At 57.6% G+C, this 55628-nt stretch carries 61 protein-coding genes (2 of these 61 running past the window's edge); 24 read left to right on the top strand and 37 right to left on the bottom strand.

Annotated features, from left to right (window positions below; all coding sequences use genetic code 11):
• Positions 1-646, bottom strand: partial view of a competence/damage-inducible protein A gene (locus tag LCM21_RS13885; RefSeq protein ID WP_224891132.1) — the 5' portion only. Its footprint begins 77 nt before the window's first position; 646 of the gene's 723 nt are visible here — the first part of the coding sequence; it begins with the start codon at positions 644-646; its stop codon lies off the left edge, out of view.
• 52 nt (positions 647-698) lie between these two features.
• Here LCM21_RS13885 and sfsA point away from each other — a divergent pair, with 52 nt between their 5' ends.
• Complete coding sequence (sfsA, locus tag LCM21_RS13880) at positions 699-1406, top strand: DNA/RNA nuclease SfsA (RefSeq protein ID WP_224891131.1); 708 nt, start codon at positions 699-701, stop codon at positions 1404-1406.
• 13 nt (positions 1407-1419) lie between these two features.
• Here sfsA and LCM21_RS13875 read toward each other — a convergent pair whose 3' ends face one another.
• A complete protein-coding gene (locus LCM21_RS13875; RefSeq protein WP_224891130.1) occupies positions 1420-1815 on the bottom strand; it encodes a RidA family protein in 396 nt (131 codons plus the stop codon).
• A 272-nt stretch (positions 1816-2087) separates the two neighbouring features.
• Here LCM21_RS13875 and map point away from each other — a divergent pair, with 272 nt between their 5' ends.
• Positions 2088-2900, top strand: coding sequence for a type I methionyl aminopeptidase (gene map, locus LCM21_RS13870; protein WP_068336647.1), 813 nt, complete (start codon positions 2088-2090; stop codon positions 2898-2900).
• Here the strand turns inward: map and LCM21_RS13865 are convergent.
• From LCM21_RS13865 to LCM21_RS13855, 3 genes are all read right to left on the bottom strand, one after another.
• On the bottom strand, positions 2888-3067 hold the full coding sequence (locus LCM21_RS13865; RefSeq protein WP_068336649.1) for a hypothetical protein: 180 nt from the start codon (positions 3065-3067) through the stop codon (positions 2888-2890). The two genes, map and LCM21_RS13865, sit on opposite strands and share 13 nt — an antisense overlap.
• An 88-nt stretch (positions 3068-3155) precedes the next feature.
• Complete coding sequence (gene rsmD / locus LCM21_RS13860; RefSeq protein WP_224891129.1) at positions 3156-3716, bottom strand: 16S rRNA (guanine(966)-N(2))-methyltransferase RsmD; 561 nt, start codon at positions 3714-3716, stop codon at positions 3156-3158.
• A complete protein-coding gene (locus LCM21_RS13855) occupies positions 3713-4924 on the bottom strand; it encodes an NAD(P)/FAD-dependent oxidoreductase (RefSeq protein ID WP_224891128.1) in 1212 nt (403 codons plus the stop codon). The genes rsmD and LCM21_RS13855 overlap by 4 nt, the downstream gene beginning before the upstream one ends.
• Positions 4925-5023: 99 nt before the next feature.
• Here LCM21_RS13855 and LCM21_RS13850 point away from each other — a divergent pair, with 99 nt between their 5' ends.
• The 4 genes from LCM21_RS13850 (at position 5024) to LCM21_RS13835 (ending at position 6537) form a co-directional block, all read left to right on the top strand.
• Entirely contained in the window at positions 5024-5509 is a 486-nt protein-coding gene (locus LCM21_RS13850; RefSeq protein WP_224891127.1) for a peroxiredoxin, read from the top strand.
• Positions 5510-5611: 102 nt separating this feature from the next.
• The gene (locus LCM21_RS13845) at positions 5612-5857 is read left to right on the top strand and encodes a glycine zipper 2TM domain-containing protein (RefSeq protein WP_068336660.1); all 246 of its coding nucleotides are present in this window, start codon (positions 5612-5614) and stop codon (positions 5855-5857) included.
• An 11-nt stretch (positions 5858-5868) separates the two neighbouring features.
• On the top strand, positions 5869-6216 hold the full coding sequence (locus LCM21_RS13840) for an EF-hand domain-containing protein (RefSeq protein ID WP_224891126.1): 348 nt from the start codon (positions 5869-5871) through the stop codon (positions 6214-6216).
• A 15-nt stretch (positions 6217-6231) separates the two neighbouring features.
• A complete protein-coding gene (locus LCM21_RS13835) occupies positions 6232-6537 on the top strand; it encodes a hypothetical protein (protein WP_224891125.1) in 306 nt (101 codons plus the stop codon).
• Here the strand turns inward: LCM21_RS13835 and LCM21_RS13830 are convergent.
• From LCM21_RS13830 to LCM21_RS13820, 3 genes are all read right to left on the bottom strand, one after another.
• A complete protein-coding gene (locus tag LCM21_RS13830) occupies positions 6534-6827 on the bottom strand; it encodes a 4a-hydroxytetrahydrobiopterin dehydratase (protein ID WP_068336668.1) in 294 nt (97 codons plus the stop codon). The two genes, LCM21_RS13835 and LCM21_RS13830, sit on opposite strands and share 4 nt — an antisense overlap.
• The gene (locus LCM21_RS13825; protein ID WP_224891124.1) at positions 6824-8011 is read right to left on the bottom strand and encodes a GNAT family N-acetyltransferase; all 1188 of its coding nucleotides are present in this window, start codon (positions 8009-8011) and stop codon (positions 6824-6826) included. The genes LCM21_RS13830 and LCM21_RS13825 overlap by 4 nt, the downstream gene beginning before the upstream one ends.
• A gap of 283 nt (positions 8012-8294) precedes the next feature.
• Positions 8295-8750, bottom strand: coding sequence for a RidA family protein (locus LCM21_RS13820; RefSeq protein WP_224891123.1), 456 nt, complete (start codon positions 8748-8750; stop codon positions 8295-8297).
• A 292-nt stretch (positions 8751-9042) separates the two neighbouring features.
• Between LCM21_RS13820 and LCM21_RS13815 the strand changes: the two genes are divergently transcribed.
• Both LCM21_RS13815 and LCM21_RS13810 read left to right on the top strand, forming a co-directional pair.
• Positions 9043-9858, top strand: coding sequence for an MlaA family lipoprotein (locus LCM21_RS13815; protein ID WP_224891122.1), 816 nt, complete (start codon positions 9043-9045; stop codon positions 9856-9858).
• Positions 9848-10456, top strand: a complete 609-nt coding sequence (locus tag LCM21_RS13810) for an MlaC/ttg2D family ABC transporter substrate-binding protein (RefSeq protein ID WP_224891121.1) — start codon at positions 9848-9850, stop codon at positions 10454-10456. The genes LCM21_RS13815 and LCM21_RS13810 overlap by 11 nt, the downstream gene beginning before the upstream one ends.
• A 56-nt stretch (positions 10457-10512) precedes the next feature.
• Here LCM21_RS13810 and LCM21_RS13805 read toward each other — a convergent pair whose 3' ends face one another.
• Genes LCM21_RS13805 through LCM21_RS13790 form a run of 4 tightly spaced genes read right to left on the bottom strand, consistent with a single transcriptional unit; the run spans position 10513 to position 14680 of the window.
• The gene (locus tag LCM21_RS13805; protein WP_224891120.1) at positions 10513-11610 is read right to left on the bottom strand and encodes an ABC transporter ATP-binding protein; all 1098 of its coding nucleotides are present in this window, start codon (positions 11608-11610) and stop codon (positions 10513-10515) included.
• Positions 11611-11613: 3 nt separating this feature from the next.
• Positions 11614-12513 carry a carbohydrate ABC transporter permease gene (locus LCM21_RS13800; RefSeq protein WP_224891119.1) on the bottom strand — a complete coding sequence of 300 codons (900 nt, stop codon included), beginning with the start codon at positions 12511-12513 and terminating at the stop codon, positions 11614-11616.
• Entirely contained in the window at positions 12506-13378 is an 873-nt protein-coding gene (locus tag LCM21_RS13795; protein ID WP_224891118.1) for a carbohydrate ABC transporter permease, read from the bottom strand. The genes LCM21_RS13800 and LCM21_RS13795 overlap by 8 nt, the downstream gene beginning before the upstream one ends.
• A gap of 57 nt (positions 13379-13435) precedes the next feature.
• Positions 13436-14680, bottom strand: a complete 1245-nt coding sequence (locus LCM21_RS13790) for an ABC transporter substrate-binding protein (protein WP_224891117.1) — start codon at positions 14678-14680, stop codon at positions 13436-13438.
• Between the two features lie 219 nt (positions 14681-14899).
• On the opposite strand from LCM21_RS13790, the gene LCM21_RS13785 reads away from it, so the two are divergent.
• Complete coding sequence (locus tag LCM21_RS13785; protein ID WP_224891116.1) at positions 14900-15640, top strand: response regulator transcription factor; 741 nt, start codon at positions 14900-14902, stop codon at positions 15638-15640.
• On the top strand, positions 15637-17085 hold the full coding sequence (locus tag LCM21_RS13780) for a sensor histidine kinase (protein ID WP_224891115.1): 1449 nt from the start codon (positions 15637-15639) through the stop codon (positions 17083-17085). The genes LCM21_RS13785 and LCM21_RS13780 overlap by 4 nt, the downstream gene beginning before the upstream one ends.
• A 4-nt stretch (positions 17086-17089) precedes the next feature.
• On the opposite strand, the gene fliP is transcribed toward LCM21_RS13780, so the two are convergent.
• The 4 genes from fliP to fliF are packed head-to-tail and all read right to left on the bottom strand — an operon-like array spanning position 17090 to position 20280.
• Positions 17090-17821 carry a flagellar type III secretion system pore protein FliP gene (gene fliP / locus LCM21_RS13775; protein WP_224891114.1) on the bottom strand — a complete coding sequence of 244 codons (732 nt, stop codon included), beginning with the start codon at positions 17819-17821 and terminating at the stop codon, positions 17090-17092.
• Positions 17821-18102 (bottom strand): FliM/FliN family flagellar motor switch protein, encoded by a 282-nt coding sequence (locus LCM21_RS13770; RefSeq protein ID WP_068336688.1) that lies wholly within the window; start codon positions 18100-18102, stop codon positions 17821-17823. The genes fliP and LCM21_RS13770 overlap by 1 nt, the downstream gene beginning before the upstream one ends.
• Positions 18095-18691, bottom strand: a complete 597-nt coding sequence (locus LCM21_RS13765) for a FliH/SctL family protein (RefSeq protein ID WP_224891113.1) — start codon at positions 18689-18691, stop codon at positions 18095-18097. The genes LCM21_RS13770 and LCM21_RS13765 overlap by 8 nt, the downstream gene beginning before the upstream one ends.
• Complete coding sequence (fliF, locus tag LCM21_RS13760; protein WP_224891112.1) at positions 18691-20280, bottom strand: flagellar basal-body MS-ring/collar protein FliF; 1590 nt, start codon at positions 20278-20280, stop codon at positions 18691-18693. The genes LCM21_RS13765 and fliF overlap by 1 nt, the downstream gene beginning before the upstream one ends.
• A gap of 119 nt (positions 20281-20399) precedes the next feature.
• Here fliF and LCM21_RS13755 point away from each other — a divergent pair, with 119 nt between their 5' ends.
• The 5 genes from LCM21_RS13755 to LCM21_RS13735 are packed head-to-tail and all read left to right on the top strand — an operon-like array spanning position 20400 to position 25040.
• Positions 20400-20897, top strand: a complete 498-nt coding sequence (locus LCM21_RS13755) for a flagellar basal body-associated FliL family protein (protein ID WP_224891111.1) — start codon at positions 20400-20402, stop codon at positions 20895-20897.
• A gap of 9 nt (positions 20898-20906) precedes the next feature.
• Positions 20907-21422, top strand: coding sequence for a hypothetical protein (locus LCM21_RS13750; RefSeq protein ID WP_224891110.1), 516 nt, complete (start codon positions 20907-20909; stop codon positions 21420-21422).
• Positions 21419-21991, top strand: a complete 573-nt coding sequence (locus tag LCM21_RS13745; protein ID WP_224891109.1) for a MotE family protein — start codon at positions 21419-21421, stop codon at positions 21989-21991. The genes LCM21_RS13750 and LCM21_RS13745 overlap by 4 nt, the downstream gene beginning before the upstream one ends.
• 38 nt (positions 21992-22029) lie before the next feature.
• Positions 22030-22899 carry a flagellar motor stator protein MotA gene (gene motA, locus LCM21_RS13740; RefSeq protein WP_068336699.1) on the top strand — a complete coding sequence of 290 codons (870 nt, stop codon included), beginning with the start codon at positions 22030-22032 and terminating at the stop codon, positions 22897-22899.
• Positions 22896-25040, top strand: coding sequence for a hypothetical protein (locus LCM21_RS13735; protein WP_224891108.1), 2145 nt, complete (start codon positions 22896-22898; stop codon positions 25038-25040). Before motA ends, LCM21_RS13735 begins: the two co-directional genes overlap by 4 nt.
• A gap of 64 nt (positions 25041-25104) precedes the next feature.
• Here the strand turns inward: LCM21_RS13735 and LCM21_RS13730 are convergent, their stop codons facing one another.
• Together LCM21_RS13730 and LCM21_RS13725 are read right to left on the bottom strand one after the other, a co-directional pair.
• Positions 25105-26448 (bottom strand): MmgE/PrpD family protein, encoded by a 1344-nt coding sequence (locus LCM21_RS13730; protein ID WP_224891107.1) that lies wholly within the window; start codon positions 26446-26448, stop codon positions 25105-25107.
• Positions 26448-28886: a GcvT family protein gene (locus LCM21_RS13725; RefSeq protein WP_224891106.1), complete on the bottom strand. Its 2439-nt coding sequence runs from the start codon at positions 28884-28886 to the stop codon at positions 26448-26450. The genes LCM21_RS13730 and LCM21_RS13725 overlap by 1 nt, the downstream gene beginning before the upstream one ends.
• Before the next feature lie 254 nt (positions 28887-29140).
• On the opposite strand from LCM21_RS13725, the gene LCM21_RS13720 reads away from it, so the two are divergent.
• Entirely contained in the window at positions 29141-29470 is a 330-nt protein-coding gene (locus LCM21_RS13720; protein ID WP_224891105.1) for a hypothetical protein, read from the top strand.
• Between the two features lie 4 nt (positions 29471-29474).
• Here the strand turns inward: LCM21_RS13720 and LCM21_RS13715 are convergent, their stop codons facing one another.
• A complete protein-coding gene (locus tag LCM21_RS13715) occupies positions 29475-29978 on the bottom strand; it encodes a potassium channel family protein (protein WP_224891104.1) in 504 nt (167 codons plus the stop codon).
• A gap of 75 nt (positions 29979-30053) precedes the next feature.
• On the bottom strand, positions 30054-30959 hold the full coding sequence (gene trhO, locus LCM21_RS13710) for an oxygen-dependent tRNA uridine(34) hydroxylase TrhO (RefSeq protein WP_224891103.1): 906 nt from the start codon (positions 30957-30959) through the stop codon (positions 30054-30056).
• 97 nt (positions 30960-31056) lie between these two features.
• On the opposite strand from trhO, the gene pncA reads away from it, so the two are divergent.
• Positions 31057-31650: a bifunctional nicotinamidase/pyrazinamidase gene (pncA, locus tag LCM21_RS13705; protein WP_224891102.1), complete on the top strand. Its 594-nt coding sequence runs from the start codon at positions 31057-31059 to the stop codon at positions 31648-31650.
• On the opposite strand, the gene LCM21_RS13700 is transcribed toward pncA, so the two are convergent.
• Positions 31647-32180: a hypothetical protein gene (locus LCM21_RS13700; protein ID WP_224891101.1), complete on the bottom strand. Its 534-nt coding sequence runs from the start codon at positions 32178-32180 to the stop codon at positions 31647-31649. The genes pncA and LCM21_RS13700 overlap by 4 nt on opposite strands.
• Before the next feature lie 166 nt (positions 32181-32346).
• Between LCM21_RS13700 and pncB the strand changes: the two genes are divergently transcribed.
• Positions 32347-33639: a nicotinate phosphoribosyltransferase gene (gene pncB / locus LCM21_RS13695; RefSeq protein WP_224891100.1), complete on the top strand. Its 1293-nt coding sequence runs from the start codon at positions 32347-32349 to the stop codon at positions 33637-33639.
• A 3-nt stretch (positions 33640-33642) separates the two neighbouring features.
• On the opposite strand, the gene LCM21_RS13690 is transcribed toward pncB, so the two are convergent.
• The 6 genes from LCM21_RS13690 to LCM21_RS13665 all read right to left on the bottom strand — a co-directional run bounded on the left by LCM21_RS13690 (position 33643) and on the right by LCM21_RS13665 (position 41125).
• The gene (locus LCM21_RS13690) at positions 33643-35094 is read right to left on the bottom strand and encodes an aldehyde dehydrogenase family protein (protein ID WP_224891099.1); all 1452 of its coding nucleotides are present in this window, start codon (positions 35092-35094) and stop codon (positions 33643-33645) included.
• Between the two features lie 30 nt (positions 35095-35124).
• Positions 35125-36723: an ABC transporter ATP-binding protein gene (locus LCM21_RS13685; RefSeq protein WP_224891098.1), complete on the bottom strand. Its 1599-nt coding sequence runs from the start codon at positions 36721-36723 to the stop codon at positions 35125-35127.
• Positions 36720-37535 (bottom strand): ABC transporter permease, encoded by an 816-nt coding sequence (locus LCM21_RS13680; RefSeq protein ID WP_224891097.1) that lies wholly within the window; start codon positions 37533-37535, stop codon positions 36720-36722. Before LCM21_RS13680 ends, LCM21_RS13685 begins: the two co-directional genes overlap by 4 nt.
• Entirely contained in the window at positions 37532-38479 is a 948-nt protein-coding gene (locus tag LCM21_RS13675) for an ABC transporter permease (RefSeq protein ID WP_224891096.1), read from the bottom strand. The genes LCM21_RS13680 and LCM21_RS13675 overlap by 4 nt, the downstream gene beginning before the upstream one ends.
• 10 nt (positions 38480-38489) lie before the next feature.
• Positions 38490-39566 carry a ligand-gated ion channel gene (locus tag LCM21_RS13670; RefSeq protein ID WP_224891095.1) on the bottom strand — a complete coding sequence of 359 codons (1077 nt, stop codon included), beginning with the start codon at positions 39564-39566 and terminating at the stop codon, positions 38490-38492.
• Positions 39567-39637: 71 nt separating this feature from the next.
• On the bottom strand, positions 39638-41125 hold the full coding sequence (locus tag LCM21_RS13665; protein ID WP_224891094.1) for an ABC transporter substrate-binding protein: 1488 nt from the start codon (positions 41123-41125) through the stop codon (positions 39638-39640).
• A 168-nt stretch (positions 41126-41293) separates the two neighbouring features.
• On the opposite strand from LCM21_RS13665, the gene panB reads away from it, so the two are divergent.
• From panB to glpK, 3 genes are all read left to right on the top strand, one after another.
• Complete coding sequence (gene panB, locus LCM21_RS13660; RefSeq protein WP_224891093.1) at positions 41294-42133, top strand: 3-methyl-2-oxobutanoate hydroxymethyltransferase; 840 nt, start codon at positions 41294-41296, stop codon at positions 42131-42133.
• The gene (gene panC, locus LCM21_RS13655) at positions 42130-42975 is read left to right on the top strand and encodes a pantoate--beta-alanine ligase (RefSeq protein WP_224891092.1); all 846 of its coding nucleotides are present in this window, start codon (positions 42130-42132) and stop codon (positions 42973-42975) included. Before panB ends, panC begins: the two co-directional genes overlap by 4 nt.
• Positions 42976-43042: 67 nt before the next feature.
• A complete protein-coding gene (gene glpK, locus LCM21_RS13650; protein ID WP_224891091.1) occupies positions 43043-44521 on the top strand; it encodes a glycerol kinase GlpK in 1479 nt (492 codons plus the stop codon).
• A gap of 13 nt (positions 44522-44534) precedes the next feature.
• On the opposite strand, the gene smpB is transcribed toward glpK, so the two are convergent.
• The 10 genes from smpB to LCM21_RS13600 all read right to left on the bottom strand — a co-directional run bounded on the left by smpB (position 44535) and on the right by LCM21_RS13600 (position 52662).
• On the bottom strand, positions 44535-45011 hold the full coding sequence (smpB, locus tag LCM21_RS13645) for an SsrA-binding protein SmpB (RefSeq protein WP_068336745.1): 477 nt from the start codon (positions 45009-45011) through the stop codon (positions 44535-44537).
• A 47-nt stretch (positions 45012-45058) separates the two neighbouring features.
• Positions 45059-45601: an isopentenyl-diphosphate Delta-isomerase gene (idi, locus tag LCM21_RS13640; RefSeq protein ID WP_068336747.1), complete on the bottom strand. Its 543-nt coding sequence runs from the start codon at positions 45599-45601 to the stop codon at positions 45059-45061.
• A 205-nt stretch (positions 45602-45806) separates the two neighbouring features.
• Positions 45807-46220 (bottom strand): c-type cytochrome, encoded by a 414-nt coding sequence (locus tag LCM21_RS13635; RefSeq protein ID WP_224891090.1) that lies wholly within the window; start codon positions 46218-46220, stop codon positions 45807-45809.
• Positions 46221-46326: 106 nt separating this feature from the next.
• Complete coding sequence (locus tag LCM21_RS13630) at positions 46327-47349, bottom strand: P1 family peptidase (RefSeq protein ID WP_224891089.1); 1023 nt, start codon at positions 47347-47349, stop codon at positions 46327-46329.
• A gap of 9 nt (positions 47350-47358) precedes the next feature.
• A complete protein-coding gene (locus tag LCM21_RS13625) occupies positions 47359-48105 on the bottom strand; it encodes an SDR family oxidoreductase (protein ID WP_224891088.1) in 747 nt (248 codons plus the stop codon).
• A 54-nt stretch (positions 48106-48159) separates the two neighbouring features.
• On the bottom strand, positions 48160-48579 hold the full coding sequence (gene arfB / locus LCM21_RS13620) for an alternative ribosome rescue aminoacyl-tRNA hydrolase ArfB (protein ID WP_224891087.1): 420 nt from the start codon (positions 48577-48579) through the stop codon (positions 48160-48162).
• A gap of 262 nt (positions 48580-48841) precedes the next feature.
• A complete protein-coding gene (locus LCM21_RS13615; protein ID WP_224891086.1) occupies positions 48842-49486 on the bottom strand; it encodes a queuosine precursor transporter in 645 nt (214 codons plus the stop codon).
• 91 nt (positions 49487-49577) lie between these two features.
• Complete coding sequence (locus tag LCM21_RS13610; protein WP_224891085.1) at positions 49578-50462, bottom strand: esterase-like activity of phytase family protein; 885 nt, start codon at positions 50460-50462, stop codon at positions 49578-49580.
• On the bottom strand, positions 50435-51298 hold the full coding sequence (mepA, locus tag LCM21_RS13605) for a penicillin-insensitive murein endopeptidase (RefSeq protein ID WP_224891084.1): 864 nt from the start codon (positions 51296-51298) through the stop codon (positions 50435-50437). The genes LCM21_RS13610 and mepA overlap by 28 nt, the downstream gene beginning before the upstream one ends.
• The gene (locus LCM21_RS13600) at positions 51295-52662 is read right to left on the bottom strand and encodes an MFS transporter (protein ID WP_224891083.1); all 1368 of its coding nucleotides are present in this window, start codon (positions 52660-52662) and stop codon (positions 51295-51297) included. Before LCM21_RS13600 ends, mepA begins: the two co-directional genes overlap by 4 nt.
• 127 nt (positions 52663-52789) lie before the next feature.
• Between LCM21_RS13600 and LCM21_RS13595 the strand changes: the two genes are divergently transcribed.
• The 3 genes from LCM21_RS13595 to yaaA form a co-directional block, all read left to right on the top strand.
• Positions 52790-53077 carry a YggT family protein gene (locus LCM21_RS13595; protein ID WP_224891082.1) on the top strand — a complete coding sequence of 96 codons (288 nt, stop codon included), beginning with the start codon at positions 52790-52792 and terminating at the stop codon, positions 53075-53077.
• Positions 53078-53155: 78 nt separating this feature from the next.
• Positions 53156-55195: a DNA helicase RecQ gene (gene recQ, locus LCM21_RS13590; protein WP_224891081.1), complete on the top strand. Its 2040-nt coding sequence runs from the start codon at positions 53156-53158 to the stop codon at positions 55193-55195.
• A gap of 33 nt (positions 55196-55228) precedes the next feature.
• Positions 55229-55628, top strand: the 5' portion of a protein-coding gene (gene yaaA, locus LCM21_RS13585) for a peroxide stress protein YaaA (RefSeq protein ID WP_224891080.1). Its footprint extends 371 nt past the window's final position; 400 of the gene's 771 nt are visible here — the first part of the coding sequence; the start codon lies at positions 55229-55231; its stop codon lies off the right edge, out of view.

Raw genomic sequence — 55628 nt, 5'->3', positions numbered from 1 at the left:
TTGCACCAAAGACACCATTGACCTGGAATGGATAGCAGCCGATTGAAAGATCCTGAAACGTCTCGGCCAATGCGGCGAGGGTTGCGGCGATATCGCCTTCGCCCTTGTTGACGCGCAAGGTCTGTGACAACAGCGGATTGCCCCCGGTCAGGCCGGGTAGCACGCTGGCGACCATAGCCTGAAAAACCGATGGCACCCCGGCCATCACATGCACGTTTTCAATGGTAAAACCGGGTGCTGTCGAAACCGGATTGTCGATCAGCGTAGCCCCGTCCGGAATACGTGCCATCCGCAACCGCGCGTGGTTCAGCTCCAGACCGGATTTATCGTAATGCGCCTGCAGCAACGCTCGCGCATCCTCGCGCACGTCGATGGGCCTGCTGAATGCGCGCGCAATGCAATCTGCGGTGATGTCGTCATGGGTCGGACCGATCCCGCCGCTGGTAAATACAGTGTCATATGCCTGCGACAGCGCCTTGACTGCAGTTTCAATGGCGGGCGCGTCGTCGCTGACGACACGCACTTCTTTTAGGTCGATACCGTGTTTGGTCAGCTCTCCGGCCAAGAAGTGCATATTCGAATCACGGGTCCGGCCCGACAGGATCTCATCTCCGATCACAAGCATTGCAGCGGTTGGATTGGCCATGGTACGCGCCTCCCTCTTGATCGACCTTTGGGGCAGGTATAGGCCGTGAGGCATGCGATTTGAAACCCCCCTCGTCCCCGCCCGCCTGATCCGCCGCTACAAACGCTTTCTGGCGGATTGCATGCTTGAGAACGGGCGCGAGGTCACGGCCCATTGCGCCAATCCCGGCTCGATGATGGGGCTGGCTGAACCGGGTGAAAAAATCTGGCTTGAGCCGAATGACGATCCGAAGAAAAAGCTGAAATACGGCTGGCGATTGGTCGACCATGAAAACGGGCATTTCACTGGTGTGGATACATCCGTTCCCAACAAGGCGCTACGGGCTGCGTTAGAGGCGGGTGAGATACCCCAACTGGCCGCCTATGGCACCATTCGGGCCGAGGTAAAATATGGTGAGAAAAGCCGCATCGACTTTTTACTGAGCGAACCGGGGCTGCCGGATGCCTATGTCGAGGTAAAAAGCGTAACTTTGTCACGACAGCCGGGTCTGGCCGAATTTCCAGACAGCGTGACCGCGCGTGGCGCCAAGCATTTGGCCGAGCTGTCCGGGATAGTGGCGCAAGGGCACCGGGCGATCATGCTGTATCTGGTGCAGCGTACTGACTGTGACCGGTTTGCGCTGGCGGCGGATATCGACCCCGCCTACGCCAAGGCGTTCGACGCTGCAAAAGCGCAGGGCGTGGAAAGTTTGATCCATGGAACGCGAATTTCGACTGAAGGGGTATGGGTGCGGCCCGAAACAGGAAACTGGGTCAAGTAAGCACAGCTTGGCGTCAATCGGCGACAACGGCGTCCACTTCGATCTCGACCAGCCATTCGGGGTTCACGAAACGGTCGATGGCCATGATTGTGTCGACCGGCCGCGCATCCAGGCAGTAAAGTTTCCGGGCCTCAATCGCCTGCTTCCAATTGTCGATATCCGTCAGGATCACGCGGGTACGCACGATGTCGTGCAAACCGGACCCTGCCTGTTCCAAGGCTGCTTTGATAATTTCAAAACACTGCTTGGTCTGCACGAACACGTCACCGACCCCTACGGTCTTGCCCTCCTGATCGACCGAGGCGGTGCCGCCTACCGCAATGAAATTTCCCACTCTGACTGCACGGCTGAACCCGACAATGGTTTCCATCGGGTTTCCGTTTGAAATCAATTCTCGCTTGTGCGGCATTGTTCTGCTCCCTGGCAATATCGGCGAAATTCGGCGTCACTATGCAGAATAGGCGCCGAAACGGGCTGAAAATCGAGGGAAATTTCTGCCCGAATCTGTCTGCCAGCCTCGATACAACGCGCTTCACTTATCCAATTGACGCGGTGGCACTTGCAGAACCGGCCCAAAGGACCATCTAATCAACCTACCGCACGCGACCTCAAGCCCTCTGGAACTTTCTGCACAAGCAGCGTAAAAGACGGGTTGCGCGAAACATTCGGAGCCTTGCATCCATGAAAGAACATCGTGGCCGTCTGACAAAGGACGGTATCCGTATCTATGAACAGGGTGACTTTGCCGGTATGCATACGGCAGGGGCCTTGGCCGCGCGGATACTCGACAACATCGCGGAGCATGTTTTTCCTGGCCAAACCACGGGTGAGATTGACCGGATCATCACCCAGATGGTCGAGGATGCAGGCGCAACTTCGGCAACGATTGGCTACAAAGGCTATCAGCACGCCAGTTGCATCAGTGTGAACCACGTGGTCTGCCACGGGATTCCCGGCGACAAACGGCTAAAGGACGGTGACATCCTGAATATCGATGTCACGGTGATCGTGGATGGCTGGTTCGGCGATACATCGCGCATGTATGTGGCGGGCAAGCTGCCGCGCAAGGCCGAGCGTCTGATCCAGGTGACCCATGACGCGCTGTTCAAGGGTATCGAGATGGTCAAACCCGGTAATACCTTTGGTGATATCGGCCACGCCATTCAGGCCTATGTCGAGGCGCACCGGATGAGCGTTGTTCGCGATTTCTGCGGCCACGGGCTGGGCCGGGTGTTCCACGCGCCGCCGAACGTGCTGCATTATGGGCGTCCAGGCACCGGCGCGATGCTGGAAGAAGGTATGTTTTTTACCATTGAGCCGATGGTCAACCTGGGCCGTCCCGAAACCAAGACGCTGGCCGATGACTGGACAGCCGTGACCCGCGATAAATCGCTGTCCGCGCAGTTTGAACACTCGGTGGGTGTGACGGCGGATGGTGTTGACATCTTTACCCTATCGCCGGGCAACAAGTTCCACCCAACCTATTCGTCCTGATCAGCGGACTGGTCGCGCAACAATTTCAACAGCAGGGTTTCGTCGCCCAATGGCGTCATCGCGTCCTGGATGAAGACCGGGGCTCGCATGGGTTTGCGTTCAGGCCCCGTGGCCGCGTCAGCGTCCTTGGGGACAGACCAGATCGAAGGGGTTAGGGCTCGGTCCATGGCGAGTACACTAACACACGCTGGCCAGTTTCTCAAAAGACAGAATAGCTGACGCGAGGCGGGTCAGAGGTCCGTTTGGTTTACTTGGTTATTTGTCTGGATCACCGTGCCACATGAGGGTGATATAGGTATCGCCGTATTTCCGGGCATCTTGCATAGTGAACCCGTCAGGCGCCCGCATCGGTGCGTTTTCTTCCCAAACAATCAGGGCACCGTCAGCCATCCAGCCATCCGATAGGGCCGCAATGGCTTTCTGCCCCAGCGCTTTGCCATAGGGGGGGTCTAGGAAGATCAGGTCATAGGCCTTGCCCGGATTCTCACCCAACCGCGTGACGTCGCGGCGGATCAGGTCGGTGCGGTCGGCGCTGTGGGTCAGGTCGATATTCTTGCGGATCAGACCCTGCGCCACGCGCCCGTCATCCACGAAGGTCACGTGCGCCGCGCCACGCGACAAAGCCTCAAGCCCCAGCGCGCCAGTGCCCGCAAAAAGGTCCAGTACGCGCAAGCCATCAAAATCAATCTGATTGGTCAAAACGTTGAACAGGCTTTCCCGAACCCTGTCGGTTGTGGGGCGCAGATGTGCACCTGCATCCCCTTTGCCGACCGAGGTCAAAGCCCGGCCCCGGAACTCTCCGGCAATGATTCTCACGCTCTAAGCAGCGGTTTCAAGTCCGCTTCGGGGTCGGCAACCACCGCAGAATCGGCGGTCTTTCCTGCGTCAATAAGGCGTTTGCCGACCATGTAGGCGCGCGGGTCGTTCATCGCGTCAACAGCAATCAACTGATCCCCTTTGTAGTACCAGAAGGATACAGTCTGCCCCTCGCCCTGACGGGTCACGACGCGATCATAGCCTGTGTTCAGCCCGGCGATCTGGAGTTTGACGTCATACTGATCCGACCAGAACCAGGGCGTCGCAACATAGTCCTTGCCCGCGCCCAGCATGTTCTGGGCCACAAGCTCGGCTTGATCGATCGCGTTTGGCACGCTTTCCAGTCGGATGCGCGTTCCGGCATGCGGGAAAGACGCGCAGTCACCCGCTGCCCAGATCGAGGGATCGGAGGTGCGCCCATGTGCGTCGGTCTTGATCCCGTTGTCCAACTCTAGTCCGGCCATTTCAGCCAGTTGGGTCGAAGGGGTGATCCCCACGCCAACAACAACAAGGTCGACGTCAAGTTTGGTGCCATCGGTCAGAACTGCGCCGACCACCTTGCCGTCTTCTCCAACCAGATGGTCTAGCCCCACGCCCTCGCGGATATCGGCACCGTGTTGCGTGTGCAAAGCACGAAAATAATCACTGGTCTCGGGCGCGGCTACCCTTTGCAGGATACGATCTGCCATCTCGACCAGAGTCACCTTGACCCCGCGTTTGGCGCAGACGGCCGCAGCCTCAAGCCCGATATAGCCGCCGCCCACGATCAGGGCACGCGCGCCTTCAGTGACATAAGGCTCCATTTCATCCACATGATACAGGTCGCGCACCACATGCACGCCCTTCAGATCACCGCCAATCGAGGCGGGCAGATAGCGGGGTTCAGATCCGGTGGTCAGTGCCAGTTCGTCGTACGAGATCACATCGTCCCCCACGGTGACCGTTTTGGCCTGCGGATCAATCGCCGTTACGCTCTGTCCCAGACGCAGGGTGATGTTGTTTTCGGCATAAAAGCTCTCGGGCCGCAGGAACAGGCGTTCCAGCTCCATCTCTCCCAGCAGATAGGCCTTTGACAACGGTGGGCGCTGATAGGGCAGATGCGGTTCGGACCCAATCAGGGTGATGTCCCCTTCAAACCCGTTCTTGCGCAGTCCGGCCACAAGCGAAGACCCTGCCTGCCCCGCACCTATCACGACAATATGGCTCATGTACCTTCCACCCCGTCGAATTCCCGTGGTTTCATCCACGCGACCACCTATATTGCGGCTAAGCCCGACTCTGCAAATCTAAACGACAGGAGCTTAACAATGATTTCAACAGGTGACACGCTGCCCGACGCCACGCTTACGCAGATGGGTGCAGATGGCCCCGAAGAGGTGCGGATTTCAGACAAGACCAAAGGGCGCAAAGTCGTGATTTTTGCGGTACCCGGTGCATTCACACCGACATGCCATTCGGCCCATGTTCCCAGCTTTGTGCGAACAAAGGATCAGTTCACGGCCAAAGGAGTGGATGAGATCATCTGCGTCGCCGTCAACGACCCTTTTGTGATGAAAGCCTGGGGAGAGGCCACGGGCGCCGCTGATGCGGGGCTGACCATGCTGGGCGATGCCTCGGCCGAGTTCACCAAAGCCATCGGGATGGATTTTGACGCGCCGCCTGCTGGCCTCTATGCCCGGTCCAAGCGGTATGCCATGCTGGTGGAAGACGGAAAGGTCACCGTGCTGAACGTGGAAGAAAACCCCGGAGCGTGCGAAATTTCAGCAGGTGAAAGCCTGCTTGAGACGATCTGATTGCGTTGGCCTCGGGCGATCCTCGGGGCCATGCACGCTAATTAACTTGATGCAACGCCCTGATCCGCCAATAGTTACGGCATACAATCAGGGAGTTCATCAATGAAACTAAAGATCTTCACCCTAATTCTTGGAACTGCGGGCGCTTTGGCTGCCTGTGGCCCGGCACCCACCCCACAACAACAAGCCGCGCGGCAACACGAAATCGCCTGCCTCAGCGGATCGTTGGGCGGAGCGCTCATCGGCGGAGCAATAGGCAACCAGTTCGGCGGCGGGTCCGGACAATCGATCCTGACGGCAACAGGCGCAGCCGCCGGTGCCGTACAAGGAAACAGATTCGCATGCTGAGGAGAGCTGAGATGACACGTGGACTAGTAATTGCTGCAGCTGTTCTGTTGGCAGGTGCGGTTTCGGCTGAAACCGTGGGCGAATTGCATGAAAACGAACTCAAGACCATTGACGCGAATAACGACGGTTTCCTCTCGCGCGATGAGTTCAACGCATTTTCGGACTATGCCTTTCAGGAAATGGACGAGGATAAGAACGGTACGCTGGGACGAGACGAGGCTGAACCGTTTCTGGATATAAAACTGTTCCAGGACGTTGACCGTGACAACAATAATCTTATTTCAAAGGCTGAATATGATGCGCAAATGAGCGCCGATTTTGAGGCCGCGGATCAGGATGGCAATGGTCAGCTAGACTAACAACCGGAGTGTGCGATGAAAAAATGGATCGGTTTTGGATCACTTGCACTGCTGGCAGCCTGCGATGTGCCTCAAGCTCCGGTTGTGACCGGACCGGACGGGCAAACGCGCATTCAGATCAACACTTCGGGTTTGACCTGCTACGACAATAAATGCCTGGATATTAACCCGGCCGCACGCAGTGTCCGGCAGATCGGCAACCGAACAACCAGCATTCCACGAAACATCGATGTCAGCAGCGGCAGTGTGACCCCGGCAGAGTTTGCGCAGATGAGTACCGCTGCATCGCTTGCGGGTGGCGTAGGTTCGGGCAACCGCTAGCAGAGACTGTCCATTTTGCGCGCCAGCTTGGCGTCCAGCGCAGATATTCCTCCAACGTCATGCGTGGCCAGCGTCACCTCTACCGTGCGGTAGACGTTGCTCCATTCTGGATGGTGGTTCCATTTCTCAGCAAAGATGGCAACTTGGGTCATCCAGCCAAATGCGTGTACGAAATCTTCGAAAATAAAGGTTTTTGTGATCGCATCCCGGCCTTCGACCATGGTCCAGCCATTGTTGAACAGCGGATCCAAAAGCGGTCCGCGGGTCTCGGGTGACAATAGTTCGGTCATTGCTGTTCCTCCGGGTTCGATTTCCTGAACGGGCCGTATTCCGTCAGAATCTCAATCTCTTGTCCCACCGCGTGGGCCTCGACGTCCAGATATTTCTTGATCGCATCGGCAAAACCGGGATCGGCGACCCAATGCAAGCTGTGCGTGCGCGTCGGCAAGTAGCCGCGTGCCAGCTTGTGTTCGCCCTGTGCGCCTGCCTCAACGCGGGCCAGGCCCTGTGCGATGGCGAAGTCTATCGCCCGATAGTAACACAGTTCGAAATGCAGGCAGGCATGATGTTCGACGCAGCCCCAATAGCGGCCAAAGAGTGTTTCGCGTCCGATGAAATTCAGCGCCCCGGCAATGGGATAGCCATCCCGTTCAGCCAGCACCAACGCCATGTCGTTCGCCATGGTTTCCTGCGCAATATCAAAGAATTGCCGCGTCAGGTATGGCGAGCCCCATTTTCGTGCGCCAGTATCCTGGTAAAACCGCCAAAAGGCATCCCAATGTTCGGGGCGCAGGTCATCCCCCGTAAGCGTGCGAATATCTCCGCCAAAATCGCAGGCCTGCGCGCGTTCTTTGCGGATGTTCTTGCGCTTGCGCGAGGATAGGGCGGACAGGAACCCGTCGAAATCCTTGTAGCCGTCATTGAGCCAGTGAAACTGCTGCGACTCGCGCAGCATCAGGCCCATCTGCTTGCCGGCCAGTGCCTCTTCCTCGGTGCAGAAGGTCGCGTGTACGGATGAAACCCGATTGTCAGCCGCCAATTGAACCGCGCCCTGCACAAGCGCCGACATTCCCAACGCCTCATACCCCGGTCGCACCAGAAAGCGCCGCCCGGTAGCGGGGGTAAAAGGCACTGCAATCTGCAATTTGGGATAATACCGCCCGCCCGCGTTTTCGTAGGCATGGGCCCAATTGTGGTCGAAAATATACTCACCCTGACTGTGCGACTTGGCATACATGGGTGCAGCAGCAATCAGCATACCGTCGTGGTAGGTCACCAGATATTGCGGCTGCCAGCCCGTACCCGGCCCGACAGAGCCGCTGTTTTCCAGCGCAGACAGGAACCGATGGGTGGTGAACGGATCAAGCGGCCGACCGCCATCTGCAACTTCGGGGCAGGCGCAAGCATCCCAGTCCGCCGCAGAAATCTGCGAGAGCGTCCCAAGAACCTGAACTTCGATTTGTGCCTGATCCATGTGCCCTCCACGTCTTGTCTTTATCTGTGCTGGCAGGGGGAAGGTTCAACCCGGGCGCAGGGCAAATACCCTTCGAAGGTCACATTATCGGCAACGGTGCGGGCGTGTGCCTTTTGTTTGGGTGAACGCACTGTCGTTTATCGGACCGGCCTGCCCATTCGTAACCGCTGAAAACCGTCCCCGAACTTTCTGCTGTCAGTTGCAGATCAATCTTGAGTCCGTATCCGACCTGAACAGCAGCACGAATGGCCGCCCGGCTGTTCTCCGGGCGGTAGGGGCGTGGTCACTGGATCTCGAAAATACCTTCGATTTCGACGGCCACGCCCAGCGGCAGCGCGGCTGCACTGACAGCCGAGCGTGAGTGGCGGCCAGCCTCACCCAATGCTTCGACAAGGAAGTCAGATGCGCCATTGATCACCTGCGGTTGAGCGGTGAAGTCCGAGGTGGAGTTCACGAATCCCGTCAGTTTGATCACGCGGACCAGTTTGTCGATGTCTCCACCGCAGGCGGCCTTGACCTGTGCCAGAAGGTTGATGGCGCAGACCTTCGCTGCTGCCGCGCCGGCCTCGACACCCATGTCTTCACCCAGCTTGCCGGTGATCAGATCGTCATCCTTGGAAATCTGGCCCGAGACGTAGACGATGTTGCCCACCCGCACAAATGGCACGTAATTCGCCGCCGGTGCAGGTGCGTCGGGCAGAGTGACGCCCAGGTTTTCCAGTTTTGCTGCGATGCTCATGAAGGTTTCTCCCAATCTTTGATTCGGGGCGAAGCTATCCGGCACGGCTCTGATCGAAAAGTGCGAAAACAGGAATAGACGCGCCCTACATGTAGGCGTAACTGTTCTTATCCCGAACACTTGAACGCGTGTCGCTTTACCTGCACCCATCAAGCGGGTTAAACGCTAGCTGTTTCATGCTGGTCGTGAAACGTCTACAAGATATCGGATCAGGCCGCGTAACGTGGCCAAAAGGAATATTGGTTTAACGTTCGGGAAAATAATATCCGAACGGTTAGGAGTGGCAAAGACCGTGTTGAGCAAACCCCGCTGCAAGCACCTGATCGTCCTGTCCCTGCTGACAGTGCTTGGCGCCTGCGCCACGCGCCCTCCTGAGGGTACGCCCCCCAACGAAGTGTTCGACCCCTACGAAAAAACGAACCGGGGCATTCACCAGTTTAATCTGGGTGTCGACAGGTTCCTTTTCCGGCCAGCTTCGAAAGGGTATGTCACGATCGTACCCGATCCAATGGTGACCAGCTTCAGTCATTTTGCTGAGAACCTGACGATGCCAGGTCAGGCGCTGGACTATCTGTTGCAGGGCAACATCAAACAGTCCGGTAATGCGCTGTTGCGTTTCTTGGTCAATACCACGGTGGGCGGCGCGGGCCTGTCCGATCCTGCCGCCGAACTGAACCTGCCGCCCGTTGACACTGATTTCGGCGAAACCCTGCATGTTTGGGGTGTCGGCGAGGGCGCTTATGTTGAACTGCCGTTCTATGGCCCGTCTACCCAGCGCGATGCGATCGGTGTTGTGTTCAACCTGTTCTCGAACCCGATCAACTTTTCACCAGTACGACCGGTCGACAATATCGGCGTATATGCCGAGGTTGTGCGGCGTATGGGCGATCGGGGCAGATTCTCGGATACGGTCGACTCGATTCTGTATGAAAGTGCCGACAGCTATGCGCAGGCACAGACGATTTTCATCCAAAATCGCCGCTTTGAACTGGCGCGGGATGATGAAGAAACCTATCTGGGTCTTTACGACGACCCTTATGCCGAAACCGGGACCGACCCTGTCAGGGACCCCTATCTAGACCCCTACGAGGACCCCTATGCCGAGTAACCATCTGAACAGACGCGGCTTTGTCGCCACCTGCATGGCCGGTGCGGTGATGACCGCAATTCCTGCATTTGCGCAGACCGAAGCCAGCGCAAAGGCACTGGTTGTGAGTGTCGTGGATGACATCAACCGCGTGATCGCGTCGGGTAAATCCGAAAAGGCCATGATCCGCGATTTCGAAAAGATATTCGTGCAATATGCCGATGTGCCGATCATGGCGCGCTATGTGCTGGGGGCCGATGGCCGCTCGGCCAGTCCGTCGCAGATCCGGCAATTCACCGAAGCGTTTCAGGGCTATATCTCGAATAAGTATGGCCGCCGTTTCCGTGAATTCATTGGGGGTCAGGTCACCGTTCGCAATGCCCGCAAGATCAAGGCCGGGTACGAGGTGCGCACTTCGGTCAAACTGCAGGGCTCATCGCCGTTCGAAGTGACGTTTCTGGTGTCGGACAAATCGGGGCGGGACAAGTTTTTCAACATGTTCATCGAAGGGGTGAACATGCTTTTGACCGAACGCACCGAAGTTGGTGCCATGCTGGATGCCAGGGGCGGAGATCTGAATCGCCTGATCAACGATATGAAGCGCAATCAGATCAGCTGATCCAATTTACACCGTGCAATTGCGCCGCGCGATTAGCTTCGCGCGGCGCTTTTGGTTTAATTCAGGCGTTCGCCGGTCTCTTTGGCAAAGTATGACACCTTGCTCATGTCAAAGGCGAGGTTCAGCATCTCACCCGCCCGTGCACTGGTTTCCGCGTGCAGGCGCGCGGTGACTTGCTTGCCGCCCAGTTCCGAGACTACATAGGTGTCCGCGCCCGCCGGTTCGACCATATCGACCAAACACGCGGCCTCTTGCACGCCAGCCCCTGCACGGAACCCGGCCTCGGCGATATCTTCGGGGCGCAAACCAAGGATGACGTCCTTGGGCAACGATAGGTCGCGGGTATCTTTCAGCACCAGTGTTTCACCCGTTTCACGCGCGATGGCGATCTCGGTACCAGACCCGTTCTTGGTCGCCTGCGCCGGAATCAGGTTCATCGCGGGAGAGCCCATGAAATCGGCCACGAACAGATTGGCCGGATTGTTGTAAATCTCGGCCGGGGTGCCGATCTGTTGTACAACCCCACCCTTCAGGACGACGATTTTGGTGGCCAGGGTCATCGCCTCGATCTGGTCGTGCGTGACGTAAACGATCGAGGCATCCAGCGTCTGGTGCAGCTTCTTGATCTCGGTCCGCATCTCGACCCGCAGTTTAGCGTCGAGGTTGGACAGAGGCTCGTCAAACAGGAACAGCTTTGGATCGCGCACCAGCGCCCGGCCCATCGCAACCCGTTGCCGCTGACCGCCCGACAACTGACTGGGACGACGATTCAGCAGCGGTTCGATCTGCAGCAGCGATGCGACCTCTTTCAGCTTGGCGTCCTGCGTGGCCTGATCGACGCCGCGCACCTTCATGCCGAAGGTAATGTTCTTGGCGACGGTCATCGTCGGATACAAAGCGTATGACTGGAACACCATCGCAATATCGCGGTCCTTTGGGCTGACATGGGTCATGTCCTTACCGCCAATGGACAAGGTGCCGCCAGAAATCGGCTCTAACCCCGCGATACAATTCAACAGGGTGGACTTGCCGCAACCCGAAGGGCCGACCAGAACCAGGAAATCACCCGGCTCGATCGAAATGTTGATGTCCTTAAGAATCTCGGTTGCGCCGTAATTTTTGAACAGATTGTTGATATCTAGGATCGGGGCCATGATTTATCCCTTCACGGAACCAGCGGTCAGGCCGCGGATGAAATACTTACCGGCTACGACATAGACAAGCAGCGTCGGCAGCCCCGCAATAATCGCGGCGGCCATGTCGACGTTGTATTCTTTGACGCCGGTGGTGGAGTTTACGATGTTGTTCAGCGCCACAGTCACGGGCTGTGTGCCCGCCTGACTGAACGACACACCGAACAGGAAGTCGTTCCAGATCTGCGTGAACTGCCAGATCACTGTCACTACGACGATGGGCAGCGACAGCGGTAGGAAGATCGACCAGAAAATTCGCAGGAAACCAGCCCCATCGACACGGGCGGCCTTGGTCAGTTCGGCCGGGATGGTGACATAGTAGTTGCGGAAAAACAGCGTGGTGAAGCCCAGCCCATAGATCACGTGGACAAAGATCAGACCCGGAATGGTGCCTGCGATGCCCATCATGCCCAACAGGCGCGCCATCGGCAGCAGAACCACCTGGAACGGGATGAAGCAGCCAAACAGCATCAGCGAGAAGATAATGTTCGCGCCCTTGAACCGCCACTGAGCCACGACATAGCCATTCAGCGCGCCCAGCAGGGTCGAGATGGCCACAGCGGGCACCGCGATCAGGACTGAGTTCCAGAAATAGGGCCGCAAGCCTTCACACTGGATACCGGTACAGGCACCGGACCACGCGGTTTTCCAGGCGTCAAAGCTGACCTCTCGCGGCAGTGAGATCAGGGACCCGGTGCGAATCTCCTCAAGGCTTTTCAGCGATGTCGTCAGCATCACGAACAGCGGCATCAGGTAATACAGCGCGAATAGGCCCAGCAGGACATAGAGCAACCAACGCAGGGCAATCTTACCGGTGGCGCTTTGGCTGCGGGTTTGGGTTTGGGGCATCGACAGATCAGTCATTTTTCGCCCTCAGTTCTGAGTAAAGATAGGGAACCACGATGGCAAAGACGACCAGCATCATGATCATCGCGGACGAAGCCGCCTGACCGATATCACCGCGCGAAAACGCCATCGCGTACATGTAAGTCGCCGGGAGATCGGTCGCGTAACCCGGACCGCCGCCCGTCAGGGCAACGACCAGATCAAAGCTCTTGATCGCAAGGTGTGCCAGCACGATGAAGGCGGACAGAAAGATCGGCGCCATCGAGGGGATGATAATCGCCGTATAGATGCGCCACGTGGGGATACCATCGACCTGCGCGGCCTTGATGATCTCACCATCCACCGACCGCAGACCCGCCAGGAACAGCGCCATGACGAAGCCCGAGCTTTGCCAGATCGCGGCCATCACGATGGTGTAGATGGCATAATCCGGGTTCACCAGCCAATCGAATTCGAAATTCGGAAAGCCCCAACCCTGTACCATAGATTCAATGCCCAGCCCCGGGTTCAGAATCCATTTCCACGCCGTCCCTGTTACGATCATCGACAGCGCCATAGGGTACAGGTAGATCGTGCGGATCGCCCCTTCGACGCGAATCTTCTGATCCAGCAAGATGGCCAGCAGCAGACCCAGCACCATCGCGATCGCGATGAACAGCGCGCCAAAGATATACAGGTTGTTGATCGCCGTATCCCAGCGGGGCGAGTCAAACAGGCGTTCATATTGCATGAAGCCCTTGATCTCGTATTTCGGCAGTAGTTTTGATCGGGTCAGCGACACCCATGCGGTCCATCCGATAAAGCCGTAGACAAAGATCAATACGGCGATGAACGACGGTGCCAGCACCACCTTGGGCAGGTGGTTTTCCAGCCATTCAGACATTTCAGCCTCCGGGGAAAGATGCTCTGCCCCTCAGTATAGGGGGCAGAGCGTATTGGATCAGTAGCTGTTTGCTACCGCGTCCGCCAATTGCTGAACCGCGTCAGCCGAGGACATATCCGAGTTGAAATGTGCGGTCACAACATCCGTAATCGCACCGGACTGCGCACCGCGCAGCGCCATGCCATGAGCATACGACGGCAGCAGCGAGCCCGCGTCCGAAGTCGCGCCCATATCTTCGGCCGACAGGTTGGCGCAGATGTCGAAATCATCCAGCGCCACGTCGGTCCGTGCAGGGATCGAGCCTTTGTTCAGGTTGAACACCTTCTGGAAGTTCGGCGCGACGATCAGCTTGGCCAAGAGGTCCTGACCGGCTTTCTTGTCGCCTCCGTCCACGTCGAACATGGCAAAGCTGTCGACGTTGTAGAGATAGCCGTCGCCGGGGGTCGAGGCGCACAGGAAATCTTCACCGGGTTTCTTGCCTGCTGCCAGGAATTCACCCTTTGCCCAGTCACCCATGATTTGAAATGCCGCTTCGCCATTCATCACCATGGCGGTGGCAAGGTTCCAATCACGGCCCGAGAAGTTCTCGTCCACATAACCGCGCAGGGTGCGCATCTGGTCAAAGACCTGCACCATGGTGTCCGAGGTCAGCGCATCGGGGTCCAGATCAACCAATGCTTTCTGGAAGAACTCCGGCCCGCCAATACCAAGAACCACGGTTTCGAAAACGGTCGCGTCCTGCCACGCCTGACCGCCATGGGCCAGCGGGACCACACCGGCGGCTTGCAGTTTTTCAGCGGCGGCGTTGAATTCATCCCATGTGGTTGGCATTTCAATGCCGTTGGCTGCCAGAACGTCTGCGTTGGCCCAGATCCAGTCGACACGGTGGACATTGACCGGTGCAGCGCACCAGGCACCTTCACACATCATGTGGCCCGCGATCGAAGCCGGCAATACCTCGGCCCAGCCTTCCGCTTCGGCAACCGAAGAGATATCGGCCAGAACGCCCTCTTCGTACCATTCCTGGATCGCGGGGCCTTTCAACTGAACGGCGGTCGGAGCGTTGCCGGACAGAACGCGCGCCCGAAGGGCGGTCATGGCAGCATCCCCGCCGCCGCCAGCAACCGGCATGTCGGTCCAGGTGCCTCCGTTCGAGGCGAACTCTTCCTGCAAAACCGCCACGGATTTGGCTTCACCGCCCGAGGTCCACCAATGCAGAACTTCGGCCTGTGGCCCAGCAAAAACCGACGATCCGGCCATGACAGCCAGCGTCGATGCAGTGGCCAATGCGATATTTTTCATTTTCTGTCTCCTCCCTCGAGAACTCTGTAACTGCAAAAGCAGCGATGCGGGCCATACTGCGGTCAGATTGCCGTCTGGCAACGCGTAATCCGGCGCTAAAGCGCGCCTTGGCCCAAAAATCCACCGCTTTTGTTACAGCGTGTTACGTTGACATTGAATCTGTTTCCGTTCGTTACAATGAATGAGACCTGAGGAGCAGAATTCGGGAGGAAAAACCGCGTGAGTATTCCGCGACTTTTGGTGGTGGATGACGACCCCGAGATGCGGTCGATGATGACGCAGTTCCTGCATCAGAACGGATTCATTGCCTTGCCAGCCAGTTCGGAAACGGAAATTCGCACTCATCTGACGGCAGGGCGGATCGACCTTATCCTGCTGGACGTGATGCTGGGGGACGAGAACGGGGTCGAAATCTGCGCCCGGCTGCGCGCCGAACAGGATGTGCCAATCATTCTGGTCTCGGCCCTTTCGGCCGATCATCAGCGCATGGCGGGGTATGCGGTTGGCGCGGATGACTATATTGCGAAACCTTTCAACCCACAGCTTTTGCTTGCCCGTGTCCGTGCCGTGATGCAACGCGCCCGGCGCACGCCTTCGCTGGCGTATCGCCGCCGCACCCACAGCTTTCGGTTCAACAACTGGACCTATGATGGCAAACGCGATGAGGTGCATTCGCCTGAAGGGTACCTTGTATCCCTGTCGCAGCGTGAGACCGCGCTGCTCAAGGTTTTGCTGGCCAACCCTCATATTCCGTTGACCCGGATCGAAATTGCCGCCGCGCTGGATGTAACCGGCAGCACCGACAAGCCCGAGGCACAGGGGCGCGCGATTGATATGCTTGTCGGCCGGCTGCGCTCGAAGATAGAGGCCAACCCGAAAGAGCCGCAAATGCTGCGAACCGAGCGCGGGGTCGGTTACATCTTTGCAGCCGAGGTGTCAGCGGTGGAAGACGACGAATGACATGGGCGCCCCGCCTTCGCAGTCTGGGCTGGATCTGGAGCGGAGCGGCTTTTGTTTCGGGGCTGCTCTCCGCAGGCCTCTGGTTCTATTCGGCGAACGCGTGGGATGATTTCCTGACTCGCGCTTATGTTGCAGGTTTTTCTGTTTACGAAGAGCTGCGGACCGAAAAAAGCCCAACGCCGGGGATCAGGATCACCCCCTTGCCGCCAGAGGCCGCGCGATTGGCCGATGCGGGACAGTTCGAACAACTGCCAGGCATGTCGGACCGCAGCTTTGTCACCAACCTGTCGATTCTGACCGACACCACCACCCCCCTGACCGGGCGCGAGCTGACGCTGGCTGTGATGTCTGACAGGCTTATCTACCCGGTCTCGGATATTCTGTCGCGGATTGATCAGACCGGACCTGAAAAGATGGGCAACCTCACCCGTCTGTTGGCGACCTATTGCAGCGAGCCCATCCTGATCGCGCAGTTTGGATACAATGATTGGCAGCGCGTGGATGGGACTGATATCTGGGGCTGCAAGGCGGCACCTGCTGACCTGCGCCTGCCCGCGATTCTGGCTGCGATTGTCGCATTATCGGTCATAATGTCTTCGGTCGGCAGCGTCTCAGACAGTTTTGCCCGATTCTCGGGCGCACTGCGCGACCGTAAGCGTCGGGGTGGACCCAGCAGCTATGATGCGAATGGCCCGCTTGAGTTGCGTGAGATTGTTTCGGCCGTGAATGACCATTTGGATGCTGAACGCATGCAACTGGAAAAACGCGCCACCGTTTTGTCCGGCGTAAGTCACGATCTGGGAACGCCGGCAACGCGTGTTCGTCTGCGCGCCGCCTTGATTCCGGATAACGAATTGCGCGAAAAGCTTGAGGCCGACGTGGATCAGATGACCGGAATGATCGAAAGCGTTCTGACCTACACCCGCTCTGAGCTCAATGTTGAAGAGCCTCGCCAGATTTCCTTAACCGCGCTGGTCGAGTCCCTTGTCGCGGATTACCAGGACATGGATCTGCCGGTAACACTGAAGAAAATAGCGCCGGTCGCGATTGAGGGCGCGCCTTCAGTCTTTATGTCCCGGCGCGGCCACGGATCACTGCCCGAGACACGAAGAATGCTGGTCGTCGGGCGGCCGATCTCCCTGAGGCGGGCTTTGACCAATTTGATCGACAACGCGCTAAAATACGGCCGCCATGCCGAGGTTGAACTGGAAACCGACGCGCGTATGGCGACCATCACGGTTGAGGATAAGGGCACGGATCTCTCGGTCTCGGATATCGAGGCGCTGATGGCCCCGTTTCGGCGCGGTGCCAATATCGGGTCATCAGACGGTTTTGGTTTGGGTCTTACAATCGCCGCCACCGTGGCCGAGCAGCATGGCGGCACCCTGAGTTTTGAGGCCGGGGATCATGGCCTGCGCGCACAGTTGCAGATTACCCGACAATAACGCGTCACGTCACATAGCTGCGCACCAATGCCCCTGCAATCAATGACCAGCCATCGGCGATGACGAAGAAAGCCAGTTTAAACGGTAGCGAAACGGTCGCAGGTGGCACCATCATCATCCCCATCGACATCAGCACGGCAGCGACGACGAGGTCGATGATCAGAAACGGCAGGAAAATCAGAAACCCGATCTGAAAAGCGCGGGCTATCTCGGACAGCATGAAGGACGGCATCAGTATAGACAGTGGAGCTTCGGGCGTCAGGGAAAGGGTGTCGCCGCCGGGCCGAAGAGCGGCCATGGCATGAAACGTATCCGGGTCCAGCCGGGCGGCCATGAATGCACGAAACGGTTGAATCGCAAGTTGCAAGGCCGGTTCAACGTCCATGGTTTCTTCGACCAAGGGTTCGATGCCGGTGGTCCACGCTTCGGAAAAAACAGGTTCCATGACGAAGTAGGTCAGGAACATTGCAAGGCTTACGATCAGCATGTTGGGCGGCGATTGCTGCAACCCAATACCCTGCCGTAGTATAGACAATACGGTGATCAGAAACGGAAAACAGGTGATCATGATCGCCAACCCGGGCGCAAGGCTCAGGATAGTGATCAAAAGGATCAGCTGGATCGATCGCGCCGAAATTGACCCCCCTTCGCCCAGCGACAGCGACAAGTCCTGCGCCGCAGCCAAGGATGGGGACAGGGTTGCCAGCGCGATGACCAGCCAGAGCAATACCCGCATCAACCGATCCCGTTCTGCAAATCCGCGATCTCGGTCAAACGCACGGCAAGCTGCCCGGCCTGATCGCCTTCCAATTCCTCAAGAAGGCCCCGGGCAACCAATTGGTCACCGACGTAAAGCTCAACCGGATCATCAATCCGTTTGTCTAGTTTCAGCACAGCGTTCTCACCCATGTTCAGCAGATCGCGGATCAACGGGCGCGCGCGCCCGACCGAGACCGTTACCTCAATCGGGACGGCCTCAAACGGGTTGATTTTTTCTGGTTTGTGGAGGTCACTCATTTGCTAAAGCCTTTTTTGCCTCAAAAACATACGCGTCGAATGCCGCGGCGATCGAAGTGAGCAGGCTGCTGCAATCCACCTCGCGTTGTGATGTGCCGACCTGCAAGCGAGCCCGACCGGGTTCCAGCGCTGCGTGCTCGCGCACGCGGGTGGATGATGACAAATCTTGCGGCAACAAGGCTTCCACTTCAGCTACGCGGCCTTCAGGTACAAAAATCTGCATTGGTTGATTGATCTGTTCCTGCGCCATTTCGCATAGCTGTTCGACCAATCGGGCGGCGAAGCCACGGTTTAGTGTCTCGGGAAGGACAACATCCACCAAGCTCTGGAACATCGGTTCCAGTGACAGGGACATTCGGGTTGTGGCTTCCTGATAGGTGAAGGACATGTCCTCTAGCGAACGTGCCAATTCGTCTGAAACCCGCCCCCGGCTTTGCTCCTGTGCCTGAACAGCGTCTTCCCAACCCGCGCTATAGCCTTGCTCGAAGGCGGCTAATCGTTGTTCTTCCAGCGCATCCTCGTCCAGAAGGTGCAACTTGCTGTCGTCGGGCTGCAGTTTGAAGTCTTCAAGAAGATGGGCAATCGACATCACACACGCTCCTCACTTTCTTCGAGCCAGCTGCGTAGGATCTCTACGGTTTCTTCCTGCTTGTCGCCGATCATCTCCCGCAAACGGTCGACCGGGTCTTCGCCAATCTGAGCGCCCAGTGCAGGGATGTCGCCGTCGGACACGTGAACAGGTAGCGATTGGAATGGCCCACTTTCGTCGAGCGCAATCTCACCGGTCAGAAAATCATCGGGTTCGGGGATCGAATCAGTGGTTAACAAAGCGGGGGCGGTCACAGGGTTTGTCAGGATCGGTCGGATCACGAACAAACCGAGGACGACAGCAACAATCGCAAGTACCGCCATTTGAATCAGAGACATCGCATCAAAATGGACTTTCTGCCAGATCGACGAAGACGCCAGCGTCCCTTGCGGTTCGACCGCAGGCAGATCAAGTGATTTGAGTGTGATGACATCCCCACGCTCGGCGTCGAAACCGACGGCTGATGCGACAAGTTCCCTTAGCGCCTGCAACTCTGCTTCGGGCATTGGCTCAAAGGTCTCAACCCCAGCGGCATCTACCGTTTGCGTGCCATTGACCAGAACCGCAACCGTCAGACGCTTGATAGCACCGGGAGCGTTGTGAACCTCAAGCTCGGTCTCAGAGACCTCATAATTCACCCGCTCACGCGTTTGCGTGGCCGTGGAGTTTGATTCGTCGCCACCAGCCCCATCGCCGTCCGGCAGATTCGAGGCCACGGTCACATCCGCAGATTGGTTACGGGCGCTGTCCGAGCGTTCTTCGATGTCGGTGCTGATGGCGACGCGGCTATTTGGATCAAAGCGGCGTTCGCGGATAGACTCTGTTTTGGTCACTGTATCGACACTGACTTCGACCACTGCATTTCCGGTCCCGACGCGCGCCTCAACCAGCCGCATCACTCTTTCGCGCAATTGCCGCGCTTTATCATCGGCTGTATCCGCCGCAGCCGTTGTTTCCTGTGCCCCAATAACCGTCCCGTTCGAATCGATTACCGTAACCTTCTCGGGCGCCAAACCACTTACAGCCGACGCCACCAGAAACCGGATAGCCTTGGCCTGGTCCGACGTGACCTGCGACCCCGAAGGTACCAGATAAACCGATGCTGTCGGGGCCACGTTTCGCTGAAACGGGTTGGCCGACCCGTTGGCAATATGCACGCGCGCCTGACTGATATGAGGGCTGCCAACGATGGTGCGGGCCAGTTCACCTTCTTTGGCACGCCAATAGGCTGCGTCGAACATCTGCGACGTTGTGCCGAACCCGCTGAGCGTATCCAGCAGTTCATAGCCTTGATTGCCATTTGCGGGCAGGCCTTCGCTGGCCAGAGTCAGGCGAAGCTCGTCCCGCTGTGATCCGGGCACATAAATCGAGCCGCCCCGAATTTCATAGGAAACCCCGCGCTGATCCAGCGAACGGACAATGTCCCCTGCCGCACCGCTTTCCAGCCCGGCATATAAAAGGGTCATCGATGGCGCTGTGACCAACCGCGACATCGCAAGGACCCCAAGAAAAACCAGCACAACTGCGCCGGCAACGATAATTTGTCTACGCCTGTCCAAACTTGCCCAGACAGTTCCGATCTGCTGCACGCTCACCTCCGACTCGCCGACATTCTGCCCGGCGCATCCCCTGTTTGGACGATTGCCCTTAACAATCGGTTAGTTCCTGCCGGGTTATGACGATTCTGGAACCGACAAATGAGGACGTCATGACTGACGCGACTGCAGAACAGGCAGAGACACCCGTAAAAAGCGGGAAAAAAGGAACGATTATCGGGTTGCTTCTTGCTGTGGCCGGGGCTGGCGGTGGGTACTTTGTGACCACGTCCGGGATGTTGCCATTCGGCGGCAAGCACGTGATGGAAAACGCCAGTGGGCTAAATGAGACTGAGCCTTTGAAGGTGTTACCGAACGTGGACTTTATCGACCTTCCGCCAGTGGTCGTCTCGGTAAAAGCAGGTGATTCGCGGCATCTGAAATTTCACGCTCAGCTAGAGGTGAACAGCGACTACATAGACGATGTCGAAATGATGAAACCTCGCATCATGGATGTCCTGAACGGATACCTGCGCGCTGTTGAGATGTCGGATTTAGAAGATTCGCTGGCCCTCATGCGTATCCGGGGGCACCTGCTGCGGCGCATTGAAATCGTTGTTGGAGAAGGCCGCGTACGCGACGTTCTCGTCATGGAATTCGTTTTGAACTAGGAGGCGAAATTGGAGCTGATTGCAGATATTTTGCTGGTCGCTGGCGCACTTGGTGCGGGTCTTTACTGTTTCGTGCTGTCCCGGCGGCTCAGGCGCTTTACTGATCTGGAAAAAGGTGTGGGCGGCGCGGTCGCCGTACTGTCGACCCAGGCAGATGAGTTGAAAAAGTCATTGGACGCAGCACGTGATGCCTCGGACCAGTCAGGCGCGGTATTGAAAGACCTGACACAGCGCGCGGAATCGGTTGCCCAGCGACTGGAACTGATGATGGCGTCCATGCACGATGTCATCCCACCAGAGGATGAGCCCCCGACGCCGACCGTATCACCGACCGCTGAAAAAACAGAAGAGGTCGAGGCAGAAATCGAAGATGCGGTGGAACATAATACGGTGGAAGTGGACGAAACTGCGGAAGAGGTCGCAGACTTCGCGGAAACAAACGCCCCCGAATCGCCCGAGGCCAAACGGTCCGATGGTTTGATGTTCTTCCGGCACAACCGGTTGCAGGGCGAGGCATCAACATGACCCGCCAGCAAAACGAGCGCGCACGGGGTGGTGTGCTTGCTGTGATTTCGTTGCTCATGATTGGGTCTGCCGCCATTCGGCTTGGGTTGGAGGCAGGACCAGCATTCGCAAAAACGACCGAACCTTCTGCCCCATCCACCAAACAAGAGCGGGTGGATATGCCCGGAGCGCAAGTTTTGCTCACCGAGCTATTGCGTCGAGAGGAGGCCTTGAAACAGCGCGAGGCGGCAGCCCTGGATAAGCAGAAAGCGTTGGATATCGCGTCTGAGGCGATCGAGAAAAGGCTGGCTGCCTTGCAAGAAGCCGAAGAATCCCTGCGCGCGACGCTCGCCCTTTCTGAAACCGCCGCCGAAACGGATCTGACGCGCCTGACGGATGTGTATCAAAGCATGAAACCCAAAGATGCCGCTGCCTTGTTCGAAACGATGGATCCTGACTTTGCTGCCGGGTTCCTGTCGCGCATGCCCCCGGACGCGGCAGCCGGCGTGTTGGCCGGGCTGAGGCCTGAAGCCGCCTACACGATAAGCGTCATTATGGCGGGGCGAAATGCGGCTGCGCCTCAGGAATAACATTTGAACCCCGCACAGGAACTTGACGGAGATCACCCATGATCGGAGTTATCGGAATTGTCATCATTTTCGCAATGGTGTTCGGCGGCTATCTGGCGGCGGGCGGCACGATGACCATCATTATGAAGTCGCTACCGTTTGAAATGATGATTATCGGCGGCGCAGCCGTCGGTGCCTTTATGATCAGTAACGACTCGAGTGCTGTAAAGCACACGGTCAGGGATATGAGAAAAGTCTTCCGGGGGCCGAAATGGAAGCCCGAGGACTACCGTGACTTGCTGTGCCTGCTGTTCTCGCTGATCCGAATTGCCAAGGCGAACCCGGTGGAGGTTGAGCACCACATAGAAGACCCTGAGAACTCGTCGCTGTTTTCTGCCTATCCGAAAATAAAGGCCGATAAAGAAGCTGTTGACCTGATTTGTGACACGATGCGCTCGGCTTCGATGAATTACGACGATCCGCACCAGGTGGAAGAGGTTTTGGACAAACGGATGGAGGCGAATTTCCACCGCGCAATGCATCCTAGTCACGCCTTGCAGACGGTTGCGGACGGTTTGCCCGCCTTGGGTATCGTTGCGGCGGTTCTGGGTGTGATTAAAACGATGAGCTCGATCGACCAGCCGCCAGAGGTCTTGGGCAAGCTGATCGGGGGCGCGCTTGTGGGGACCTTTCTGGGCGTGTTCTTAGCTTACGGTCTGGTTGGTCCGTTTGCGGGTAAATTGAAGGCGGTTGTTGAAGAGGACAATCATTTCTACCAACTGATCAAAGAAGTTTTGGTCGCAAATATGCACAACCATAACGCCGCCATGTGTATCGAGGTTGGGCGTCAGAACACGCCCACTCATAACCGTCCCGGCTTTACCGAGTTGGAAGAGGCATTGAAACAACTCAAGCAGGCGGCAGCATGAACCGGTTCGCATTTATTACTGCTGCAGTGATCGCGGCGGCCTCGGGGGCTGCAGCAGATGACTTGACCGTACGCTCGGGCGAGCATGAAGGTTTCACCCGACTTGTTGTCCACGTGCCGCAAGACACCGGCTGGGTTCTGAAACACACGAAAAACGGCGCAAGGCTGCATGTCGCTCTCAAGGACGCAACGTATGACATTAGCTCGGTTTTTCGGCGCCTGACGCAAGACCGGCTGACCGCCATGTCTCAGGCAAAGCCCGGCGCGGCCCTTGAATTGGAGTTCGGTTGCGATTGTGTCGCGTCGGCCTATCTGTTCAAGAATACAATGATCGTGATTGATATCGCTCCCGGCACCTTGCCGCCTTCGCTGATCAGCGATGTGCCCCTGCCGGTTTTGCCCGAAAACCGGAAACAGGAACCTGCACCTGGATCGGAACAGGCCTTGGACACGTTGGCTTTACCGCTGTTGAACCAGAACGCAAACGGGTTCGAGGACCAGCTTTCGACCCGTCTTTTGCAAGGCGCGGATCGGGACATTATCGATCTGAACATTGCGGCGGTTGGACCAAGGGCCTCGACCAGCAAGCAAGAGGTGTTTTTACCATCTGATTTGGAGATGAACATTCAGGTTACGTCTATCCTGGACGATCTTGAAGGTCTTCTTGGGCCGGATATCCCCGAGTTGAAGAAACGTCGCGACTGTGTGTCCAGCGACGAACTGGCGTTTGAAGATTGGTCAGATGGCAGACCATTCGCCGTACAGGCTGCATATCTTAGGTCCGAATTGTATCAGGAGTTCGACACCGTTGATACGCAGAAGGCGATGGAACTGGCAAAGCTTTATGCCTATTCCGGTTTTGGCGCCGAAGCGATGACGGCCTTAAATTTACTGGGCGACCAATCACTAGAAACTGATCGTGTCGCCGCCATTGGGCGTGTTCTGGACAACGGACCTTTGACCGAAAACAACCCGTTTGCCGGGCTTCAGCGATGCGACAGTGATGCAGCCCTTTGGGCGGCTCTGACCGAAGGGAACCTGCGAGAAGACGCCAATCTGACAGCGATCGAACAAAGCTTTGTCCGGTTGCCTGATCACTTGCGGCGCCATGTTGGTCCGGCACTTTCCGATATTCTGGTAGATGGAAAGGAACTGGAGGCTGCGCGGCGCGTATTGCGCTCGGTTGATCGCGTCAACACTCAGACGAATGCGAGCCTTGCGCACGCCAAGGCAAGTGTCGCATCAGCTGAAGGTGATGCCCCAAAGACCGAAGCGTTGTTGACCGAAGCCATCGAAGCCTCGGACGCCACGTTCGAGGCACCCATAGCGTTGACGCGATTGGTGGACAAACGTTGGCGTGAACGTGGCGCGATCTCGCCCAAAGAACTGGAATTGGCGGACTCCTACACGGTTGAATTTCGCCATGCTGACATTGGCGAAATGATGCAACGGACGCACGCAGTCGCGCTTAGCCTGGGGCAAGAGTTCGATGCCGCATTGGATGCATTGGCCGAGCTTCCCGAGGACGAGGATACCGCGGACGCATTAAACCGCGTGGTGCTTATTCTTACGGAGCGGGCAGAAGATGCCACCTTTTCGCGCCGTATTCTGGCTTTGCCGCAAAAGCAAGCCGACCAGCTTACAACTGATACAGCCATTGCTGTTGCGAACCGGCTGACCGAGCTTGGATTTTCAAGACAGGCGCGGGCTTTGGCAAATCGGCCTCAGGATAGGCTCAGAACAGACGAGCTAGCCCGCGTGCGCGCCAGAGCAGCGCTTTTGGACCAACGCCCGCATCAGGCATTGCTTGAGCTGGAAGACGACCACACAGAGGAGGCGATAGATTTGCGAGCCGAAGCTTTACAGGCCGCCGGTGAATTTGCCGCCGCGGGGGCCTTGATGCGTGATGCGGGCCGTACAGATGATGCAAGCCGGTTCTACTGGCTGGCCGATCAGACAGATGAGGCGGAGTTGGCGCAGAGCGAAAAGTTCGATCTGGTCATCAAGTCGACGCTGGGCTTAACCGCCGAAGTGGGTCGCCTGCCGGACACTCCATTGGCTGATGCGAAAAGCTTGCTGAGAGACAGCGCGGAGACCCGCCAAATGGTTGCTGACCTATTGGGAACGCTGGTTGAGAACTGAGTCTGGCTGTGCATCCCCTAATCCGGCGGTTAATCGACATATAGGAACAAGACAAATCCGTGCGTCAGGGCTCAAAGATCAATGGTGACAGATCAGAGAATCGCGAGCCCGGCGCGACCCAACCCAAAACAACATCCCGGATCGCCTCGGCGCGCTCCAGGCCAATGACCGGTACCGCAAACTCCAGGTATTTGTCGATCACTTCACCCCGTTGCATCGGTGCCTCAGGGCCGCCCCGCGCGTGGACGTCTTCGGATTTTAGAAGCTGACCGTCCGTGGTTTCGATCGTGACATCGGCCCAGCGGCCCACGGGGAAACGGGTGTTGTGGCGATCCGTTTCAGTCACATGAATACGGGAAATAAACTCGGCAATCGCCGGGTCCGACAAACCAGAGCCCGCAATACGCTCTACGCCGATCCGGCCGTGGATGGCTTGCGCGGCGACCGCGAAAGGGAGTGAGTATTGCGCCTGCGACGTTGTTGCGGGCATCCCGGCATACAAACATGCCGCCTGATGGAATGTATTGATTTGAACAGATCGAATCTGCGTGTGTGTCAGGTTGTTGTCCCGCATCACCAAACGCACGGCATCTATTGATGCATGGGCCCAACGACAAATCGGGTACGGTTTCACATATTGATGCTCGACCTGCCAGAACTGGCCCAGATCAGCCCAATGTGGTTCTGCGGACTCAGCCTCAATTGTGATGGCGGGTGCCCCGGTAAATCCGCGCTCGGCCAGGATCGCGGCGGAAAGACCGACCAGCGCCCCCCATCCCGATCCGTCATGCAGCATCGTTGGATTGGCTATCTCGCGCATCATCTGGCTGCGGGGGCCGTGATATTCGGCAATACCCATCGCCTGACGCAGTTCGTTCGGCGTATGGCCCCGTAGCCGAGCGGCCATTGCGACCACGCCCAACGCATTCCACGCACCTGACGTATGATAGTCGCTCACCGATGCGTGCAACGACAGCCCGGCGCGCCCGGCGATTTCGTACCCGGTTATAACGGTCGCCAACGCGTCGGGGCCTGTCAGATCCGGGCAATGCTCGGCCAGTGCAATCAGCGCTGGCAGAACCACCACGCCAATATGCCCCTTGGTGGGTTGATAGCCATCGTGACCATCCAGATTGTCGATCTGGGTCGCCCCTGCAAAAGCCGCCCCGGCCATGCTGACCGAGCGGCCATCAAAGGCCATTCGCGCGCTAAAGCTCGCGTCGGAACTGGTATAGAGCATTGCTGCCGTATCGCGCGCGATCACCCCGGCCTCCATCGGGCCGGATGCGATAAGGATGCCCATCGTATCCAGCATCATCAGCGCCGCCGCCTGTTTGGCGCTTTCGGGCATCTCATCCGCGCTGCGGTTCAGGGCAAAATCTGCAACGCTTGAGAAGGTCCCGGCCATCAGATCGTCTCGGCAACCGGCTGAATGTCACGTAGCTTAAGCCCCTCGAGATCGAATGGCGGTTCCGCGAGTATTTTGGCTTTGTGCGGTTTGCCTAAAATAAAGACTTCGACGGTATCGCCCGCACCCGCCACTTTGGGGTCAGCATATCCAATGGCCAGAGATTTACCTACCGAATACCCATATGCGCCCGACGTTACGCGACCCACGGGGGTGCCCTCGGGGGTAAAGATCGGCTCCCCTCCGGTCGCGTCAGCCTCAACCGCCTCGACCTCGAAAATCGACAGAATTTCGCGGGCGGGGTTATCCTTGATGGCAAGATAGGCTTGCTTGTTCAGGAAGTCCTTATCCAGCTTGATCAGGCCCGCTAGCCCAACCTCCTGCGGCCAGTATTCCTGAGAATATTCACGCCCCCATGAGCCATAGCCTTTTTCGATGCGCAGAGACCCCAGTGCGCGACCGCCCACAGGACCTCCGCCCAGCTCTTTAGCCGCATCAATAAGCGCGGAATAGAGCCTGATTTGATCACTCTCGGCGCAATGCAACTCCCACCCCAAATCACCTGTAAAGCTGACACGGATGGCGAGGCAGGTGACTCCGGCAACATCGATCACCCGAGATCGCATGAAACGGAACCCTTCATTCGACAGGTCCGCATTGGTCAAGCGCTGCAAAAGATCGCGCGACTTGGGTCCGGCAACGTTGACGCCTGCGATACGGTCAGTGGCAACTTCGAACGTGGTGTCGCTTGGTAGGTCGACCATATTGAAAAACCGCTGATGATAGCGTTCGGCCATGCCTGAGCCGATCATCATGTATTCGTCGTCAGCGACCTTGGTGATGGTAAAGTCGCCCGCCACACCACCGCGCACCGAGATCAGAGGCGTCAAGCATGAGCGCCCGATTTCGGTTGGCACCCGGTTTGCGACCAAACGATCCAGCCAGTCATGTGCGCCCGGGCCTTTGATCACGTAGTTGGCGAAATTCGAAATATCTATGACGCCAACATGATCGCGCAGCATCTGCACCTCACGACCGACAGGCTTCCACCAGTTTTGGCGGGTGAAACCGTTGGTCTCGGTCGTGCCGGGCTGATCGGCGAACCATAGCGGATGCTCCCAGCCGCAATTCAGTCCAAACACGCAGCCCATCTCTTTTTGCATTTCATAAGCCGGGCGAACGCGGGCAGGGCGGCCGGCGCTGCGTTCCTCGTTCGGGAAGTGAATGGCGAAACGGTGCGTATACGCGTCTTCGACACGGGCCTTGGTGAACGCCTTATCGGCCCAGTCCCCAAATCGGGCTAGATCCCAGGCAAACATGTCGTATTGCGGTTCACCCTCAATCATCCATTGCGCCGACAGCAAGCCTAGGCCGCCAGATTGCGAGAAGCCGGGGATAATACCAGTGCAACAGAAGTAGTTCCGCAACTCCGGCACCGGCCCCCAAATCGCATTGCTGTCGGGCGACCAGATCATCGGGCCATTGATTACCCGTTTTACGCCTGCGGTTGCCGCAACCGGAACCCGTTCAGTGGCGCGGATCACATTCTCCATGATCCGGTCCAGATCGTCAGGAAACAGATCATGGGCAAAGTCCAGCGGGGTACCGTTTTCTGCCCAGAATTTCATGTCCTTCTCATAGGCGCCGATCAGCAACCCGTTGCCCTCCTGACGGAAGTAGTATTCGCCATCACGGTCAGCGATTGAGGGCAAGCGTCGGCCCAGAGACGCAACCTCTTCAATTGCCTCGGTCACGAAATACTGGTGTTCGGTCGGTTGCAACGGCAGCTCGATCCCGGCTAGCGCTGCAACCTCACGACCCCAAAGACCCCCGGCATTCACCACCCATTGCGCATGGATATCGCCTTTCTCAGTACGTACGATCCACGAGCCATCAGGCTGCTGTTCCGTCCCTATTACAGGGCAAAACCGCTCAATCGTTGCCCCCAGCGCACGCGCACCGGCAGCGTAGGCCATTGTCACGCCTGAGGGATCCACGTTGCCGCCATCGGGTTCGTACATGATGCATCGGATGTCATCGAACTGTGCCAGCGGGTGCAGCTCTTTCGCTTGCTCGCGGCTGATTTCGTGGAAGTTCAGGCCATAAAACCGCGCCTTGGCTTCTTGCAAGCGCAGTTGGTGCTCGCGATCCTCTGTCTGGGCCAAGTACAGTGAGCCGGGTTGGAAAACGCCGCAGCCTTGCCCGGTTTCCTTTTCCAACTCCTTGTACAGGTTCATTGTGTAGTGCTGGATGCGGGTGATGTTGTTATTGTCATGTAGTCCGTGGATATTCGCCGCCGCGTGCCAGGTCGACCCCGAGGTCAGCTCATCACGCTCCAGCAAGACCACATCGGTCCAGCCGAGCTTGGCCAGATGGTAAAGGATCGAGCATCCGACCAGCCCTCCACCAATCACAACGGCCTGTGCGTGGGTTTTCATGGGGCTTTCCTCCTGATCGTGTGCTTGCGTGCCCGTTCAGGAAAGTCAGCCACAGGTCACGGGCAGCTTATGCTCTGTTCCCGACGCGAAATGTCGGGAACAGGCGCAGAGGTCCGGTTTCTGCGGAGTTATCTTTTTTGGTTTGTCAGTCAAAAAAGGCTGGCCTGGCATATTTCCGCCGAGTCCCCCGTGCCCCCACTTGAAATAAACTGTTAATGTTCCATCTTTGTTCTATACAGTCAGAGGAACGTCCGATGGCCCAACACACGCAAAGCACCGCCTTGGGCGGCCCATCAAACGACTATCATCTGCTACCCGTTACCGACCGGCAGATGCGCTATGCCCGCGCCATCGCCAAACAGTCCGCGTTGGATATTCCTGTTGAGGCGCAGCGCGACCGCAAGTCAATGTCGGCTTGGATTTCGGCGCATAAACCGCATGACCCGTCACCTTTCGCCAATTATCCCACAGGCAAACAGGTGGCTTTTGCTGAACGCATCTCGCGCAGCAAACGTAGGCCGATCCCGTCCGAGTGTTTCCGCGACAAACACGCCATGTCCAAATGGATCGACCGCAACAAATAAGCGGTCAGTCCCTTTTGTGATCCCGCGCGTAAATCCCGACAGCCGCGGCGACGAACAGGCCTAACAGGATGTAACCGGTAATCGCCTCGGCCACCGCCAACCCACGGCACAGACCCGCAGGACGCAAGTCGCCGAACCCCACAGTTGTGAAGGTGACGTAGGAAAAATACAGAACGTCATATGGCCCTTTGGCACCAACAACACACAGGTCGTAATACCCGAACGAGCCGTAGACGGCGGCAAACAGGAAGGGGACGACTTGTATAAAGGATATCCCCATCAGCAAAAGCTGGCGCTTTGGCGATTTGACCTGAGTCATTGAGTACCAGGTCTGCGACACCAGCCAGATCATCAGCAGTATCGTTGTCGCCGTACCGATCTTGTCGCCGGCGGTCGTCTCACTCAGACGGGACAGACCAAACCAGGCGACAAAGCTGACAATCACCAGGCCAAGCGCGGCGACCAGGGTCGACTTCCACTCTTCCAGCGTTTTTGGTTCGCGGCGCATGATACCTCCGGTCGGATGATACGGGTATGATGATCGGCTTTCCGACCCGCCCCTGCAACCTTGTTTATCAGAGCCTTAGTCGGTGCCCAGATGCTCGTGTCCGCGCTGGCGTGCCAGGGCGATCTGTTTCTGCCGCTCGCGAAAGCGCATCTTGTCGGCCTCGGATGTCTCATGAATGCAGTTGTGGCAAGACACACCATGTTCGTATTCAGGGCGCTTCATGTCTTCGGGCAGGATCGGACGGCGGCACCCGTGACACAGGTTGTGCGGGCCTTCGACCAGCCCGTGTCCGACCGAGACACGATTGTCGAATACAAAACACTCACCCTGCCAAGCGCTGTCTTCGGCAGGCATTTCCTCGAGATAGCGCAGGATGCCACCCTTCAGGTGGTACACATCCTCGACCCCCTGGCCCAACAGGAAATTCGTCGACTTCTCACAGCGGATGCCGCCGGTGCAGAACATCGCGACGCGCTTGTTATGGAACCGATCCTTGTTTTCCGCCCACCAGGCCGGAAACTCGCGGAAACTGGCTGTTTCAGGGTCTATTGCGCCCTCAAACGTACCAATTGCCACTTCGTAATCGTTCCGAGTGTCGATCACCACAACATCGTCTGAACGGATCAGATCGTTCCAATCCTCGGGGTCGACATAGTGGCCGACGCGGGCACGGGGATCGATATCCGGCTGGCCCATTGTCACGATCTCTTTTTTCAGGCGGACTTTCATCTTGCCGAAGGGCGGATGATCGGCGGTCGCCTCTTTCCACTCCAGGTCGGTACAGCCGGGCAGGGCACGGATATGAGCCAGTACCGCGTCGATCCCCGCTCGTGGTCCGGCAATGGTGCCATTGATCCCCTCTTGCGCCAGCAGCAGTGTGCCTTTGACCCCTTGCTCGCGACATAGCTGTATCAACGGCTCGCGCAGGGCAGCGTGGTCGGGGAAACGCGTGAAATGATATAAGGCGGCAATCGTGTACATATGCGCGGTCTAAACCCGCGCTGAAAGAGTCGCAAGGGATTGGATTGACGCCCCCCTTTCATCCGCTTACCGATGTTGCAACCTGACGGAGACCGCGATGACCCATGCCCTGCTTGTAATCGATGTCCAGAACGATTTCTGCCCCGGTGGTGCGTTGGCCGTATCCGGCGGGGATGAGATCGTGGCCCCGATCAACGCCATGATGGACGACTTTGATGTCGTTATCCTGACGCAGGACTGGCATCCGGAGGGGCATTCCTCATTCGCCAGTTCTCATGACGGGAAAAACCCGTTTGACCTTACCGACATGCCCTATGGCCCGCAGGTGTTGTGGCCGGATCATTGCGTACAGGGAACACAAGGCGCGGCCTTTCACCCGGACTTGCGCACAGATGGCGACCTGATCATCCGAAAGGGGTTCCGCCCGGCAATCGACAGCTATTCCGCCTTTTTTGAAAATGACCAAACGACCCCAACCGGGCTGGAAGGGTATCTGAGGACCCGCGGGATCAACAGGTTGACCCTTGTCGGACTGGCAACAGATTTCTGCGTCCATTTCTCGGCCGTGGACGCTGCGCGGCTAGGGTTTGACGTAGCCGTTCGCATGGACGCATGTCGCGCCATTGATATGGACGGGTCGCTGACCGCCGCCGAAACAGCGATGAGAGATGCAGGCGTAACGCTGACCTAGGGTGTGGTGCCCTGGGAGGCCAGGTATCTAAATATGATAACCACGATCACCGCCAGCCCAAGTGCAAAGCCGATACGGCCCTGAATCGAACGCCGCTTTGGTTTCTTCACCTCGGCTTGCCGGGCCTTTGGCGTCCAGTCCGGTACCTCGCGGGTAATTTCTGCCCTTGGTCGGGCGCGCCGCACATCATCCAGAAACTGCCAGAAGTCGAAATCGCCGCAATACTCGCCCTGAACACCCATATTTCGGATGTTTGCAAACAGCCGCTTTAAAATACGCTCGCGATCTGCGGCATCCTCGGACCGGTAATACCCGTGTGGCAGGCCATTGCCTTTTGATTCCAGGCTAAACCCGGATTCCAGAAATATGCGGCGAATCTTGGGGGACGCGCTGTGCAAGGCCGCGATGGTTCGGGCGTTGCGGAAAGACGCGCGAACGGCCCGGTGACCCTTCATGGCGGCAACACCATGTTCGGGATCGACTTCGTCCGGTGCGATCGCCACAATATCAAAATCGTACTCAAGAACCATTCACTAACTAAACCTTGTTCTTCCAACCCCTTCTTTTCACTAACCAATGAAAAGACCACACAATTTGCTCGATTTGTGACCTCAACTTGTCATTGTTATCAATTTAGCGACTCTTGCTAATCCGCGCACCTATTGATCTAACAACGGAAATCGCAGGAGTTTTACCATGGTCGATATTGCGACGCGTGTGTACAATCATAAATGGAAGATTGACCCGATTGTACGGTCTTTGATCGACACAGACTTCTACAAACTGCTGATGTGCCAGTCAGTGTTTCGAAATAAGCCCCAAACGGATGTGGTTTTTTCGCTGATCAATCGGTCGAATCACATTCCACTGGCGAATCTGATCGACGAAGGTGAACTGCGCGAGCAACTGGATCACATCCGCTCGCTTGGTCTGAGCCGGGGCGAAAGCACCTGGCTGCGCGGCAATACCTTCTATGGAAAACGTCAGATGTTTCGGTCGGATTTCATGGAATGGTTCGAAAATCTGCGCCTGCCGCCCTATCACCTTGAGCGGAAAGGCGATCAGTATGAGCTGACGTTCGAGGGCAAATGGCATGAGGTCATGCTGTGGGAAATCCCGGCGCTGGCCGTGCTGATGGAGCTGCGGTCGCGTGCGGTTCTGAACCAAATGCGCCGGTTCGAGCTACAAGTGCTTTACGCCCGTGCGATGACGCGTGTCTGGGAAAAGATCGAAAAGCTGCGCAAGATTGACGGCTTGGGGATCGCGGATTTTGGCACAAGGCGGCGACATTCGTTTCTGTGGCAGGACTGGTGCGTGCAGGCGATGATAGAAGGCTTGGGGCCCGCGTTTTCCGGCACCTCGAACTGTCTGATCGCCATGCGGCGCGAGGTTGAAGCGATCGGTACAAACGCGCATGAACTGCCTATGGTCTATTCTGCGCTGGCCGATTCAGATGAAGAACTGGCGCAAGCCCCCTATGACGTGCTGAGCGACTGGCACGAAGAACATGATGGGAACCTGCGCATTATTCTGCCCGACACCTACGGAACCCAAGGGTTTCTGGACCGCGCGCCGGACTGGCTGGCGGGTTGGACCGGCATACGCGTAGACAGCGGCGATCCGGCTACGGGGGCTGAGATTGCTATCAACTGGTGGAAATCGCGCGGCGAAGACCCGACGCAAAAGCGGATCATTTTCTCGGATGGTTTGGACGTTGGGAAAATCCAGGAGCTGCACAGCCAATTCGCCCATCGCACCAAAGTATCCTTTGGCTGGGGCACGTTGCTGACAAATGATTTCCGCGGCCTGGTCCCGAATGACGCGCTGGCGCCATTCTCACTGGTTTGCAAAGCGGTTTCGGCCAATGGCCGACCGACCGTGAAACTGTCGGACAACCCGGAAAAGGCGATGGGTCCGAAAGATGAGATCGCGCGCTACAAGCGGATCTTTGGTGTGGGTGCGCAGGAATCGGTAGAAGTTATTGTTTAGACCCTAACCGTGATACGCTGCCACGGTTTTTACTTGTGAGAACCCATAGAGCGCCTCGAACCCTTTTTCCCGGCCATGACCGGATTTACCCACGCCGCCGAACGGCAGTTCCACCCCGCCACCCGCGCCGTAATTGTTGATGAATACCTGCCCCGAGCGGAGCTGTTTTGCCAGCCGCATCTGGCGGGCGCCATCCCGGGTCCAGATGCTGGCGACCAATCCGTACTCCGTCGCGTTGGCGATCTGAACTGCGTCTTCCTCGGTGTCGAAGGGAATCAGAACCTGTACAGGGCCAAAAATTTCGTCTCGGGCTAAAACGTGATCTGGTGGAACATCAGCAAAAAGAGTCGGCTGGACATAGGCACCGTTTTCTGGCGCATGGTCAACGATGCACCCCTGACCTGCGATGCTGAGGTCAGAGCCTTTGGCCAAAAAGCCCGTTACAATGTCCTTTTGCCGCGCTGAAATCAGGGGGCCGAGCGGCAAATCCTCTTGCGCAGGGCCAACCTTCAGGTCGGCATACGTCGCTGCCATGCGCGTCTTGACCTGATCATACACGCCGCGCTGGACCAGAATGCGGGACGAGGCCGAGCATGTCTGCCCGGCATTCTGAATACCCGCATTCACCAAAAAGGGCAGGGCGGCATCAAGATCGGCATCGTCAAACACCAGCTGCGGGGATTTCCCGCCCAATTCCAACGTCACCGGCACCACATTGCGCCCGGCGGCCTGCTGGACAAGCGCTCCGGTCGCAAGCGAGCCTGTGAAGGAAATATGATGGACGCCCGGATTTGCTGATAACGCTGCCCCGGCCTCGGCCCCAAGTCCAGGCACGACGTTCAGCGCGCCAGCCGGCAGGCCGGCCTGTTGCGCCAGATGGGCAAAGGCCAGTGCGGTCAGGCAGGCCTCTTCCGCGGGTTTCAGGACACAGGCATTGCCCATCGCCAGCGCCGCCCCGACCGAGCGTCCAATGATCTGCATCGGGTAATTCCACGGTACGATATGGCCCGTGACGCCATGCGGTTCGCGCAGGGTGTAGACTGTGTAGCCATCCAGATACGGGATGGTCTCACCCATCACCTTATCCGCCGCGCCGCCATAAAACTCGCAGTACCGGGCAAGCGCCACTGCATCCGCGCGCGCCTGCGTCAGCGGTTTGCCCACATCCATCGCTTCAAGCTGTGCGAGGTCATCGACCTTTTCCAGCACCAACTGCCCCAGCCGCGTTAGGATGCGCCCCCGTTCTAACGCAGTTTTTCGCCCCCAAGCACCGTCCAATGCCTTTTGCGCCGCCTGCACTGCAGCGCCGACATCCGCCATTTCTCCGCGCGCAATCCGGCAAAGCTCCGATCCGTCAGATGGGTTGGTCAGTGACAGTGTTTCCCGCGAAACCGGCCTGACCCATTCGCCGCCGATCAGGCATAACTCGGTGTTGAACCAGATTGGATGAGACATCAGTTCCTCTCCTTAGGGTCTAATACCCCTTCACGCGACGTTGTTGCTGATATCTGGCAAGGTCGGTGCGGCGTTGATTAAGCTTTGGGTATAGGGGTGTTTGGGTTGGGCAAAAACCTGTTCAGTCTCGCCCTCTTCAACGATCTTTCCCGCCTGCATCACCATCACCCGGTCAGTGATCGTGCGGACGACGCTCAGATCGTGGCTGATAAAAAGGTAGGTCAGGTTGTAGGTGGCGCAGAGTTCGGCAAGCAGGTCGAGGATCTGCGCCCTGACCGAAACGTCAAGGGCCGAGACCGCCTCATCAAACAGGATCAGCTCAGGTTGGATGACCAAGGCGCGGGCGATGGCGATCCGCTGCCGTTGACCCCCCGAAAACTCATGAATGTACTTGCTTGCATCGTCGGGGCTGAGACCCACAGCTTTGAGCATTTCCGCGATGCGGTCATGTCGCTCGGACCCTGTGGGCGGGGTTTCAAGCAGGTGAAAAGGTTCGGCGATCAATCGGGCCACGCGGTGACGTGGATTGAAACTGCCATAAGGATCCTGAAACACCACCTGCATCTTACGCCGGACTGCGAGGTTGGGTTTGTGGCCTGAAAAAACAGGTTGGCCATCCAATCGGATCTCACCTGCCTGTACCTCATCAAGTCCTAAAATTGCCTTTGTTAGGGTCGATTTTCCACAACCGGACTCTCCGACAAGGCCAAGGCGTTCACCCCGGTTCAAGGCAAAGCTGACATTATCCACGGCGCGGTGATGTTCCGGCCTGTCGAACAACCCTTTTCGCGGCAAGCGGTAGGTGCGGATGACGTTCGTGACCACAAGCAATGGTTGGGGCTGCGGCCGCTCTGGCAGGATCACCTGATGACCCGAGGCTTTGAATAGCATCCGTGTGTAAGGTTGCTGCATGTTGTGAAGCAGGTCGGTTGTCGCCCCGCTTTCAACCACCTCACCATGGCGCATGACAACAATCTCGTCCGCCATGTCGGCCACAACCGCCAGATCATGGGTGATCATCAACAGGCCCATCCCGAATTCGCGCACCAGCCCTTTGAGCAGGTCGAGGATTTGTGCCTGTGTTGTCACGTCCAGTGCGGTGGTTGGTTCATCCGCAATCAACAGCTTGGGGCGCAGCGCGATAGCCATTGCGATAACGACCCGCTGGCGCTGACCGCCCGAAAGCTCATGCGGGTAGCGTGACAGCGGAAAGCGGTCTTGGGGCAGCCCGACGCGCGTCAGCACTTCTTGCGCCCGTGCCTGAGCCTGGCTGCGTGACATGGCCTTGTGGATCAGAATCGTCTCCATCACCTGATCGCCGATGGTTTTGACAGGGTTCAGGGCTGTCATCGGCTCTTGAAACACCATGCCGACCGAGGCACCGCGCAAGGTGCACATCTTGGGCTCCGACAGGGTCAGCAGTTTCTGGTCCTCAAGCAAAACGGACCCGCTTGCCTGTGCTCCGTTCGGCAGCAATTGCATCACGGCCAGTGCCGTCATCGACTTACCCGAACCGCTTTCACCGGTTACGGCCACAATTTGACCGGGTGTGATTGACAGGTTGACGCGTTTCAGAATCTCAACGCTGTGGATCGATAGTGAGAGGTTTTCAATTCGCAACAGGCTCATGCGCGTGCTACCCGGATGCGGGGGTCCAGCCAATCTCGCAACCCGTCGCCCAACAGGTTCAGGCCCATCACCGTGACGATGATCGCAAGACCCGGAATCAGAGCCAAATGTGGGGCAAAACTCACCATTGTCTGCGCATCAGCCAGCATCCGCCCCCAGCTGGGCGTTGGCGGTTGCGCGCCCAGACCGACATAGGACAAGCCTGCCTCTGCCAATATCCCAAGCGAGAATTGGATGGTTCCCTGCACGATCAGCAAATTGGCCACATTGGGCAGAATATGTTCTGCTGAGATCCGCGCCGCGCCCTTGCCCGAGACACGTGCGGCAAGAATGAACTCGCGTTCCCAAAGAGAAAGCGCCGCCCCGCGAGTGATGCGGGCAAAGACAGGAATATTGAAAATTCCGATGGCGATGATTGCATTGATTGCGCCAGCACCAAGAATGGCGGTGATCAGGATGGCGATCACCAGCGATGGGAAAGCAAAGACCAAATCGTTGCCGCGCATGATCACCTCGTCCAGCCAAGTGCCTTTGCGCGCAGCGGCCATAAGGCCCAGCGGAATGCCCAGAGCCATCCCGATACCGACTGCCACCAGGGCCACCGCAATGGATGTACGCGCGCCGATCATGATCATCGAGAACATATCGCGCCCGAAATGGTCTGTTCCGAACCAATGCTGTGTACTCGGGGGCTGTAACTTGTTCGGGATATCCAACGCTGTATGGTCATAAGGCGTCCAGATAAACGACAGCAGTGCCGCCAGCAGCACCAGCGATGACAGCAGCGCGCCAAGGATCAGGTTGCGGCTCATGTCCGGCTCCTTAGCCTTGGATCGACGGCGGCATAGGCCAGGTCGACCAGAAAATTGACCGTGATGACAGCGAAGACCAGCAGCATGACGACTGACTCCACGACAATCAGATCGCGCGCAGAGATCGCCTGAAATACCAACCGCCCCAGACCCGGCAGGTAGAACACCTTTTCGATGATGATCGACCCCGCCAGCAGGAAAGAGAATTGCAGCCCGATGATCGTCAGAACCGGGATTAAAGCGTTGCGCACACCGTGCCGCCACAATGCCTGACGGCGGGATACCCCCTTGGCGCGGGCGGTGCGCATGAAATCCTCGCCCAGAATATCCAAGAGCGACGATCGCATGACCCGCGCCAAAATCGCGGCTTGCGGCAGGGCAAGTGCGATGGCAGGCAGGGTGAGCGAGTGCAGACCCGTCCACAGGCCGTTGTCCCAACCTGCAAACCCCCCGGCGTTGAACCATCGCAGGTTGATTGCGAAGATCAGCACCAGCATCATCGCAAACCAGAAATTGGGCACCGCAATTCCCAGTTGTGTCGCCCCCATTACCGTCAGGTCGCCCGGCTTGCCCCGGCGTGCAGCAGCGTAAATCCCGGCCGGGAACGCGATCAGGGTGGACAGTGCCAGCGCATAAAGCGCCAAGGGCAACGAAACCCAAAGACGATCCGCGATCATCTGCGATACTGGTGTGCGGTAGGTATAGGATGTTCCGAAATCCCCCACCAGCATACCGCTGACCCAGTTGAAATACCGCTGAACCTTCGGCACATCCAACCCCAGCTCGGCCCTCAACGCGGCCAGAGTGTCCTCTTGCGCGTTCACACCCAGCATGAACGAGGCCGGATCACCGGGCGCGACCTCGATCACAACAAAGATGACCACGGACGCAACCACAAGGCTGATCAGCAGGGATATCAGGCGTTTAAGGGTATAGCGGAGCATTGGGGCTACGTTAGGGTGACATAAAGCCCGGGTCCAGCAGATAGGCAAAAATCGCGTAGCCGACAATTGCTGCGTATCCTAGTGGATAGATCCACTTGATCGCGTAATTATCCAGCATCTTTGCACTACCTACCCGGCCCGAAGTCTTCATCCTTCGCAAGGCGACGTTAAAAACTATGATCGCGCCGGTCATCAGGAACATGCATTGCAGAACAAAATCCAAAAACGTCAGATATCCCAGTTTTGGCAGGTCAGCAGAAATCGCCCAGTTAAAGGCCACAAAAACCAACAAGTTGCCGCCGGCGATCTCGATCCTTTTTTGGTATTCATCCAGGAAGAACAGGGCCCAGCCCACGGTGATCAGAACCAGCATAGGCAGAAAGATTCGAATAACGTAGTAGGTCAGATGCCGTGTGCCCGTGAACACAAGCTCTACCTGATCACTTTCCCTTCCGGACAAGCCAATGGTGGTCGAAGCAAGGAGTCTTTCGTTTCCAAGAATCCACTCCTCCTCACCCAGCATGTCGCCCAAGCCTGAAAATGCATCGAGTGAATAGAAGCGAACAAACTCGGACGGGAATACCGAGGCAACCTCAAAATGAAACTCCTGCGTGTCGAATGGGAATTTGACAAAATTGAAATGCGGCGCCTGTAAAATCAGCGAGGATTTTTCGATAAAGGTAACATGCCCATCATAACGTAGGGCGGCGGCTGATTCATGAATCCACCGGTTCGATTGCTGATTGTGAATGACAAATGCCGGAATAACTGTATCGAGGTTGCTCGCATGGGTAACGAAAGCCGGAGGATCAAATACGCGAAAATCCCGCCCCATTGCTTCTCGGTCAAATGCTAGCGTGGGATCTGTCCACTCTAACCGCAGGACAACGACGGCGCCATAGTTCTCGGCCTTTTGATTGACGTCGGTGATTTGATCGATCTTGATACCAACACCCACCTCAAGAGGGTTGTCCGGTGTTCCAACAAGCCTGTCGTGGTGCCCATGAAACAAGCCTTGTGCGCCTAGCTCCCCAGGAAGCAACAAGGCGGCAAGAAAGAACGCCAGTACCTTAATGCAACGTTTCATGATCGGAAAAACTCACCATCAACATTGATATGCCGGGCCCCGAGCAAGCAAGGGGCCCGAACGAGGTTTTGTCATTCGGCCCAACTGATCTGGGTTAGGTCAATCGCTGCGGTCGGCGCGTTAGCCCACAGACCTTGAACGCCGGTCTTCGCGACCCCTAACTTTGCCAACTGGAACAGGTAGCCATTGACGAAATCACTCGCGATCAGACGCTGCATCTCACCCATCAGCTTTTTGCGTTCGTCCGGGTCCGTAGTTGCATTCAGCGTCTGCATCAGTGTCTGGGCGTCCAGGCTGTCATACTGGAAATAATAGTCGGGCCGCGCGTAGATACCGATATCCATCGGCTCGGTATGGCTGATGACGGTCAGGCCGAAATCCTTGCCCTTAAAGACCGATTCCAGCCATTGCGCCCATTCGACGTTGATGATCTCGGCCTTGATACCAACCTCGGCCAGTTGTGCAGCGATGATCTCGCCTCCGCGCCGGGCATATGCCGGAGGCGGCAGGTGCAACGTGGTTTCGAACCCGTCTGCATACCCCGCTTCGGTCAACAGCTCAGTTGCCTTTTTCGGATCATAGTTCGAGGTTCCGGTCAGATCGACATAGGCCGGGTTGTGAGGTGCGAAATGCGTGCCAATGGGTGTGCCATAACCAAACATCGCCCCGTCAATGATCGCCTGCCTGTCAATGGCATGCGCCAACGCCTGCCGCACACGGATATCGTCGAACGGAGGCTGTTTGTTGTTTGTCGACAGGATCGTTTCGCCCTCGGTCGAACCGACAATCACCTGAAACCGCGGGTCAGCTTCGAATTGTGGCAGGTTTTCGGGGGCAGGGAAGTTGTCGAATGCATCCACGTCTTCAGCCATCATGGCAGCAAACGCTGCCGTCGGGTCCGAGATGAATTTAAAGGTGGCTGTCTCTAACGCGGGCTGTTCGCCCCAGTAATTCGGGTTGCGGTTCAGGACTATGCTATCGCCCTGCACCCAGTCGCCAAAGGTAAACGCCCCTGTGCCCACTGGATTGGTCTGGATGGTTTCAATGCTTTCAGGTGCCACGATGACCGCATCGCCCCATGCCATATTGAACAGGAAATTGCCGTTCGGTTCGGACAGGGTGACTGAAACGGTCAAGGGGTCAATTACCTCAACACTTTCGATCCCTGCAAACAGCGCTTTTTGTGCATTGACGCTGTCTTCGGCCATGGCGCGATCAAGGCTGAACTTGACGTCCTCGGCATCCATTGCGGTGCCGTCATGGAACGCGACCCCCTCACGCAGCTTGAAAGTATAGACGGTGCCGTCGTCAGAAATTTCCCAGCTTTCGGCCAGCCCCGGCACGACCGAACCATCGCCCATGAAACGCGTCAAACCTTCGAAAATGTTGGTGTAAACCACGGAATCAATGGCTTGGGCCGCGGCGCTTGTGGGGTCAAGGTGCGGTGGTTCAAGCTGCATCGCGATGGTGATGTCGGACTTGGCCAAAGCCCCGGTGGCAAAGACGCTGGTCCCTAAAACCAGCGCAGAAGCAAATGATCGAAACGCTTGCTTAGTCATGAAAATCTCCCCGCGTTGCATAACTGTCCCCGCTGTTTTGCGGGCTTTATAGAAACAATGTTCCTTTAAACCTTGGTTCAATCAAGGAAATGTTCGCGCAACCGGGGTTTCTATAACCCTGTCCAATCTGCTATGCCGCGCTGCAACATGAACTCCGGAGGAGCGACCATGAGCGCCACCGCCCGCAAAAAAGCCCCCAATGCCGAGGATATTCGCGCCCGGAAAGGCGGTACGCCTTTGGTTTCTCTCACGGCCTACACCACGCCGGTGGCCAAGTTGATGGACGCGCATTGCGATTTTGTTCTGGTCGGCGACAGCGTGGGTATGGTGCTGCATGGGCTGGAATCGACGCTGGGCGTGACGATGGAGATGATGGTGCTGCATGGTCAGGCCGTTTCGCGCGGGCTTAACAATGCGATGATGGTGATCGACATGCCCTTTGCCAGCTATGAGCTCAACCCGGCAGAGGCGTTTCGCAACGCTGCCCGGCTGATGGCGGAAACCGGTGCAGGTGCGGTCAAGTTGGAAGGCGGCGTGGAAATGGCCGAAACGATCCGCTTTCTGGTCCGGCGCGGCATTCCGGTGATGGCGCATATCGGGCTGACACCGCAGTCGATCAACACGCTGGGCGGTTACAAGGTGCAAGGCCGCGATCAGCAAGCGCAGGCCATATTGGCAGATGCGCATGCCGTGGCCGAGGCAGGCGCTTTTTCCGTTGTGCTTGAGAAAATACCGCAGGGTCTGGCCGACCGAATCACTGCGGAGGTTGCGATTCCGACCATCGGAATCGGCGCCTCAGCAGGGTGTGACGGGCAAATTCTGGTTGTTGACGATATGCTGGGCTTTTTTACCGCGTTTAAGCCGAAATTCGTCAAACGCTATGCCGACTTGGGACAGCAGGCCGAGGATGCCATCGCAGAATACGCGGCCGACGTACGCTCTCGCACGTTTCCTGCCGACGAACATGTGTTCGCAGATCACGCCCCGGCCAAAGGGTCCGCGACATGAACGCCCCTATATTGCGCCGCCTGACCGAATTGCGCGCGCTGACGACCAAGTGGCATCGCCATGACGAAACCATCGGAGTCGTTCCTACGATGGGCGCACTTCATCAGGGGCATTTGTCCCTAGTCGAAGCTGCCAAAGCTGGCACAGACCATATTATCGTCACGATCTTTGTAAACCCAAAACAGTTCAACAACCCTGAAGATCTGGCAAACTACCCGCGGACTGAGCATGAAGACGCACAAAAACTGGCCCCCTACGGTGTTGATGCGATTTATGTGCCTGACCCCCAAGAGGTTTATCCGCAAGGCTTTGCCACGACAGTCTCTGTCGCGGGTCTGACCAATGTGATGGAGGGCGAATTCCGTCCGGGACATTTCGATGGCGTTGCCACCGTTGTGGCCAAGCTGTTCCTGCAAACGCAGGCAGATCGAGCCTATTTCGGCGAGAAAGACTACCAACAACTGATGACTGTCCGCCGCATGGCCCGTGATCTGGACATTCCGATTGAGGTGGTCGGTTGCCCAACCGTTCGCGAACCCTCGGGGTTGGCGATGTCGTCGCGCAACCTGCGTCTTTCGCCCAAAGGGTTGGAAGTTGCGGCCAACAAATACCGTATCATGGCTGATCTGGCCGTAACCCTGAAACAGGGTGCGGCCTTCGATGCATTGGCTCCACAAGCTGAATCGGATTTGCTGGCTGCGGGTTTTACGCAAGTCGAATATATTCAACTGCGGTGTGCAGAAACATTGGAACCCCTGACCCGCGTGACGCAACGCCCCGCCCGACTGTTTGCGGCAGCGTGGGCGGACGGTGTACGCCTTATCGACAATATTGCTGTCTGAACGCTCTGGCACGTCCGGCAGTGTTTGCGCTAAAGTCCCGCAAAACCAAACGGGAGGGGCGCGGGGAATGACCTATATTCTCGCTATTGATCAGGGCACCACATCATCACGGGCCATTTTGTTTGACGCCAATATGCAGCGCGCAGGCACTGCGCAGCACGAGTTCACACAGCATTTCCCGCAGGAAGGCTGGGTTGAACATGATGCCGAGGAAATATGGGACAGTGTCCTGCGTGTCTGCCGCGAAGTGATAGACAGCACAGGCGTAACGCCAGAGCAGATCGCTGGTATAGGAATCACCAACCAGCGTGAAACCACCGTCGTCTGGGATCGCGCCACGGGCCAACCAATCCACAATGCGATCGTCTGGCAGGATCGCCGTACCGCCGATATTTGCGCGCGTTACAAGCAAGCGGGGTGCGAAGATGACGTGACCTCTCAGACCGGGCTTTTGCTGGACCCATATTTTTCAGGTACCAAGGTCAAATGGCTGTTGGACAATGTGCCCGGCGCCCGCGCCCGCGCAGAAGCCGGAGAGCTGATGTTCGGCACCATCGACAGTTTCCTGATCTGGCGCCTGTCCGAAGGCCGCAATCACGCCACCGATGCAACCAACGCCGCCCGCACCCTGCTGTTTGACATTCACATAGGGGAGTGGAGTGCCGAGATTTGCGACCTGCTGGATGTGCCCATGAACATGCTGCCCGAGGTGCATGATTGTGCCTCGGACTTTGGACATACGACCCTATTAGGGGGAAATATCCCGATTCTGGGCGTTGCCGGCGATCAACAGGCCGCCACGATCGGGCAGGCTTGTTTCCAACCCGGCATGATGAAATCGACCTATGGAACGGGCTGTTTTGCGTTGCTCAATACGGGCGATAATCCGGTCGCGTCAAAGAACCGCCTGCTTACAACAATTGCCTACCAACTGGATGGGCAACGGACATATGCGCTGGAAGGGTCGATCTTTGTGGCTGGGGCTGCGGTACAATGGTTGCGGGATGCCCTGAAGATCATCGAAACGGCCCCCGAAAGCGGCGAACTGGCCCAACAGGCCGATCCGAATCAGCACGTTGTACTTGTCCCTGCCTTTACCGGCCTCGGAGCGCCGTATTGGCAGCCCGATTGCCGGGGCGCGATATTTGGCCTGACCCGCAACTCCGGCCGTGCAGAATTTGCCAAGGCAACGCTGGAAAGCATCGCCTACCAGACCCGCGACCTGTGGCATGCCATGCAGGGTGACTGGGGCGTAGATACCGAGGTCACCCTGCGCGTAGATGGCGGGGCTAGTGCTTCGGACTGGGCGATGCAGGGGCTGTCAGACTACCTGGGTGCCGCCGTCGACCGCCCTGTCATGCAGGAAACCACCGCTCTGGGTGCTGCGTGGCTAGCCGGAATGCGCGCGGGGGTTTATCCTGACCAACAAGGGTTTTCGAAAACCTGGGCACTGGATCGCCGGTTCGAGCCGAAACTGTCAGCAGAGGACCGTGATGCCGCCTATGCCCGCTGGCAGCGCGCGGTCGCTGCTGCCATGGCGTTCTGAGAATAGTGAGGGATCAGCTGTGATCCTTCATCAGCCTTTGTTTCTGACGGGACCAGTCCCGTTTGGCCTGGGTTTCACGCTTGTCATGTAGCTTTTTGCCCTTTGCGATGCCGATTTTAAGCTTGGCCCGGCCTTTGTGGTTGAAATACAAAACCAGCGGCACCAGCGTCATACCCTTGCGTTGGGTCGCGTTCCAAAGGTTTGATAGCTCTTTGCGCGAGACCAGCAGTTTGCGGCGGCGGCGCTCTTCGTGTTTGAACACCTTGGCCTGCTCATATGGCGCGATATAGCTGTTGATCAGCCAAAGCTCTCCGTTATCGACCGTGGCATAACTTTCAGCGATATTCGAACCACCTGCGCGTAGGGATTTAACCTCGGACCCTTCAAGCACGATGCCGCACTCGATATCCTCTTCGATCGCGTAATCGAAGCGGGCGCGCCGGTTTTCGGCAATCACTTTGTAATTCGGGTCTGTCTTCTGTTTGGCCATGACGCGTTGATTTAGGCGGCCTGAGCCGCCCTTGCAAGCCAAGGATGTCAGGACGTGGCTGCAAACATCAGGTCGGGGCCGAAAATCGTGTCGGCATAGTTGTGCAGATAGATCTTCAGCCACGGCGTAAAGCGCTGAGGGTGCCGCTGCACTTCGGCCAGCAGATCATGGTAGTCAATCCAGCGGATATCCATGACTTCGTCCGGGTTCGGCTCGATTTTTAGCGGGCTGCGGACATGGGTCAGAAAGATGTCCACGACCTCGTGTTCGATCATGTTGTTACCAACGTCAGCGTGATATTCCAGACGATGGCGGTATTCGGGATACAGGCCGGTGATCCCCAATTCTTCACGCAGGCGACGCACCGCGCATTCCGAGGGCGTTTCACCCCAATCGGGGTGCGTGCAGCAGGTATTCGCCCAGAGGCCCGGCGTATGATACTTCCCCAAGGCTCGGCGTTGCAGCAGGATCTCGGTCCCGCGAACGGCAAAGACCGACACCGCCTTGTGCCGAAGACCCTTTTCATGCACCTCAAGCTTGTCCACTGGGGTCAATTCGCCGTCAACCCAGGCCGGGATCATGATACCCATCTGTCGTCTCCTGCTGGCGATCCGCCGAGCGGCGGAAAAGGTCGAAACTGGCTGCCGTCGGATCGGCTTGGCTTTGTGGCATCACGCGAAAGCACGATGAACACGATTTGTAAAAGGTGGCGCTGATCGGACAACTTATCAATCGCACGAAAGGCCGCAGGGGCTGCGGCCTTTTGTAACTTTTCGGTATGTAAGACCTCAGGCCTTATTCGGCCGACAGGCTTGCGATATAGGCGTAGACGTCTTCGCCGCCCGATTTTAACTTGAACGACATCTTGGATTTGGCAGCCGTGTCATCCAGATAGGATTTCAGGAACTCCTTGGGATCCTGCGCATATTCCGCGAAAGTGGCTTCGTCCCACACCAGGCCATTCTCACCGGCAGCGACGAGACTGTCACCATATCTGAAGTCTTCCACAGTGCCTGCCGTGCGGCCAGCGATTCCATAAAGGTTGGGGCCAGTCCGTCCGCCTTTGACAATCACGTCGCCATCAGGAGTCGCGATCATGTGACAAGATTTGCATCTGTTAAATGCTTTCTTTCCAGCCTCTGCATCTCCTTCAGCATAGGCGGGAAGGGCCAACAGACCCACAATTGCGGTGGCGAGGGCGCGCTTCATAACTTTCTTGCTCCGTAGTTTTGGCAGTGCCGACAGGATCGTTCGTTCCGGGCGGAGTCAATGCGCAGATTGCCGCGTGGGGGTAATTGCCAGCGCAACAGTGATGTCACTCGGACTGTTCGCTGCGCAGATTAGACCAGCACGGCAGAAGATCTTTGTCTGATGGAGTCGCCAGATAGACCGCCCGCGCAATGGCCCGCGACAGGCAGAGCGCGGCCGCGTGCCCGATCAACCCAAGTTGGGCTTCGGTGTCCACCGCGCGCGCGCCGGTGCTGACGCCGAAAACCAGATCGCCATCGCCCGGCGTGTGCGCAGGCAGAACTGCACGGGCGATGCCATCATGCGCGGCAACTGCCAATCGCTGGCATTGCGGTTTGGAGAGGGCGGCATCCGTGGCAACGATGGCGATGGTGGTGTTACCCTTATCCGGTTCAATCAAGTGCATAGCCTGCGCCTTAAGGCTGGGAACGGGCAGGCCGAGACCCACCTGGGAATCAGACCCTAATCCGCCAAACTCGGCATCGATTTCGAACGGCGCGGCCCAGAAATGTTTGTCCCCCGGCGTGGTCACGCTGCCCATTGGGTTGGCCGCGACAAGGGCACCTACAGTGATACCATTTTCCAACACCAATGAGGCTGATCCCAATCCGCCCTTTTGTCGCGCCGTCAACGTGCCGGTTCCCGCACCTGCCGTACCCAGTGCAAAATCCTGCGCGGCGTTCTCGAATGCTGAGCGCCCCAACACACGATAGGGGTTTTCAGCCCAATCCTTGTTGCCGCCGTTCAGTAGGTCGAACAGGATCGCTCCGGGTACGATCGGGACCTTGGTGTTACCTACCGGATAGCCGCGGCCTTGCGCGCGCAGCGCATCTGACACGCCAGAACAGGCATCCAGCCCGAAAGCCGACCCCCCGGACAGGGCGATTGCATCCACCTGAGCCACCGATTTATCTGGTGCCAAAAGATCGGTTTCGCGGGTCCCTGGTGCCCCGCCCATAACATGAACCGACGCAGTCAAACTTTGATCCGAAGTCAAAACAGTAGTTCCGGATTTCAACCCGTCATCCTGCGCGTTTCCAACCAGAACGCCGGGGACATCGGTGATCAGATTCCTAGTTCCTGGTTTCATGCGTGGTCCTTATATGCAGCGCCCACCATCAACCTCCAATGCTGTACCGGTAATCATGCCAGCCTCTTCCGAGCACAAGAAGCAGGCGGTATTGCCCATGTCCTCGGGTGTGGAAAACCGGCCCAGCGGGATGGTTGACAGGAACTTGGCACGCATCTCTGGCGTGTCTTCGCCCATGAACGATTTCAGCAGCGGCGTTTCCCCTGCCACCGGACAGATCGCATTCACGCGCACACCAAAGGGCGCAAGCTCCACCGCCATGGTCTTGGTCGCCGTGATCATCCACCCTTTTGAGGCATTGTACCAGTTTAGGTTCGGGCGCGGCGACAGGCCCGCCGTCGATGCGACGTTCAGAATCGCGCCTGAACCATTCGCCTTCATTGCGGGTACGAACGCCTGCGCGGTTAGGTAAACCGACTTCATGTTCACGTTGTACACACGGTCGAAATCTTCTGGGCTGACTTCTTCCAGCGGCATCGGCAAATGCGTGACGCCGGCATTGTTGACCAGAATGTCCAGGCGGCCAAACCGCTCTTGTGCGATGTCTGCCATGGCGCGCACTGAAACCGCATCTGCCACGTCAACCATCTGAGCTATCGCATTTGGCCCGTGTTGCTTTGCCTGAACCTCGGCCGCGTCGCCGTTTATGTCGGCGATCATGACCCGCGCGCCTTCGGACAGGAATTTCTGCACGATCCCGGCCCCAAAGCCTGACGCGCCACCTGTCACGATTGCGGTTTTTCCCTCTAACCTCATGGTCTTGCTCTCCCTTGCGGGGCCAGACTAGCAAGGTGCGGCGAAACTACCAGATCAATCTTCCGTCACCTTGCCGCGCAGCGCCTTTACATCTGACCGCGCCTTTTTTGCCGCCAAGCGCCGCTTGACTGACCCGTAAGTAGGTTTGGTTGCGATCCGCCGTTTGGGTTTGACGAGGGCTCGTGTGATCAGCTCAGCCAGCCGGGCGCGGGCAATCTCACGGTTCCGAGCCTGCGACCGGGTTTCCTCACACTGAATGATGATCGCGCCATCTTTGGTCCAGCGGCGTCCGGCCAGCCGTTTCAGCCGGTTCTTGACCGGATCCGGCAGCGATGGAGAGCGCGCCGCCTCGAACCGCAGTTCAACCGCCGTTGAGACCTTGTTCACATTCTGCCCGCCGGGACCGGACGAGCGCACAAAGCTCTCGGTCATTTCCCAGTCTTGCAGGGTGATATCGTCGGTGATGCGCAACATTGGCGCGACCTTACAAGGGTCGCGCAGAAACAGAAAGGGCCGCCCCGGCGGGACGGCCCTTCGAAAGTACAGGAGGGTGGGTCGGTTAGATCAATCGACCAGCCGGAGCGAGCGCTCCGCCAAGGGCTGCCTTAACAGGCGATCCCCCCGGTTGTTCCGACACCTCTCTCCAATCCCTTTCTCGACATTGGATCACCTCCTTTCAAACTGTTGCGGTTGAGACTGAGCGTGGCACAAGTTGTGCCAATCTCAAAGCACTTTTTTACGCGGGTTGGGCGGTCAGTCGCGCAACGATCACCTTGAACGGGATCAGCGCGATCAGGGCCAGCGACAGCTTAACCAGCCAATCGGCAAAAGCCAGCGTCACCCACAAAGGGGCCATTGGCCCGGTCAGCATGAAGGGCACAGGCTCCCACGTCCAGTTGATTGCAGCGTCCGCATTGGCGCCGAACATGGTGATCGATGCCGAAAACGCGATGGTGAAGAACAGCGCGGTGTCCAGCGCCGATCCGACGAGTGTCGACACCAGCGGCGCGCGCCACCACCGGCCACCGCGCATTGCGTTGAATACGGTGACATCGGTCAGCTGCGCGATCAGAAAGGCGGTGCCTGACGCGACCGCGATCCGCAGCGGTACGGCGGCATAGGTAAAACCGTCACCCTGCAACATGATCTGGCTACCGATCAGCGAGCAGATGATACCGGTGATGAACCCGGCAAACACGACCTTGCGGGCCGTTGCCGCGCCGTAGACACGGTTCATGATGTCCGTGACCAGGAAGGCCAGCGGATAGGTGAAAGCACCCCAGGTCAGCAACCCGTCAAGGATCAGGAACTGGACCAGGATGTTTGAGGCCACGACAATCGAGGCCATGGCAATGATGCCGGGAATAAAGCTGCGTTGCATTTTCAGATGCCCGTTTTGACAAGGTAGCGGCGACTTGGCCCCGGGCTCATCCCAAGGCAAGCCGTGCGTTTAGACCATTGCCAGCCGCAAGTCAATCAGGCAGTACGTATTCCACAACTTCGGTGCGTTGCAGGGCCAGAAAATTGTCATCCGAGATCATCGTGGCCCGCAGCCGCCCCCGATCATCGCGCCAGACGGACAACCCTTCGAGATTGTCATGCGTGCCGGTGCTGGTTGTGAGCAGGGTTTCCTCGGCTTTAACCACGTCGCCTTCGATCCGCCACCGTCGCAGGCGTGTGCGAAAACCGGTGAGCACAAAACTGCGTTCCAAAACATATAACCGACCATCGGGGCCGAAATCGGCTGAAACGGGCAGGAACTTTCCCCGTTGCGGCAGCACGAATGGCGTTGACCATGCTTGACCGTCCCAGCGGTAGACAGGGATATCGCCCTGCTTGGTTCGGCTTTTCTCCGGCAGGGTGTAAAGCTGCCCCTGATGATCTATCGCCAAAGCCTCGAGTGAGCCATTCAGGTTCAGGTCATCAAACACCTTGGGGCGCGGCAACACCTGCGCCTTGGCATCAGGGTTTGCGTATTGGGCCACGCGGTGCACCGCCTCGAATGAAATGTAATAGGTGCCATTCGGCGTGACGGCGATACCTTCGGAATCCCCCGTGCTACCTGACAGCGGACGGCCCGTACTGGACAATACCGGCCAGCGTTCGGTGATCTGAATTTGCGCGATCTGATCGCCGTCACGCTGAATCCGGGCGTGAAGCAGTATCGACCGATCACTGAGCGCGATCATGTTCTGACCGTACTCAGAGAAATGGACGGCCGAAAACCCACCAAACCAGTCTGCGCTGTGACGCCAGACAAAGCTGTTTAGCTGGTTGGCCTGCTTGACTTCGGCGGCCTCAACCGATCCGGTCAGCAGGAGAGCGGCAATCAGTTGGATTGCAAAACGGCGGCACATTGCTGTGGCAAATCGGCCAGAACATATTCCCGGCGTTTCTTGGGGGGTGGTGCGTTTGGATCGGGTGGCGGTGGATTGAGGATGTTGTTCACCCATTTGCGTGCATCCTCACATCCATCCCCCTTGGGCGGGGGGTCCTGATTGACACATCCGCGCGAACCTCGGGGACATTTCAGCCGAACATGGAAATGATAATGATGTCCCCACCAAGGGCGAATTTTTCGCAGATAGGCGCGATTGCCTTTCTCATCGTTGCACATTTGGACCTTGGCACCGGGAAAAACAAAAATTCGGGCTACGCGTTTGTCCATTGCGGCTTCGCGCAGTACGGCGTGGTGCTGCTTGGTCCAGTTGCCATTCACATACGCTCCGTTGGCTCGGCGTAGCGAGATGGACGAGATATTTTCGCGCGCCTTGCGGCCCAGACGCATATTGTCACCGGGCAACATCCAGATATCGATATCCAGACCCAGTTGATGCGAACGATGGCCCGACGTCATCGGCCCGCCCCTAGGCTGGCTGATATCCCCTATATAGAGACCATTCCAACCCGGTTGCTTTGCCGCAAACCGGCTGAGGTCCTGAACGTAGTCAATCGCGTCCGGATGACCCCAATTGCGATTGCGCGACAGGCGCATGGCCTGCCATGTCGGCCCGGTCTCGGGCAACTGCACCGACCCGGCGGCACAGCCGCGCGAATAACTGCCGAACGCGGCAGGTTTTTGCTGTGAACTTTCCTTCTGAGCCCCGAACAACTGCTTGGCCAGGCGCTCTGCCTCGACCGTGCCTGCAAATGTTATCGTGGCGACTATTGCCAAAAAGCGTAATAAAATCATCTGCTCTGATCCCCTTCCGGTTTCACCCAGCGCATTAGGAACAGACCTAGAATAAACAACAGAATGATTGGTGACACCCCCAGTCGGGCGCTGCCGGTTACAGTTGTGGCAATACCGATCAAAAGTGGCGCAGCAAAAGCAGTTGCGCGGCCCGATAAGCCGTACAGGCCAAAGCTTTCAACCGGAGCTGCGGGATCGGTATGCCGCACCATCAGGGATCGGCTGGAAGATTGCAGGATGCCGCCCATCCCGCCAATCAGAACGCCGCAGGCAAAAAACAGCAGATCGGGAAGACCCGATCCATCAGGCAAAGCGATGCCAAAAATCTGCGTCCGGTCCATCGAAACGATGGTCGCACAGACCAGGATCAGCACCCATATCGCCACCAGAATGACGGGCTTTGGTCCATATTTCTTATCCAGTTTTCCTCCAATCCAGGAAAAGGCCGCAGCGGCCAGAACGCTGACGATGCCGAACACACCAATTTTGATCAGGTCCCACTCCAACACCAGCCGCGCATAGACGCCGCCAAAACTGTACAGCCCGTTCAGCGCGTCGCGATAAAACATCGACGAGCCCAGATATGTTGCCAGGCTGATCCGGTGGCGCAGGTTTGAAACGGATTTGCCCAATAGGTGCAGCGCCGCGCCAAGACTGCCCGTTCTGGCACCGTTTGGATCGTCGCGAACCCAAAGGAAGTAGGGCACCATGAACAGAACGAACCATCCGGCCGTAAAGGGACCTACAAACCGTGTCCCTTCTTGCTGGGCGGCGTCCAATCCGAACAACGGGTCCAGCCCGATCAGTGTTTTTCCGTTGGGCTGTTCAACAAACAACGCCAGCATGATCGCAAGCGAAATGAGCCCGCCGAAATAGCCGAATGCAAAGCCTGATCCAGAAATCTCTCCAACCTCTTTGTCATCGCCCAGATCGGGTAATTGTGAGTTGATGAAGATCAGCGCATATTCCGCGCCCACAAAGCCAAGCCCGAAGGCAGACAGCATCAGCCACATGTTCGAGCCGTCGGGTGTCGTGTACCAAAGCGCTGCCGAGCCCACTACATACATGACCGAAAAGGCAAATATCCACGGGATACGCCGCCCGGAAACATCCGCCATCGCGCCCAGCAAGGGTGCGCCAAAGGCAATGATCAGCCCTGTGATGGTCAGGCAATTGGCCCAGACCGTCTGCGCCCGTGCGGCCGCGGCCTCTGCATCCAGACCGGCGGCCGAGAAGTACCCCGCCGCAACGCCGGCGAAGTAAGGACCAAAGATAAAGGTGACCAGAAGGCTGTGATAGGGTTGACTGGCCCAATCAAAGAACCACCAGCCCCAAATGCGCTTGCGCTGCGAAATCTCTGCCATGACCGCCCCTGTTTTATTGAGGTAATAAGAGGGGGCTTTGGCCCTTTTCGCAAGCGTTCTGTTGGCGTGGGCTTGCTCTTTGCTGCGGGTGCGCTTAGGTCTCAGCAGATGTGAAAACGGAGGCCCCATGCTGTCGCTGATCCAAATTCTGCTGCTGATCCTGGACATTGTCTGGTTCATCATCCTGGCCCATGTGATTATGAGCTGGTTGATCAACTTTCAGGTTCTCAATCTGCATCAACAGCTGGTCGCGCAAATCTGGTACGGCCTGAACCGCATATTGGAACCGATTTATGCCCCCATCCGACGTATTCTGCCCAATATGGGTGGGCTAGACCTGACGCCACTGGTGGTCCTAATCGGGGTCTATGCGGCGCGGATCATCCTGATCAACAATATGGGCTATTTCGCCTGAACCCTTGTTCGACGAATCTTTGTGTGTGATTGTCCTGTTTTAAGAGCAGTCAAACCATAAAACAGGGCAACCCCGCACATGTTCGACTCCGCGCCTTTGCTGCGAGATGTCTTTGGATTCGATGACTTCCGCCCCGGTCAGGAAGAAATCGTCGATGCGGTAACCGCTGGCGAAAACGTTTTGGCGATCATGCCAACGGGGGGCGGTAAATCCCTTTGCTTTCAACTGCCTGCCCTGCTGCGTGACGGGGTGACTGTGGTGATCTCTCCGCTGATTGCCCTGATGCGCGATCAGGTGCGTGGGTTGCAGGAAGCCGGGGTTGAGGCCGGTGCGCTCACGTCCGGCAACACCCCCGAAGAAACGGATGCGGTGTGGGAGGCGCTTGAGGCCGGGCGGCTGAAATTGCTCTACATGGCGCCTGAACGGTTGGCCGCCGGGTCGGCACTGGGGATGCTGCGTCGGATCAACGTCAGCCTGATTGCCGTGGATGAAGCCCACTGCGTCAGCCAGTGGGGTCATGACTTCCGCCCTGACTATCTGCGGATCGGCGAGCTGCGCCGTGCTTTGGGCGTGTCGTTGGCTGCTTTTACCGCCACGGCGGATGCGGAAACGCAAGACGAGATTGTTGAAAAACTCTTTGACGGCACCGCGCCGCGCAAATTCCTCCGCGGGTTTGACAGGCCCAATATCCACCTGGCTTTTGCCGCCAAGGACGGGCCACGCAAGCAGATCCTGGATTTCGCTGCTGCCCGCAAAGGCCAATCGGGCATCGTCTATTGCGGCACCCGAAACAAGACCGAGGTTCTGGCCCAGGCCCTGCGCGCCGAAGGCCACGTTGCCTGTCATTACCATGGCGGCATGGACGCCGAAGACCGCCGGATCGTCGAAACCCGTTTTGCGCGCGAAGACGGTCTGATCGTCGTTGCAACCGTGGCCTTTGGTATGGGGATCGACAAACCCGATATCCGCTGGGTTGCCCATGCGGACCTGCCCAAATCCATCGAGGCCTATTATCAGGAAATCGGACGCGCTGGGCGTGATGGAAGCCTTGCCGAGACGCTCACACTGTTTGGCCCTGATGACATCCGTCTGCGCCGCTCGCAAATCGACGAAGGGCTGGCCCCGCCAGAACGGCGTATGGCTGACCACGCGCGGCTGAATGCCTTGCTGGGATTGGCCGAAGCTCTGGTCTGCCGCCGTCAAACCCTGCTGGGTTACTTCGGCGAAACGATCAAACCCTGCGGAAAATGCGATCTGTGCGACAACCCACCCGAAGTGTTCGATGGCACCACCCCCGTCCGCATGGCGCTGTCCGCGATTTTGCGCACCGAAGAATGGTTCGGCGCTGGTCATCTAATCGACATCCTGCTGGGCGTTGAAACCGACAAGATACGCGCGCGGCGTCACGACGCCCTGTCCACATATGGCATCGGTAAGGATTGGTCGCGCCCGCAATGGCAGGCGATTTTCCGGCAGATGATGGGTCACGATCTGGTCCGCCCTGATCCCGAACGCCACGGCGCGCTGCGCATGACCGAGGCTGCAAAACCGATCCTGAAGGGTGAGGCAACGATCAACCTGCGAAAGGATACGCTGCGCAAGGCTGTCCGACGTCCTGCCGTCAAAATGATGGTGTCCGAGGAAGACGCGCCCTTGCTGAGTGCCTTGAAGGCTAAGCGCCGCGCACTGGCGGAATCGGCACGGGTTCCGGCCTATGTCATCTTCCCCGACCGCACGCTGATCGAAATGGCTGAAAAGCGCCCCGCGACGTTGGATGATATGGCACGCATCAGCGGCATTGGTGCGAAAAAGCTGGAACGCTACGGCGATACCTTCCTTGAGGTTCTGACCGGCACGGTCGAAGAGGTGCATCCCGCGCGGCGCAAACTGGCCGGGCGCGATCAGGGCGCGATCTATGACCAGCTATTGGAAGTTCAGACGCAACTGTCGCGCGGGCCGGATGGTGTTGACAAGCCATTGACATGTTCGGCCTCGCAATTGGCGAAGGTTGCGCAACTGCGCCCCGACGATCCGCGCGGGTTGGCGCAAGTTCTGGGTGACCGTCGTCACGAAAGGTTTGGTGCCGCCTTTCTGGACGTGTTGCGTCAGGCGGGCTAGATACCCAACGACAGGCAAGGAAAGAGGGCGGATATGCTGGTAGTGATTTCTCCGGCCAAGCGGCTGGACTGGGCAGAGCGGGATGTTGAGGTCACGCAACCCGACTTTCAGGACGATGCGATCCGGCTGGCGAAAACCGCCCGCAATCTGACTTTGGGCGATCTAAAAAAACTCATGGATCTCAGCGATGATCTGGCGCGTCTGAACCGGGACAGGTATCGCGAATTTGAACTTGCGCCGGGTGCTGATCAGACCCGACCTGCGGCGTTGGCTTTCGCGGGTGATACCTATCAAGGTCTCGAAGCGGCCTCGTTGGACGCGGACGAAATGGCTTGGGCTCAGGATCACCTTCGTATTCTGTCTGGTCTCTACGGCGTGTTACGTCCGCTGGACGCCATTCAGGCTTATCGTTTGGAAATGGGTAGCAAGCTGA

It is taken from the genome of Ruegeria profundi (assembly GCF_020171505.1).
Taxonomy (GTDB): Bacteria; Pseudomonadota; Alphaproteobacteria; order Rhodobacterales; family Rhodobacteraceae; genus Ruegeria; species Ruegeria profundi.
Note: the sequence above shows the minus strand (reverse complement) of the source record. Positions and strands in the feature narration are given on the sequence as shown.

Coding starts and splice junctions, on each gene's coding strand:
- LCM21_RS13670 (WP_224891095.1), bottom strand. CDS start 39,566: ATGAAACGTTGCATTAAGGTACTGGCGTTCTTTCTTGCCGCCTTGTTG.
- LCM21_RS13595 (WP_224891082.1), top strand. CDS start 52,790: ATGCTGTCGCTGATCCAAATTCTGCTGCTGATCCTGGACATTGTCTGG.
- LCM21_RS13675 (WP_224891096.1), bottom strand. CDS start 38,479: ATGCTCCGCTATACCCTTAAACGCCTGATATCCCTGCTGATCAGCCTT.
- LCM21_RS13840 (WP_224891126.1), top strand. CDS start 5,869: ATGACACGTGGACTAGTAATTGCTGCAGCTGTTCTGTTGGCAGGTGCG.
- LCM21_RS13725 (WP_224891106.1), bottom strand. CDS start 28,886: ATGAAAACCCACGCACAGGCCGTTGTGATTGGTGGAGGGCTGGTCGGA.
- LCM21_RS13850 (WP_224891127.1), top strand. CDS start 5,024: ATGATTTCAACAGGTGACACGCTGCCCGACGCCACGCTTACGCAGATG.
- LCM21_RS13630 (WP_224891089.1), bottom strand. CDS start 47,349: ATGAAACCAGGAACTAGGAATCTGATCACCGATGTCCCCGGCGTTCTG.
- LCM21_RS13820 (WP_224891123.1), bottom strand. CDS start 8,750: ATGAGCATCGCAGCAAAACTGGAAAACCTGGGCGTCACTCTGCCCGAC.
- LCM21_RS13825 (WP_224891124.1), bottom strand. CDS start 8,011: ATGGATCAGGCACAAATCGAAGTTCAGGTTCTTGGGACGCTCTCGCAG.
- smpB (WP_068336745.1), bottom strand. CDS start 45,011: ATGGCCAAACAGAAGACAGACCCGAATTACAAAGTGATTGCCGAAAAC.
- LCM21_RS13755 (WP_224891111.1), top strand. CDS start 20,400: ATGACTGACGCGACTGCAGAACAGGCAGAGACACCCGTAAAAAGCGGG.
- pncA (WP_224891102.1), top strand. CDS start 31,057: ATGACCCATGCCCTGCTTGTAATCGATGTCCAGAACGATTTCTGCCCC.
- LCM21_RS13835 (WP_224891125.1), top strand. CDS start 6,232: ATGAAAAAATGGATCGGTTTTGGATCACTTGCACTGCTGGCAGCCTGC.
- glpK (WP_224891091.1), top strand. CDS start 43,043: ATGACCTATATTCTCGCTATTGATCAGGGCACCACATCATCACGGGCC.
- recQ (WP_224891081.1), top strand. CDS start 53,156: ATGTTCGACTCCGCGCCTTTGCTGCGAGATGTCTTTGGATTCGATGAC.
- LCM21_RS13615 (WP_224891086.1), bottom strand. CDS start 49,486: ATGCAACGCAGCTTTATTCCCGGCATCATTGCCATGGCCTCGATTGTC.
- LCM21_RS13690 (WP_224891099.1), bottom strand. CDS start 35,094: ATGTCTCATCCAATCTGGTTCAACACCGAGTTATGCCTGATCGGCGGC.
- arfB (WP_224891087.1), bottom strand. CDS start 48,579: ATGTTGCGCATCACCGACGATATCACCCTGCAAGACTGGGAAATGACC.
- LCM21_RS13810 (WP_224891121.1), top strand. CDS start 9,848: ATGCCGAGTAACCATCTGAACAGACGCGGCTTTGTCGCCACCTGCATG.
- LCM21_RS13665 (WP_224891094.1), bottom strand. CDS start 41,125: ATGACTAAGCAAGCGTTTCGATCATTTGCTTCTGCGCTGGTTTTAGGG.
- LCM21_RS13795 (WP_224891118.1), bottom strand. CDS start 13,378: ATGTCTGAATGGCTGGAAAACCACCTGCCCAAGGTGGTGCTGGCACCG.
- idi (WP_068336747.1), bottom strand. CDS start 45,601: ATGGGTATCATGATCCCGGCCTGGGTTGACGGCGAATTGACCCCAGTG.
- LCM21_RS13735 (WP_224891108.1), top strand. CDS start 22,896: ATGAACCGGTTCGCATTTATTACTGCTGCAGTGATCGCGGCGGCCTCG.
- LCM21_RS13715 (WP_224891104.1), bottom strand. CDS start 29,978: ATGCGCCGCGAACCAAAAACGCTGGAAGAGTGGAAGTCGACCCTGGTC.
- panB (WP_224891093.1), top strand. CDS start 41,294: ATGAGCGCCACCGCCCGCAAAAAAGCCCCCAATGCCGAGGATATTCGC.
- LCM21_RS13625 (WP_224891088.1), bottom strand. CDS start 48,105: ATGAGGTTAGAGGGAAAAACCGCAATCGTGACAGGTGGCGCGTCAGGC.
- LCM21_RS13745 (WP_224891109.1), top strand. CDS start 21,419: ATGACCCGCCAGCAAAACGAGCGCGCACGGGGTGGTGTGCTTGCTGTG.
- LCM21_RS13780 (WP_224891115.1), top strand. CDS start 15,637: ATGACATGGGCGCCCCGCCTTCGCAGTCTGGGCTGGATCTGGAGCGGA.
- LCM21_RS13610 (WP_224891085.1), bottom strand. CDS start 50,462: ATGTGCCGCCGTTTTGCAATCCAACTGATTGCCGCTCTCCTGCTGACC.
- LCM21_RS13700 (WP_224891101.1), bottom strand. CDS start 32,180: ATGGTTCTTGAGTACGATTTTGATATTGTGGCGATCGCACCGGACGAA.
- LCM21_RS13805 (WP_224891120.1), bottom strand. CDS start 11,610: ATGGCCCCGATCCTAGATATCAACAATCTGTTCAAAAATTACGGCGCA.
- LCM21_RS13790 (WP_224891117.1), bottom strand. CDS start 14,680: ATGAAAAATATCGCATTGGCCACTGCATCGACGCTGGCTGTCATGGCC.
- LCM21_RS13855 (WP_224891128.1), bottom strand. CDS start 4,924: ATGAGCCATATTGTCGTGATAGGTGCGGGGCAGGCAGGGTCTTCGCTT.
- mepA (WP_224891084.1), bottom strand. CDS start 51,298: ATGATTTTATTACGCTTTTTGGCAATAGTCGCCACGATAACATTTGCA.
- LCM21_RS13685 (WP_224891098.1), bottom strand. CDS start 36,723: ATGAGCCTGTTGCGAATTGAAAACCTCTCACTATCGATCCACAGCGTT.
- LCM21_RS13830 (WP_068336668.1), bottom strand. CDS start 6,827: ATGACCGAACTATTGTCACCCGAGACCCGCGGACCGCTTTTGGATCCG.
- panC (WP_224891092.1), top strand. CDS start 42,130: ATGAACGCCCCTATATTGCGCCGCCTGACCGAATTGCGCGCGCTGACG.
- LCM21_RS13865 (WP_068336649.1), bottom strand. CDS start 3,067: ATGGACCGAGCCCTAACCCCTTCGATCTGGTCTGTCCCCAAGGACGCT.
- LCM21_RS13600 (WP_224891083.1), bottom strand. CDS start 52,662: ATGGCAGAGATTTCGCAGCGCAAGCGCATTTGGGGCTGGTGGTTCTTT.
- LCM21_RS13800 (WP_224891119.1), bottom strand. CDS start 12,513: ATGACTGATCTGTCGATGCCCCAAACCCAAACCCGCAGCCAAAGCGCC.
- LCM21_RS13635 (WP_224891090.1), bottom strand. CDS start 46,220: ATGAAGCGCGCCCTCGCCACCGCAATTGTGGGTCTGTTGGCCCTTCCC.
- LCM21_RS13770 (WP_068336688.1), bottom strand. CDS start 18,102: ATGAGTGACCTCCACAAACCAGAAAAAATCAACCCGTTTGAGGCCGTC.
- trhO (WP_224891103.1), bottom strand. CDS start 30,959: ATGTACACGATTGCCGCCTTATATCATTTCACGCGTTTCCCCGACCAC.
- fliP (WP_224891114.1), bottom strand. CDS start 17,821: ATGCGGGTATTGCTCTGGCTGGTCATCGCGCTGGCAACCCTGTCCCCA.
- LCM21_RS13845 (WP_068336660.1), top strand. CDS start 5,612: ATGAAACTAAAGATCTTCACCCTAATTCTTGGAACTGCGGGCGCTTTG.
- motA (WP_068336699.1), top strand. CDS start 22,030: ATGATCGGAGTTATCGGAATTGTCATCATTTTCGCAATGGTGTTCGGC.
- sfsA (WP_224891131.1), top strand. CDS start 699: ATGCGATTTGAAACCCCCCTCGTCCCCGCCCGCCTGATCCGCCGCTAC.
- pncB (WP_224891100.1), top strand. CDS start 32,347: ATGGTCGATATTGCGACGCGTGTGTACAATCATAAATGGAAGATTGAC.
- LCM21_RS13680 (WP_224891097.1), bottom strand. CDS start 37,535: ATGAGCCGCAACCTGATCCTTGGCGCGCTGCTGTCATCGCTGGTGCTG.
- map (WP_068336647.1), top strand. CDS start 2,088: ATGAAAGAACATCGTGGCCGTCTGACAAAGGACGGTATCCGTATCTAT.
- LCM21_RS13730 (WP_224891107.1), bottom strand. CDS start 26,448: ATGGCCGGGACCTTCTCAAGCGTTGCAGATTTTGCCCTGAACCGCAGC.
- LCM21_RS13720 (WP_224891105.1), top strand. CDS start 29,141: ATGGCCCAACACACGCAAAGCACCGCCTTGGGCGGCCCATCAAACGAC.
- LCM21_RS13765 (WP_224891113.1), bottom strand. CDS start 18,691: ATGTCGATTGCCCATCTTCTTGAAGACTTCAAACTGCAGCCCGACGAC.
- LCM21_RS13875 (WP_224891130.1), bottom strand. CDS start 1,815: ATGCCGCACAAGCGAGAATTGATTTCAAACGGAAACCCGATGGAAACC.